The sequence below is a fragment of the Streptomyces sp. NPDC006193 genome (assembly GCF_040613915.1).
In the GTDB taxonomy this organism is placed as follows: domain Bacteria; phylum Actinomycetota; class Actinomycetes; order Streptomycetales; family Streptomycetaceae; genus Streptomyces.
Genome location: NZ_JBEXTB010000004.1, coordinates 1 through 56,540 on the forward strand (window position 1 = coordinate 1; position 56,540 = coordinate 56,540).

The following is a 56,540-nucleotide window of genomic DNA, read 5'->3' on the forward strand; positions in this document are numbered from 1 at the left end:
CACCTGGGCGTGCCGGTGAGCGCGCCCTCGGTCGCGCGGGCGTCCCCTAGCGCACCGTGCACGCTGCACGGCGACCGCACCGCTCCCGGGGGCCTCGCCGCGCTCGCGGCGGACGGCGGCGCCTGGGACGCGGTGGTCGACACCTGGTCCGGTGCGCCGCGTGCCGTGCACGAGGCGGCCCGGCTGCTGCGCGGCCGGGCCGGACGGTACGTGTACGTCTCCAGCCGGTCGGTGTACACATGGCCCTGGCCGCGCACCGGCACGGAGGACGCGCTGGTCGAGGGCGCCCGCGCCACCGCCGGGGCGACGGACTACGCGCGCGACAAGCGGGGCGGCGAACTGGCCGCCGCCGGCGCCTTCGGCGCGGCCGGCTCGCTGCTGGTCCGGGCCGGCCTGATCCTCGGCCCCCACGAGAACGTGGGACGGCTGCCGTGGTGGCTGACCCGGATCGCCCGCGGCGGCCCGGTGCTGGCCCCCGGACCGCGTGAGCTGCCGCTGCAGTACGTCGACGCGCGCGACCTCGCCGACTGGGTCCTCGGCGCAGTGGAGCAGGGGTTGAGCGGCCCCTACGACCTGGTGAGCCCGCCCGGCCACACCACGATGGGCGAGCTGCTCCAGGCGTGCCTGGAGGTGACCGGCGCGGACGCGGAACTGCGCTGGACCGACCCGCGGACGATCCTGGACGCCGGGATCGCGCCGTGGACCGAGCTGCCGGTGTGGATGCCCCCGGGCGAGGACATGCACGGCGCGGCGCACGGCGCGGACGTGTCGCGTGCGCTGGCGACCGGGCTGGTGTGCCGGCCGGCCGCCGAGACGGTCGCGGACACCTGGCGGTGGCTGACCGGCATCGGCGGCACGGCGCCGCAGCGCCCGGACCGGCCCCCCGTGGGCCTGGACCCGCGGGTGGAGGCGAGGGTGCTGGCCGCGGCGGAGGGTGTACCTGACACCACCCCCTGATGCGGGGGGTGCGCCCAGTGACCGGGGGCGGCCGGGTCGGACAGACTGCCGCCATGAACACCGACACGCCGAGCGCCGACTTCCGCACCCGCACCCGGGAGGCGGTGCTGGCCGCCGTACGGGGCCTGGTCCTGGCCATGGTGATGCTGCCGATGACGGTGCTGTGCTTCACGCTGACCGTCCTGTCCCTGGCGCTGCTCCCGGTCGGCGCGGGCCTCTTCCTGGTCCCCTGGATGCTCGGCGGGCTGCGGAACTACGCCGGGACCCGGCGCCGGCTCGCCGCCGAGTGGTGCGGGGTGCGGATCCCGGTGGCGTACCGGCCCGTGCCGGAGGGCGCGGGCCCCTGGACGCGCACCGTCACCGTGCTCCGCGACCCGCAGTCCTGGCGGGACGTGCGCTGGCTGCTGGTGGACATGACCGCGGGTTTCGCCACCGCGCTGCTCCCGGCCGTGCTGCTGCTGTACCCGGTCGAGGGGCTCATGCTGCCGGCCGGGCTGTGGCGGGCGTGGGCGCCCCGGGGCGAGACCTACTGGTACGCCTTCGTGCCGGTCACCGGCCAGGCGACCGCGTTCCTCGCCGCCGCGCTCGCCGCGGTCCTGCTGGTGGTCGCCCACCGCTACACCCCCCGGCTGCTCACCGCGCACTTCCGGCTCACCCGGGCGGTCCTCGGCGGCGGACGGGGCGAACTCGCCGAGCGGGTGCGGGTGCTGACCGAGACCCGGCAGGACGCGGTCGACACCTCGGCCGCCGAACTGCGCCGCATCGAGCGGGACCTGCACGACGGCGCGCAGGCCCGGCTGGTCGCCATGGGCATGGACCTCGGCACCGTCGAGATGCTCCTCGAACGGGATCCGGCCGAGGCGAAGAAGCTCCTCGCCCGGGCCCGCCGGAACTCCGCCCAGGCCCTGGAGGAACTGCGCGACCTGGTGCGCGGCATCCACCCGCCGGTCCTCGCCGAACGCGGACTCGGCGACGCCGTACGGGCGCTGGCGCTCCGGCTGCCGCTGCCCTCGGAGGTGACCGTGGAGCTGCCCGGCCGGGCGGACGCGCCGGTGGAGTCGGCCGCCTACTTCGCGGTCAGCGAGGTCCTCACCAACGCGGTCAAGCACTCCGGGGCCGACCGGCTCTGGGTCGACGTGCACCACGCCGACGGCCGGCTGCGGATCACCGTCACCGACAACGGCCGGGGCGGAGCGGCGGTCGGGGCCGGCTCGGGGCTCGCCGGCGTCGAGCGCCGGCTCGGTACATTCGACGGAGTCCTGGCCGTCAGCAGCCCCGCCGGCGGTCCCACCATGGTGACCATGGAGATCCCGTGCGCGTTGTCCTAGCCGAAGACCTCTTCCTGCTGCGCGACGGCCTGGTGCGGATGCTGGAGGCGTACGGTTTCGAGATCGCCGCCGCCGTCGAGTCGGGTCCCGAACTCACCAGGGCGCTGGCCGAGTCGTCACCGGACGTGGCGGTGGTGGACGTGCGCCTGCCGCCGACGCACACCGACGAGGGACTGCAGTGCGCGCTGGCGGCCCGCCGGGAACGGCCCGGGCTGCCGGTGCTGGTCCTGTCCCAGCACGTGGAGCAGCTGTACGCGCGCGAGCTGCTGGCCGACGGCCGGGGCGGGATCGGCTACCTGCTGAAGGACCGGGTGTTCGACGCGGAGCAGTTCGTGGACGCCGTGCGGCGGGTGGCGGCGGGCGGCACGGCGATGGACCCGCAGGTGATCCAGCAGCTGCTGTCCCGGCGGGCGGCCGGCGACCGGCCGCTGGACCGTCTCACCCCGCGCGAGCGGGAGGTGCTGGAGCTGATGGCGCAGGGCCGGTCCAACGCGGGCATCGCGGCGCAGCTCGTGGTGACGGAGCGGGCGATCGCCAAGCACACCTCCAACATCTTCGGCAAGCTGGGCCTGGAGGTGTCGGACGACGACAACCGGCGCGTGCTGGCGGTCCTCGCCCACCTCGACCGCGACCGCTGACGCCCGCGAACCCGCGTCGTCTGCAAGGCCGTTGTGACCACCGCGACACGAGGTTCCACGAAGATTCCACGAGACCGGTGAACACCTCCGGGGCGGCGTCCGTATGGAAGGGAGCCGCTTCACTCCTGTCGGGCGCCTCGATGCTGCCCCGCAAGGAAGTCAGAGGAGTTCCATGGGACGCAACACACGAAAACGCCGCACGCCGCTGGCCACCAAGGCCATAGCCGCATCGGCGGCCCTAGCGCTCGGTGGGGGCGGGCTGATCTGGGCGAACTTCTACGCCTCGGCGCACGAGCCGGACCACCGGACGTGGGGAGGCAACCAGACGAAGGCCACGACCGCGCAGGTCGCGACGATCTCCTGCCCGGACGTCGGCCAGAAGCTGACGAACGTGCCGAACGCGGCCCGGCGGAGCGTGGCGGCGGAGCTGGCCAGGCTCGACAAGCAGATCACCGAGGCCTACGCCCGGCTCGCCGCCACGAGGAGCACGCAGGCGAAGGACCCGAGCTTCGTGCAGAACGCGATCGTCAGCCCGCTGAAGGAGAAGCGGGCGGCCACGATCGACCGCATCAGGATCAACGTCCAGCGGGCCGGCGGCAGGTTCGACGACGCGCTGAAGCAGCTCGCCGCCTGCACGACGCAGACCGCCAACCAGACCACGGCCGGCGGCCAGCAGACCGGCGGGCAGCAGACCGGTGGTCAGCAGCAGAACGGCGGCCAGCAGCAGAACGGCGGGCAGCAGGGGCAGAACGGCCAGCAGCCCGGTCAGAACGGCCAGCAGGGCAACGTCGGCGGGCAGGCCGGCAACGGCCCGGTCGCGGCCGACTTCGTCGACATCACCAAGGTCGCGCCGAACGTCCTGGCCAAGCCGCGCAGGACCGGCAACGCGTCGACGGGCACGTTCACCACGCGCTGCGGCGTCAACGCCAACAAGAACTTCAACACCGACAACGTGATCGTGGCGCCCGGCGTGGCCAACGGCGCGCACCACCTGCACGACTACGTCGGCAACCAGAAGGTCAACGCCTTCTCCAGCAACGACACGTTCCTGCAGGGCGGCACCAGCTGCCAGAACCGCAACGACCTGTCGTCGTACTACTGGCCGGTCGTCCGCGTCCAGGACGGCACCCAGGACTTCGACCAGAACCGGGACGGCGGCGGCAAGGAAGGCAACGTCGGCAAGATCCTTACCCCGGTCCAGGCGCAGATCAAGTACGTCGGCAGCCCGGCCGGCAAGGTCGTCGCGATGCCGCAGTTCCTGCGCATCATCACCGGTGACGCCAAGACCACCACCAACGGCCTGGCGAACGCCAACGCGCACTGGAGCTGCACCGGCTTCGAGAACAAGGTCCAGCTGACGCAGCAGTACCCGATCTGCCCGCAGGGCAGCAAGGTGGTGCGCACGTTCGCCTTCCAGAGCTGCTGGGACGGACAGAACGCCGACAGCGCCAACCACCGTACGCACGTCGCCTTCGCCGACCCGGCGAGCGGCGTCTGCCCGAACGGGTTCAAGGCCATCCCGCAGCTCACGATGCGGCTGGTGTACAACATCACCCCGCCGACCATCGAGAACGGCCAGGTGAAGAACGCCTACGCGGTGGACGGCTTCCCCGAGCAGCTGCACAAGGCGGCCACGGACCACGACGACTTCATCAGCATCACGAAGAACGGTCTGGCCAACAAGATCGCCAACTGCATCAACCGCGGTCAGAACTGCGCCTGATCCCCTGCGACGGGCCCCTGACAGAAGGCCGGTGACGAGACCCCCCCTCCCGTCACCGGCCTTCGCCGTGCCCGGCGGCGTCAGCCGCCGTGCGCGTGATGGTCCCTCCCCTCCTCCAGTTCCCCGCCGAGCGTGCCGCGCAGCGCCTCGACCACGCCGTCGTCGCCGACGGCGACCCACTTGCGGCCGACCAGGTAGTGACCGCCGTAGTCCTTGGCGTCGTTGATCCACTCGCGCTGGCCGCGGTCGGTGGCGAAGGTCGCGAGGACGAACCGGCCGTCGGCGTTGCGGCACAGGGCCTGCCGGATCTCGTCGGCGTCCGTCTGCATGTCCGGCTTGCACTTCACCTCGGCGGCCAGGTGCTCCAGGCTGCCGGTCGCCGTGGGCGGCACCGCCTCGGCGTCCCCGCCCGAGCCGCAGCCCGCGAGCGAGACCACGGCGGCGGCGCCGAGCAGCAGTCCTGTCAACCTCATCTGTTCCTCCGGTCCTGGTGAACGCAGCATGCCCCAGCTCCTTCGGATACGGCTCCCGCGCGCGCTGCGCTCAAATCCGGTGACCGGCCCACCGCGCGTGTGCGAGGGTGGGCCGGTGGACAGGGACTGGGAAGACCGCGTGGCCGCAGCATGGGCCTCCCTCGACGACTACCCCGAGGAACGCGCGCACGAGTTCCGCGCGGTGATCGACGCCCTCGTGGCCGAGCTGCCCGCCGGCAGTCCGCTGGGCCCGTTCGAGCAGGCCTGCGCCTGGGACTCGACCGGGCACTCGGACAAGGCGGTGCCGCTGTACCGGGAGGCGCTGGCGCGGGGCCTCGACGGCCACCGGGTGCGGCGGGCCCGCATCCAGCTTGCCAGCTCGCTGCGGAACACCGGCCGGGCCGCGGAGGGCGTCGCGCTGCTCACTCCCGAACTCGACGCTCCCTCGGACGAGTTGGACGACGCCGTCCGGGCGACGCTGGCCCTGTGCCTGTCCGGTCTCGGCCGTGACCGCGAGGGCCTGTCCCTCGTGCTCGGCGCGCTCGCCCCGCACCTGCCGCGCTACCAGCGGTCGATGGCCGCCTACGCGCGCGCCCTGGCCGAGCCGCCCACGGCGCCGGAGGCCTGACCGCTGCCCGCGGCGGGTGACCAACCCACGGCTCGCTCGTTCTCCCGGACGTGCAGTCACAGCATGCAGCCCCGCGTCACGCACCCGCCGCCACCGGTCCGGTCGACGACCGGCAGGCCGAGGCCGCGCTCGTCGAGCACTACCCCCGGCTGGTCCGGCTCGCCTACCTGGTGCTGCCTCCCGGCCTCGGCCGCCGCCGCCGGGTGCTGACCGCGCACGCCCTCGCCCAGCGCGCCCTGCCCCGCGGGCGCACCGGGCCGGACGCGATCTGGGCCCACGGCGCCGGCCGGGAGGGCGACCCGGGCTACGCCTACCTGCGTCAGCGTGTCCTGCGGGCGGCCCTGCGGGCGGCCCGCAGGCGTCCGGTGCCGCGTGCGTTCCCGCTTCCGCCGCTGCTCCCCCAGGTGTGGGGGCTGCGGCTGTTCCCGCGCTCGGGCGGCGCCGACGAACTCGCCCTGGAACAGCAGCTGGCCGCGCTCCCCGGCCCGGCCCGCGCCGCCTACGTGCTGCGCGGGCTGGAGAACCTGCCCGACCCGGAGGTCCACGCGCTCCTCGACGCCGCCGGCGTGGACGACCCGGGCGGCGCGCTGGCCTCGGCGAACAGCGTGCCCGCGCAGCCGGGGCTGCTCTCCTCCCCCGAGTTCGACCCCTGCTCGCTGCAGGCCCGGCCCACCGACCTGAAGCGCCGCCGCCGGCACGCCAAGGCCGTGCTCACCGCCGTCGCCGCGCTCGCGGTGTGCGGGGCGCTGGTCACCCTGCCGGACGGCGGCTGGGGCCCGGACGGCGCCGCCGCGCCCCCTTACGCCGGGAACCCGGCCGCCGAGGCGGCCCTCGACCCCGGCCGGCTGACCCGGATCGCGCCCACCGCCTGGCGGTCCTCGGCCCGCACCGACTTCACGGTGTGGCCCGCGCGCGGCCCGCTCACCGGCGACCGGGCCCTGCTGCGCCGCGCCCTCGCCGTCTGGGCCCGCCCGGGGAGGACGGTCCGCGTCTCGGCGACCCCCGGCACCCAGACCGGCGGCCCGGCGGGCCCGCCGCAGCTGCTGTACGCGGGCGAGGTCGACGACGCCCGCGTGGTGCTCCTCCACGACGGGCTGCGCATCGCCCGGTACGCCGAGCCGCGGGACGGCGCGCGGGGCGCGGCCCTCGACCTGGCGCGGGCCGACGGGGCGAGCGGCGCCGGGGCGAGCGCGCTGGTGGTGGGCCGCTCCGACGGCAACGTCCGCTACCTCATGGCCCCCTGGGTGGAGAAGGCCGCCCAGCGGGACCTGACGAAGCCGGACGCGGCCGCGACCCCGCTGCCCGTGACCGGCGGTGTCACCGCACCGCTGGCCAGCCCCGCCCTGCGGTCCGGCCCCTGCACCTCCTGGACGGTGCTCCAGCTGACCGACCACCGCGGCACCCGGCTCGTCACCGACCTCGGCGAGCTGGTCCCGGCCCACCTGACCGCCGGCCGCCCCGGTGCGGCCGGGGAGGTGTCCGGCGCCGCGGGCCGGCGCGCCTGGGCGCCGTTCGCCTGCTCGCTGGCGAACGGGCGCGCGGCGGGCGTCCGGAGCGTCAACGCCTGGGCCTACGCCGAGCAGCCGCTGCCCGACGGCAGCGGGGACGCCGCCTGGGTGTGCACCCGCGCCGAGACCTGGCGCGGCGACGGCACCGCCGCGCTGGCGCAGTTCCGCACGCCGGGCGGGACGGTCGGGGCGGTCGTCGCCAAGGGCACGGACGTGCCGGCCTGCGGACCGCGGGACCCCCATGTGCTGGCCGGAGTGCTGTGGAAGTCGGCGGGCGGGCACTGGTACCTGCTGGCGGCGGGCAGCGAGGACGTCACGTCGGTCACGGCGACGGGCGGGATCGCCGCGTCCGGTGAGGGGCCGCTGCTGACGGCGAAGGCCCGTCGCGGGGCGCGGGCCGATCTGTCCGGAACACTGGCGGACGGACGAACGATCAGCGGGCTCCACTAGTCGTCGTCGCTCACCGGTCCTGCGGCTGGATTTGATCGGTAGAGTGTTCGCATGGGTATCGGGGGCCGTCGGCGGATGGGCGTCGAGGAGCGGCGGCGGCAACTGATCGGCGTGGCCCTCGACCTCTTCAGCCGGCGTCCGCCCGACGAGGTCTCCCTCGACGAGATAGCCACGGCGGCGGGCATCTCCCGCCCGCTGGTGTACCACTACTTCCCCGGCAAACTCGGCTTGTACGAGGCCGCGTTGCAGCGTGCCGCGGAAGACCTCACCGAGCGTTTCGACGAGCCGCACGAGGGTCCGCTCGGCGCCCGGCTGCTGCGCGTGATGCGCCGCTTCTTCGACTTCGTGGACGAGCACGGGCCCGGTTTCTCCGCGCTGCTGCGCGGCGGTCCGGCGGTCGGGTCCGCGGCGGCCGACGCGCTGATCGACTCGGTGCGGCAGGCCGCGTATGGCCAGATCCTTGCGCACCTGGGTGTGTCCGAGGCGTCCCCGCGCCTGGAACTGGTCGTCCGCTCCTGGATCGCGCTCGCCGAGTCGACGGCCCTGATCTGGCTGGACGGCCGGCGCATCCCGCGCGCCGAGCTGGAGCTCCAGCTGGTGCACGACTTCGCGGCGCTGGCCGCGGTCGGCGCGGCCCGCGACCCGGAGACGGCCGCGCTGCTGCGCGCGGTGGCGCGGGACGAGCCGGGCGACGGCCCCTTCGCGGAGCTGGCCGCCCGGCTGGCCGCCCTGGGCGCCCCGCGCTAGCGGGCGAACGTCCGGTACGACGGGTCGAGGTCGCGGACCTCGGCGGAGGCGTGCAGGGTGAACGCCGCGTCCGCCACATGCCTGCGCAGCAGCTCCAGGGCCGTCTCCGCCAGCTTCGCCTTCGTCTCGTCGCCGCGTCCGGGCAGGAGCCCGATCGTCACGTGCACGACGGCGTGCCCGCGCGCCCCGGGGTCCTCGTACCCGTACACCGTGCACGCGCTCGGCCGGAACTGCGTCTTGCAGCCTTCCGGCTTCGCCGCGGCGATCTCCACGGTGGCCTCGTGCAGCGCCCGCGCGAAGCCCTCGCGGTCGAAGGCGTCCTCCAGGATGTCGGAGTGGTCGACGATGATCTGCGGCATGCGCACTCCCCTTCTACGGCAACGTCCTCACCCTAGTTCGCCGCCCGCGTGAACACCGCCACGGTCCGCGCCGGGACCGTGAACGTGCCCGGGGCGGACGCGTAGGCGGAGGTCTTCACCACGGCGTCGGAGCCGGCCGCCTGCACCGGGTGCAGCCGGTAGCGGTCCCCGGCGAGCGCCGCGACGCGCTGCTCCTGCCGCTCGGGCGTGGCGTTGAAGACGACGACCAGGTCGCCGAGCCGCATGGTGATCACACCGGGCGTCTCGTCGCGCCCGGACAGCGGGAAGGACAGCCGCTCCTGCACGCGCGCGGCCGTACCGAGCGAGAACGCCTCTTCCGTGGTCCGGATCCGCAGCAGGTCGCGGTAGGCGGCGGAGGCGCCGGTGATCTGCGCGCAGCCGACCCGGACGGCGCCGAGCAGCGGCCGGGCGTACGACCACTTGGACCCGTTGCCGGCCGCGAGGGGCAGCCCGCGCCCGAATCCGTTGCCGTCGGCGCAGTTCCAGTGGATGGCGTTGAACCAGTCACCGCTGTCGTACGAGTTGCGGTCCAGGGACTTGGAGCGGAGCAGGTCGCTGCCCGCCTGGGAGAGGGAGGGCCCCTGGGAGAGGGCTGCCGTGGCCATCGCCAGCACCTGCATCCGGGCCCGGTCGGAGGCGGGGGTGTCCTTCGGGAGTTTGTAGGTGAGCGCGTCGAACAGGGACTCGTTGTCGTGCGCGTCCACGTAGGCGAGGGCGTCGCCGGGCGCGTCCGCGTATCCGGCCGGCGAGCCGTTGTAGTCGACCCCGGCGCCGGTCACCTCCTTGCCGCCGGTGTCCGTGAACCGGTACCGGGCCAGGTTGCCGGTCAGGCCGACCTTGATCAGGTCCTGGTCGTGCAGGAGGCGCGCCTTCTGCTCCTCGGGCGTGCCGTTGGCCGTGGACGCGTTGGGGTCGGTGTACAGCCCGGACGCGAAGCCCTGGACGCCGGGGTCCTCGTCGAAGGGGCCGCCGCCGCGCACCGCGTCCCGGGCGCGGTCGGAGAAGGTGGCGACGCCGGTGCCGGCCATGTTCTCCTGCGTGGCCTGCACGAACCGGGCGCCGTCCGCGACCTCGCCGAAGTTCCAGCCCTCCCCGTACAGGATGATCTTCTTCCCGTCGACGCCGTTCTTCTCCACGGTCAGGGCGTCCAGGGCCTTGCGGACGGCCAGGATGCCGGCCTTCGGGTGGTGGCCCATCAGGTCGAAGCGGAACCCGTCGACCTTGTACTGCTCGGCCCAGGTGACGATCGAGTCCACGACCAGCTTGCCCATCATCGCGTTCTCCGGCGCGGTGCCGGCGCAGCAGGTGCTGTCGGCCACCGAGCCGTCGGCGAGCAGCCGCTGGTAGTAGCCGGGCACGATCCTGTCCAGCACGCTGGTGCCGGCCTGGCCGGAGGCCGCCGTGTGGTTGTAGACGACGTCCATGACGACCCGCAGGCCGTCCTGGTTGAGGGCCTGGACCATCCTGCGGAACTCGGCGGTGCGGGCCGCGCCGTCCGGATCGGTGGCGTACGAGCCCTCCGGGACCGTGTAGTGGTACGGGTCGTAGCCCCAGTTGTAGGCGTCCTTCGCGGCGGCCCTCGCCACGCACTCCTGCTGCCGGTCGGAGTCGGCCGGGTAGGACGCCAGGTCGCAGTCCGGGGCCGCCTGGTCGGCCTTCCGCTCGGGGACCGTGGCGAAGTCGAACGCGGGCAGCAGGTGGACGTACGACGTCCCGGCCCCGGCCAGCGCCCGCAGGTGCTTCGAGCCGTCGCTGTCCTTGTCGGTGAAGGCCAGATAGGTGCCCGGGTGCTTCGCGGTGCGGTCCTCGGCCGAGAAGTCCCGGATGTGCAGCTCCTGGATCTGCGCGTTGCTCAGCGGCACGGCCTCGGGCTTGCGCAGGGCGGACCAGCCGGCCGGGGCGAGGGCCGGGTCGTTCAGGTCCACGACGAGACTGCGCCCGGAGTCCGCGGTGAGCGCGACCGAGTACGGGTCGGTGACCTCGTTGGTGACCAGCTTGCGGACGCTGGGCGCCCACACCTTCACGACGTACCGGTAGGGCCTGCCCTTCCAGGACGCGGGACCGGTGACGGACCAGACGCCGGTGGCGTCGTCCCGGTGCATCGGCACGGCCTCGCCGTCCAGGTCCAGGCGCACGGACCGGGCCGTCGGCGCCCAGACCGAGAGCGTGGGCCTGCCGTCGTGGAAGACCGGGCCGAGCCTCGCCCCGGTGGCGCCGGGGTGGAGGTCGTCCAGCACACCGGCGGTCTGCACGCCGGTCGCCGCGAGGACGGCGCCGTCGGCGGTGCGCTGCGAGGCCACGAGCTGGCCCCTGAGCGCCTCGCGGACCCGGTTGCGGTCGCGCGGGTCGACGGACCAGGCGGTGCAGTCCTTCAGGTGGGGGAACTTCGCCTTCTGCGCGTCGGTCAGCGCGGTCTTCCGCAGCCGGATCCAGCGCTCGTCGTCACTGGTCAGCGTCCCGTCCCGGACGGTGATCGAGCCGTCGCGGGAGGAGAGCAGCTGGGTGGAGGCGGCGCCGTCGACGCCGTTCCAGGCGAGGGTGTCCCGGTCGATCCAGACCGCCCTGGAGGTGGTCAGGTCCAGCGCGGCGGCGCTCCCGGCCGGCTGGGGCAGCGGGTGCCGCTCGCGGGTGTCGTCGTGCCGGGCCGGCACGGCGGCGGGCGCGGCGTCCGAGGGGGGCGGTGGCGGACCGGCCGCGTGGGCGGCCAGGGGCTGGAGCAGCGCGGCGGCGAGGGCGGCGGCGGTGACGGCCGCGGCCCGTCCGAGGTGCGGGGTGCGGCGCCTGCGGGGCGCCGGCCATCTCGGTGTCACAGGGATGACTCCTCGCGGGGGCTGAGGGGGGTGGGGAGCTGACGGGGGTGGGGGGTTTGCAGCAAGGGGCGTGAAACCTCCGGCAAGAGGTTTCACGCTCCGTCAGGCGGGTGCTCAGCAGCTCGACTTGCCGGCGTACAGCGCCAGGGCCGTGTCCGGGCCGAGGGTGGCCGTGAACCGTCCGCCGGAGTCCACGGCCACCGGGGTGTTGTTCTGGACGTTGCAGTACGTCCCGGCCGGGAGGGACGTCTGGAAGGTGCGGGTCAGGGACGAGGACTCGTGGTTGATCGCCACGAAACCCCTGGAGCCCCGGCCGAAGGCGATGGCGTCGGCGCCGTCGTCCCACCAGTTCGTCACCGCCTGGCCGCGGGTGGCGTTGCGGAACGCGACCATCGACTTGATCTCCGGCCAGGCGTGCTGGCACTTCCAGCCGTTCTGCCAGCAGGCGCTCACCGAGCCGCCGCCGGGCGGGCCGGCATCGGGGTCGGAGAACTCGTAGCCGGAGTGGACGTCCGGCGCGCCGTAGGGCCAGGCGAGCATGAAGACACTGGCCAGGGTGTAGGCGGCCCCGCTCTTGTAGCTGAGGGTGGAGCCGTTGCGCTCGGTGTCGTGGTTGTCCACGAAGACACCGGCCACCGAGCCGTTCAGATAGCCCCAGCCCTCGCCGTAGTTCTTCAGGTAGGCGAGGTTCTCGTTGGTGAACACCCGCTTGAGGTCGTAGGCCCAGCGGAACTCCTGGACGTCGCCGTTGCCCGTGTACTCGGCGGGCTGGACGGCCTCGCCGGCGCCGTAGATGACCTCCTGCTTCCAGTACGCGGACGGGTTGGTGAGCCGGGACTTGATGTTCGCCAGGTCGGCGGCGTCGATGTGCTTGGCCCCGTCGACGCGGAAGCCGTCGACGCCGAGCGAGAGGAGGTCGTTCATGTACCCGGCGACGGTCTTGCGGACGTACTCCTCGCCGGTGTCGAGGTCGGCCAGGCCGACGAGTTCGCAGTGCTGGACGTTCCAGCGGTCGGCGTAGTTCGTCACCTGGGAGGTGCAGTCGTCGAAGTCGTGCGCGGAGTACAGACCGGGGTAGTCGTACTTCGTGTAGGACGTGCCGCCGGTGCCGGTGCCCGATCCCGCCGACATGTGGTTGACGACCGTGTCGACGACGACCTTCACGCCGGCCGCGTGGCAGGTGTCCACCATGCTCCGGAAGGCGGCGCGGTCGCCCAGGCGCCCGGCGATCCGGTAGCTGACGGGCTGGTAGGAGGTCCACCACTGCGGGCCCTGTATGTGCTCGGCGGGCGGCGAGACCTGCACGTAGCCGTAGCCGGCGGGGCCGAGGACGCGGGTGCACTCCTTGGCGACCGAGGAGAAGTTCCACTCGAAGAGGACGGCGGTGACGTCCTTGGCGCCGGGAGGGGCGGCCTCGGCGTTCGTCGGGTTCATGCCAATCGTGGCGGCGGCTGCGAGGGCGATCGCCGCCGCCGCAGGGAGGGTTCTGCGAGCCATGTGGGGGTTCCTTCGTCGTTGAAGGCTCTTGCTGAAATATTTCAGCAAGGTTGCGGTGACGCAGATGGTAAAGGCCCGCTGCCGGGAATGGCAGCGGGCCGGTGGGAAGTTCTGCGACAACTTCCCCGACGTGCCGTCAGACCGCGCCGGACCACCAGACGGTCGTGTCGGCGGGCACCGTCGCCCCGGAGCCCGTCTCGGCGACCTCCCCGCTGCTGAGCAGCACCCGCCCGTAGGCAGGCGTCGTCACCGGCTCCCCGGTGGTGTTGGTGACGCAGACGAACGCCCCGCGCCGGAAGGCCAGGACGCCCTCGGGCGCCCGCAGCCACTGCACCGCGTCGCCCGCGCCCAGGTCCGGCTGCGCCCGGCGCACGCGCAGCGCGGCCCGGTACAGCTCCAGGGTGGAGCCGGGCACGCCGGTCTGCGCCTCCACGCTCAGCTCCGCCCAGTCGTCCGGCTGCGGGAGCCAGCTGCCGCCGCTGCCGAAGCCGTACGAGGAGCCCGTGCGGGTCCATGGGATCGGCACCCGGCAGCCGTCGCGGAAGCCGTCCTGGCCGGCGCCGCGGAAGTACGCCGGGTCCTGGCGCACCTCGTCGGGCAGGTCGACCACGTCCGGCAGGCCCAGCTCCTCGCCCTGGTAGAGGTAGGCCGAGCCGGGCAGCGCGAGCATGAGGAGGGTGGCGGCGCGGGCGCGGCGCAGCCCCAGTGCGCGGTCGCCCGCGGTGCGGATCTGGGTGCCGAGGCCGGGCGGGTTGGCGAAGCGGGTGGCGTGCCGGGTGACGTCGTGGTTGGACAGCACCCAGGTGGCGGGGGCGCCGACCGGGCGCATGGCGTCCAGGGTGCGGTCGATGACCTCGCGGAGCCGGGAGGCGTCCCATTCGGTGCTCAGGTACTGGAAGTTGAAGGCCTGGTGCAGCTCGTCGGGGCGGACGTAGTTCGCGGTGCGCTCGACGGTCGGGGTCCACGCCTCCGCCACGAAGATGCGCTGCGGCGGACCGCCCTGCTCCGCCGGTCCGGGGTGGTACTCGTCGAGGATGCGGCGCCACTGGCGGTAGATCTCGTGCACGCCGTCCTGGTCGAAGAACGGCATGACATCGTTGCCCAGCAGTCTCAGCTGGTCGTGGGCGCCGAGGTCGGGCAGGCCCGCCGCCTTGACCAGGCCGTGGGCGACGTCGATGCGGAAGCCGTCCACGCCCATGTCCAGCCAGAAGCGCAGGATGGAGCGGAACTCGTCGCCGACGGCCGGGTGCTCCCAGTTGAAGTCGGGCTGTTCCGGGGCGAAGAGGTGCAGGTACCACTCGCCGGGGCTGCCGTCCGGCTCGGTCACCCGGGTCCAGGCCGGGCCGCCGAAGATGGACTCCCAGTCGTTGGGCGGGAGTTCGCCGTTCTTCCCCTTGCCGGGCCGGAAGTGGTAGCGCTCCCTCAGCGGCGAGCCGGGGCCCTCGGCGAGGGCGCGCCTGAACCACTCGTGCTGGTCGGAGGAGTGGTTGGGGACGAGGTCGACGATGATGCGCAGGCCCAGCTCGTGGGCGTCGCGGATGAGCGCGTCGGCGTCCAGCAGGGAGCCGAACACGGGGTCGACGGCGCGGTAGTCGGCGACGTCGTAGCCGGCGTCGGCCTGCGGGGAGGCGTAGAAGGGGCTCAGCCACACGGCGTCGACGCCGAGGTCGCGCAGGTACGGCAGGCGGGAGCGTACGCCTTCCAGGTCACCCATGCCGTCGCCGTTGCTGTCGGCGAAGCTGCGCGGATAGACCTGGTAGATGACCGCGTCCCGCCACCACTCGCGGCGGTCGGCGACGGTGGCGGCACGGTGGCGGGCCGGTGCGGCGGAGTGCTGCTGGCTCATGGCGTCCTTGATACGTGACGGGGGCGTGATGGGCGGGCGTGGGACACGGCGGCGGGCCGGGACGGGGCCGTGTGCGGGCGCGCGGGGGTCCGTCGCGGCGGGCGTCAGCCCTTGGTGCCGCCGGCGGTGAGACCGGTGACGAGGTTCTTCTGCACGAGGTAGAAGAACGCGCTCACGGGTATCGCGATCAGCACCGCGGTGGCGGCCATGTAGTTCCACTGGGCGTCGTGCTCGCTGACGAAGGTCTGCAGGCCGACGGCGAAGGTGTACTTGGAGTCGTCGAGCAGGAAGGTGGTCGCGAAGGCGACCTCGCCGACGGCGGTGACGAAGGTGTAGAACGCGGCCACGGCCAGGCCTGGGCGGGCCAGCGGCAGGACGAGCCGGAAGAAGGCGCCGAACGGGCTGAGCCCGTCCACCCGGCCGGCCTCGTCGATCTCGAACGGGATGGTGTCGAAGTACCCCTTGAGCAGCCAGGCGCTGTACGGCACGGCGGTGCTGCAGTTGACGGCGATCAGCGCCCCGTAGGTGTCGATGAGGCCGAGCTCGCCGAGGATCTCGTACATCGGCACGATCAGGACGGCGATCGGGAACGCCTGGGTGAGCAGCAGGACCCACATGAGCTGCTTGTAGCCGGGGAACCGCATCCGGGAGACCGCGTAGCCGGTGGTGGCGGCGACCAGGACACCGACGAGGGTGGTGCCGAGGGCCACGATCATCGTCGAGACGAACCAGTCGAGGAACGCGGTGTGCCGGAGCACGAAGCCGTAGTTGGAGAAGGTCGCCTTGCCCGCGATGGCGCCCGGGTGCAGGTAGTCCTCCTTGTCCGGGCCGAGGGAGAGGTAGCACAGCCAGGCGACCGGGGCCAGGGCGATCAGGCTCGCCACGGCGAGACCGCCGTGCAGCAGGGCGGTGCCGAGCGGGCCGCGCTCGCCGCGCCGGCGGCCGCGCCGCGCGGGCGGGGGGCCCGGGGCCGGCGCGGTCTCGGTCGTGTCCAGGGTCGTGGTGCTCATGGCGGCGGCTCCTGCGGCGTCAGACGGCGAGCTGGTCATTGCGCTTCAGCCAGCGGAAGTAGAAGGAGGTGAAGACGGTCAGGATCGACAGCAGCAGCACGCCGTAGGCGGCGGACTGGGCGAAGTCGCGCGGCTGCTGGCCGAAGCCCAGCTGGTACGCCCAGGTGACGAGGATCTGGGCGTCGGGCGCGGAGTTCCTGCCGAACAGCAGGAAGATGATGACGAACTGGTTGAACGTCCAGATGACGCCGAGCAGGACGACGGTGGAGCTGACCGAGCGCAGGCCGGGCAGGGTGACGTGCCGGAACCGCTGCCAGGCGCTCGCGCCGTCCATCTCGGCGGCCTCGTACAGCGAGGCGTCGATGGACTGCAGGCCGCCGAGCAGGGACAGCATCATGAACGGCACTCCGCACCAGGTGTTGACCATGACGGCGGCGAACCGCTGCCAGAAGGTGTCCTCCAGCCACTGCGGCTGCGGCAGGCGGAGGGCGCCGAGGAGCTGGTTGAGCGCGCCGGAGTCGGCGAGCACGATCCGCCAGGAGAAGACGGTGACGAAGGTCGGCACGGCCCAGGGCAGGACCAGCAGCAGCCGGTAGAGGGTGCGGCCGCGCAGCTTCTGGGCGAGCATCAGCGCGAGGCCGAGGCCGATGGTGTAGTGCAGGGTCACGCAGGCGGCCGTCCAGAGGACGGTCCACAGGAAGTGCGACCAGAACCGGTCGTACGCCGTGGGGCCGAACAGGATGTCCCGGTAGTTGTCCAGGCCGATGAACCGGTAGGTGGCGTCGATGTGGTGGACGCCGATCGTGCGCGCCGAGTTGAGGCTGTCGGCGTCGGTGAGGGTGAGGTAGAAGCCGCGGGCGAGCGGGTAGCCCACGAGGACGCCGAGCACGAGGACCACCGGGGCGATCATCGCGTAGGCGTACCAGTGCTTCTGCAAGCCGTTCCGGAGGCGCCGGCCCGTCCCGGGCCGAGGCGCGCGGTCACCGCGGCGCTTGCCGGTCGCGCGGTCGATGGCGACTGTCATGGTGCGACACCTTCGAGGGTTCAGGGGGTCGGGCCGGGCGCGGGCGGTGGCCGCCGGGTCCGCCCGCGCGGCGCGGGGACGGGGTCCGGCGGCCACCCGGGCTCACCTGCCGAAGCCGTCCACCAGCTTGGACATGGCCAGCTCGGCGTTGCTCAGGCCCTTGTCCAGCGACTCCTTGCCGCTGGCGATCTTGGGCAGCTCGGTGTCGAGCGGGACCCACAGGCTGCTGTACTCGGGCAGCGCCGGGCGGGGCCGGGCGGCGGCCAGGACGCCCTGGTAGCCGGCGATGCCGGGGTCGGCCTTGACCCGGGCGGTGTAGGCGTCGGAGCGGGTGGGCAGGGTGGAGTTCTTCAGGGCGAGGGTCTCCTGGGACTTCGCCGAGGTCATGTACTTGACGAACGTCAGCGCCGCCTTCTGGTGGGCCTCGTCCGAGCCGGCGTAGACCGAGAGGTTGTGGCCGCCGGTCGGGGCGCCCGCCTTGCCGGTGGAGCCGGCCGGCAGGGTGGCGATGCCGAGGTTGGCCCTGTCCTTGAAGGCGCTGCCCTGGTAGATGTTCGTGATCTCCCAGGGGCCCTGGATGATCGCGGCGACCTTGCCGCTGACGAAGGCGTCCTGGATGTGGGCGTAGGCGTCGGCGGTGACGTCGGCCTTGTGCAGGCCCTTGCCGGAGAAGAGGCTCAGCCAGGTGGCGTATCCCTTCCTGGCGGCGGGCGACTTCACGGTGATCTTCTTGGCGCCGGCGTCGACGGTGTCGGCGCCCTCGCCGTAGAGGAAGGGCTGCGCGAAGTACGCCTGGGTGGAGCCCCAGTAGCCGTCGGCGCCGGTCCTGGCCTTGATCCTGGCGGCGTCCGCCTTCAGCTCGTCCCAGGTCCTGGGGGCCTCGGTGATGCCGGCCTTCTTGAACAGGGCCTTGTTGTAGACCAGGGCGAGGGTGTCGGTGACCAGCGGGACGCCGTAGGTCTTGCCCTCGTACCGGGCCTGCTCGATCAGGTTCGGCTCGAACGCGTCCTGCTCGGCGAGCGCCTCGGTGCCGTCCAGCGGCAGGAAGTAGCCCTTCTTGGCGAACGCGGGGGTCCAGCCGACCTCGGAGCGCAGGACGTCCGGGGCGCCCTTGGCGCCGGCCGCGGTGTCGAACTTGTTCTGCGCCTGGTCGAAGGGCACGTTGACGTACTTGACCTTGATGTCCTTGTGGGCCGCCTCGAACCGCTGGACCAGGGCCTTGTACGCCGGTGCCTCGTTGGTCGCGTTGGAGGTGTCCCACCAGGTGAGGGTGACCGGGCCGTCCGACTTCCCGCTGCCGCCGCCGCTCCCGCCGCACGCCGTCGCCGTCAGGGCGAGGGACGCCGCCAACGCGGAGGCCGCTATGCCACGCCGCATGAGTTCTCCTTGAGGGTGAAAGCCCGAGTGGTGCAGGGGGCGGTCCGGGCCGCCCCTGCGACTTGCCGACTGCGCCGTTGCCGCGGCCGGGCGACAGGGAACGTAACAGCGATGCAAGAGTTGCGAAAGACCTTGCAGAAAAAAAGTGCAACGCGGGTCGGCGCCACCCCGATCCGACCTGCTCGCGGCATGCGGGCGGCCGGGTTCCGCCCCCGGTCGGCGCGAAGCGGGCCCCGTGTGCAAGACTCTGCAATCTCTTGCCATCCCAGGCCCCACAGAAGGACGAGGGAGCGCGATGACGCAGCAATCGACGGCGGGCCGTGCGGCCGCCCGCGCCCGGCGTCCGGCCGGTGTGCAAGGCGACATACGACCGGTACAGTCCGGTGCCGTGACCACACGGCTCGCCGACATCGCGGCGCAGGCGGGGGTGAGCGAGGCGACCGTCAGCCGGGTCCTGAACGGGAAGCCGGGCGTCGCCGCCACCACCCGCCAGTCCGTGCTGGCCGCGCTGGACGTGCTGGGGTACGAGCGCCCGGTCCGGCTGCGCCGGCGCAGCGAGGGCCTGGTGGGCCTGATCACCCCGGAGCTGGAGAACCCGATCTTCCCGGCCCTGGCGCAGGTCATCGGCCAGGCGCTGACCCGCCAGGGCTACACGCCGGTGCTCGCCACGCAGACCCCGGGCGGGTCGACCGAGGACGAGCTGACCGAGATGCTCGTGGACCGCGGGGTCGCCGGGATCATCTACGTCTCCGGGCTGCACGCGGACACCACCGCGGACATGCAGCGCTACGACCGGCTGCGGGCGCAGGGCGTGCCGTACGTGCTCGTGGACGGCTTCTCGCCGAAGGTGCAGGCGCCGTTCATCTCCCCCGACGACCGGGCGGCGATGACACTGGCGGTGACCCATCTGGTGTCGCTGGGGCACACCCGGATCGGGCTGGCGCTGGGGCCGAAGCGGTTCGTGCCGGTGCAGCGCAAGATCGAGGGCTTCGTGCGGGCCGTGCAGGACCAGCTCGGGCTGCCCGCGGCCACCGTCGAGACGGAGCTGATCCAGCACTCCCTGTACACCCTGGAGGGCGGCCAGGCGGCCGCGGCCGCGCTGATCGAACGGGACTGCACGGCGGTGGTCTGCGCCAGCGACATGATGGCGCTGGGCGCGATACGGGCGGCCCGGCAGCGCGGTCTGGAGGTGCCCCGGGACGTGTCGGTGGTCGGCTTCGACGACTCCCCGCTCATCGCCTTCACCGATCCGCCGCTGACCACGATCCGCAAGCCGGTCCCGGCGATGGGGCAGGCGGCGGTGCGCACGCTGCTGGAGGAGATCGGCGGGACACCGGCGCCGCACAGCGAGTTCGTGTTCATGCCGGAGCTGGTGGTGCGCGGCTCCACGGCCTCCGCCCCGCACCCCGCGCGGGCGTCGTAGGACCCGCGTCCCAGGACGTGCGCCGTGAACCCGACCGGGGGATGATCGGTGCAGGAAAACTTGTCTGGCAGACTGCGTGCCTATGAGTGACTCGACCGTGACAGAGCCGGAAGGTCGCGAGGAGGTGGCCGTTCCGCAGGCCGTCACGGGCGAGGACGGGCCGGGCCCGCTGATCCGGCCGCGACGTCCGCGCCGGCCCCGCCTGTGGTTCGAGATCCTTCTGATCGCGGTGAGTTACTGGACGTACTCGCTGATCCGCAACGCCGTGCCCGAGCAGCGGGCCGAGGCGCTGCGCAACGCGGACTGGATCTGGCGCGCCGAGCACGATCTCGGCATAGCCGTCGAGCGGTCGCTGAACCACGCCGTGAACTCGGTGACTTGGCTGATCGTCGGCATGAACTACTACTACGCCACCTTGCACTTCGTCATCACGCTGGGCGTCCTGGTGTGGCTGTACCGCTGGCATCCCGGCCGGTACGCGGCGACCCGGACGGCGCTGTTCGCGACCACGGGGGTGGCCCTGGCCGGTTACTGGCTCTTCCCGCTGGCGCCGCCCCGGCTGATGCGCGGCGGGTCCTTCGTGGACACGGTGACGGTCCACCACACCTGGGGTTCGATGGCCTCCGGCGACCTCAAGCACATGTCGAACCAGTACGCGGCCATGCCGTCGATGCACATCGGCTGGTCGCTGTGGTGCGGGCTGACCCTGTTCGCGCTGGCGTCGGTGCCGTGGGCGCGGGTGCTGGGCCTGCTGTACCCGGCCGCCACCCTGCTGGTGATCGTCGCCACGGCCAACCACTTCTGGCTGGACGCCGTGGGCGGCGCGCTCTGCCTGGGCTTCGGGTTCGCGGTGGCCCGGCTGTGGTACGGCACCCTGCCGTACGCGCTGCCGCGGCGGCTGCCGGCGGCCGGGCGCGAGCCCGTCCCGGCCGTTCAGTCCGCGTAGAACAGCTCCTCCACGACCGTGCGCGCCCGGCGGGCGGTACGGCGGTAGGCGTCCAGCATGTCCCCCGCGTGCCCGGCGCCGTACCCCAGGTAGCGGCCGACGGCGGCCAGCTCGCGGGGCGCGGTCGGGAAGGTGTCCCCGGCCCGGCCGCGGACCAGCATCACCGCGTTGCGCACCCGGGTGGCCAGCACCCACGCCTCGTCCAGGACCGCCGCGTCCTCGGCGGACAGCAGCCCGGCCTCCCGGGCGGCCGCCAGCGCCTGCCTGGTCCGGGTCGTGCGCAGGCCCGGCTCGCGGTGGGCGTGGCGCAGCTGGAGCAGCTGGACGGTCCACTCCACGTCCGACAGGCCGCCGGGGCCGAGCTTGGTGTGCAGCTTCGGGTCGGCGCCGCGGGGCAGCCGCTCGGACTCCATCCGGGCCTTCAGCCGGCGGATCTCGCGGACCGCGTCGTCGTCGAGGCCCTGCGCCGGATAGCGCAGCGGGTCGATGAGGTCGGTGAAGCGCCGGCCGAGGTCCTCGTCGCCGGCGACCGGCTCGGCCCGCAGCAGCGCCTGCGACTCCCAGCCCAGGGACCAGCGGCGGTAGTACGCCCCGTACGACTTCAGGGTGCGCACCAGGGGGCCGGACTTGCCCTCCGGGCGCAGGTCGGCGTCGATCAGCAGCGGCGGGTCGGCGCTGGGCAGCTGCAGCAGGCGGCGCATCTCGGCGACCACCTTGTTCGCCGCGGCGGCCGCCTCCTGCTCGTCCACGCCGTCCCGCGGCTCGTGCACGAACAGCACGTCCGCGTCGGAGCCGTAGCCCAGCTCGTGCCCGCCGAAGCGGCCCATCCCGATGATCGCGAACCGGGTCGGCAGGGTGTCGCCCCAGCCGTCCCGGACGACCGCGCGCAGCGTCCCGGCCAGGGTGGCCGCGGTGAGGTCGGAGACGGCCGCGCCGACCCGGTCCACCAGGGCGCCCTGGTCGGCCTCGACGGGGCTGGCCTCCGTGCCGTAGGAGCGGATGATGTCGGCGGCGGCCGTGCGGAACAGCTCGCGGCGGCGGACCCCGCGGGCCGCGGTGACGCCCTGCCCGGCGTTCTCCGCCCGGCCGACCGCCGCCAGGATCTCCTGCTCCAGGTGGGACCGCTGCCGCGGCGCCAGACCGCCGCCGTCGCCGTCCCCGAGCAGGGCCACCGCCTCCGGGGCGCGCATCAGCAGGTCCGGCGCGAGGCGGCCCGCCGACAGGACGCGGGCCAGGTTCTCGGCCGCCGCGCCCTCGTCGCGCAGCAGCCGCAGGTACCAGGGGGTCTTGCCGAGCGCGTCGGAGACCTTCCGGAAGTTCAGCAGGCCGGCGTCCGGGTCCGCGGAGTCGGCGAACCAGCCGAGCATGACCGGCAGCAGGGTGCGCTGGATCGCCGCCTTGCGGCTCACGCCGGAGGCCAGCGCCTCCAGATGGCGCAGGGCGGCGGCCGGGTCGGCGTACCCGAGCGCCTCCAGGCGTTCGCGGGCCGCCTCCGGCCGCAGCCGGGCCTCGCCGGGCGCGAGCTGGGCCACGGCGTCGAGCAGCGGGCGGTAGAACAGCTTCTCGTGCAGCCGCCGTACGACGCCGGAGTGCCGCCTCCACTCGCGGTTCAGCTCCGCCACCGGGTCGGTGCGCAGGCCCAGCGAGCGCCCCAGGCGGCGCTGGTCCGCCTCCCCCTCCGGGACGAGGTGGGTGCGGCGCAGACGGTGCAGCTGGATGCGGTGCTCCATCGAGCGCAGGAAGCGGTACGCCTCGTCCAGGCGGGCGGCGTCCTCCCGGCCGACGTAGCCGCCGGCGGCGAGGGCCTGCAGGGCGTCCAGGGTGGTGCCGCTGCGCAGGCTCGGGTCGGTGCGGCCGTGCACCAGCTGCAGGAGCTGGACGGCGAACTCCACGTCCCGCAGACCGCCGGGCCCGAGCTTGAGCTCCCGGTCTATCTCGGCCGCCGGGATGTTCTCCACCACGCGGCGGCGCATCTTCTGCACGTCCGCCACGAAGTTCTCGCGTTCCGCCGCCTTCCACACCAGCGGTTCCAGTGCGTCGACGTACGCCCGGCCGAGGTCGGCGTCGCCGGCCACCGGGCGGGCCTTGAGCAGCGCCTGGAACTCCCACGTCTTCGCCCAGCGCCGGTAGTAGGCGAGGTGGCTGCTGAGGGTGCGGACCAGGGGGCCGTTGCGGCCCTCGGGGCGGAGGTTGGCGTCCACCGGCCAGATGGAGCCCTCCACGGTGGTCTCCGAGCAGATCCGCATGAGGTGGGAGGCCAGCTTGGTGGCGGACTTCAGGGCCCGGTCCTCGGGGGCGCCGTCGGCCGCCTCCGCCACGAAGATCACGTCCACGTCGGAGACGTAGTTCAGCTCGTGGCCGCCGCACTTGCCCATCGCGATCACCGCGAGGCGGCAGGCCGCGGCGTCCTCGGGGGCGGCGCGCTCCGCCAGCGCCAGCGCCGCGCGCAGGGTGGCCGTGGCCAGGTCGGCGAGCTCCGCCGCCGTCTGGGCCACGTCCGTGGTGCCGCAGACGTCCCGCGCGGCGATGGACAGCAGGCAGCGGCGGTAGGCCACGCGCAGGGAGACCGGGTCGGCGGCCCCGGCCAGGCCCCGCTCGAACTCCTCGACGCCCGGGTGCAGGTCCTGCGGTTCGTACGTGACCAGTGCCTGCCAGTCGGTGGGGTGGCGGGCCAGGTGGTCGGCGAGGGCGGCGGAGGCGCCGAGGACGCCCAGGAGGCGGTCGCGCAGGGGCTTCGCCGCGATGAGCGTGTCCAGCAGCTGGCGGTGGGCGGTGGGGCCGTCCTGCGCCTCCAGCAGGCGCACCAGGCCGTTCAGGGCGAGGTCCGGGTCGGCCGTGGCGCCCAGCGCCTCCAGCAGCACCGGGTCGTTGCGGACGGGGGTCAGCTCGGGGCCGTCCAGGAGGCGCTCGGCGGCGGCGGGGTCGGTGAAACCGTGTCGCAGCAGGCGGGTGAACGTGCTGCTCCTGCGCCCCGGCGTCATCTCCGTGGCCTCCCCTCGGATCTCCGTCGTCCTGGCCAGAGCCTAACCGGAACGGAGCGGGGCGCCTCCGGAGGCGGGGCGGTGATCGCCGGCGCGGGCGTCACGGTGCGGGTGCGTCTCGGTGCGGTGCGCTTGCGGTGCGGGTGCGTCTCGGTGCGGTGCGCTTGCGGTGCGGGTGCGATTCGGTGCGGGTGCGTCTCGGTGCGGTGCGTTTGCGGTGCGGTGCGTTTCTGGTGCGGGCGTTGTGGGCGGGGGCGGGGGCGGGGGCGGGGTGCGGGTGCGGTGTGGGGTGCGGGGCGCCGCCGGGTGCGGGGGTGGTGCCTGCGGCGGCCTGTGCGGGGGTGTCGTGGTTGCGGTCGCGCCCGCGGTGGGGGGTGGGTCGGTGCCGCGCCGGGCAGTGTCCGTCCTCGGTCCGGCGGACCGCTTCCCTCGTGGCGCCCGGCGTCCACGCCGGCCGCTGCGGGCGGACACCACCCGGCACGTCCCCTTCCCGCCGTACGCGGGCGCGGGCCGTCCCGGCATCCGGTCGGTTCCGGCCGTGGCGGGCGCGGGGCCGTCCCGGCGTCCGGTCGGTTCCGGCCGTGGCGGGCGCGGGGCCGTCCCGGCCGCCGGCCGGCATCCCGCCCTGCGCTGGTGGACGCCGGGCGTTGCGGGCGGACACCACCCGGCACGTCCCCTTCCCGCCGTACGCGGGCGCGGGCCGTCCCGGCGTGCGCGGGTGCGGGGTGGGAGGGGCGCGCCTACCGTGGGGATGAGCCGGGGGCGCGCCGGGTGCTCCCCGCCCCTGCGGGAGCCTTTCGTGGACATGAGCCTGGAAGTCGTTCTGCTGCCCGTCTCCGACGTGGACCGGGCCAAGGAGTTCTACCGGGACAAGGTGGGCTTCCACGTCGATCTGGACGGGGAGGTGATGGAGGGCGTGCGGATCGTGCAGCTCACGCCGCCCGGATCGGGGTGTTCGATCGCCCTGGCGGAGGGGCTGCGGGTGCCGACCGGGACGCCGCGGCCGGGGACGTACCACGGGCTGCAGTTGTGCGTGGCGGATGCCCGGGCCGCCTACGAGGAGTTGACCGCGCGGGGGCTGGAGGTGAGCGAGCCGGTGCGGTACGCGCCGCAGGACGGGGCCACGTTCCTGTACTTCACGGATCCGGACGGGAACGGGTGGGCCGTGCAGGAGTACCGGCGGCGGGCGACGGAGCCGTTGCATCAGGTGCTGGCCCGGCTGGCGGAGGGCGAGGAGTAGTCCTCCGCCGCGAGCAGGCGCTGGAGGGTGTGCGCCGCCGTGACGGCCGCGTCGCCGCAGCAGTTGTTGAAGAGCAGGTGCAGTTCCTTGGCGTCCGCGGTGAGGGCGCGGATGCGGGGCAGCCACCCGGTGAGCTCCTGCTCGGTGTAGGTGTGGCGGAAGCGGTCCTCCTTGCTGCCCGTGCCCCAGTGCGGGCTGCGGCCGTGGAAGCGGACCAGGGCGAGGTGGGGGGTGGTGACGGGGACGGGCGGTACGCCCTCGACGGTGTCCGTGGCCACGGCGGTGGCGTCCAGGTCCCTGAGGAAGGCGGCCGTGCGGTCGGTCTCCCACCAGGCGGGGTTGCGGAACTCCACGGCGAACGGCCAGTCGCGGGCGCGTTCCCGGGCGGTGCGGACGAACTCCTCGGCGCGCGGGCCGGGGGCCAGGGAGGGCGGGTACTGGAAGAGGAGGGCGCCCAGGCGGCCGGTGCGGCGCAGCGGGTCGAGCGCTTCGGCGTAGCGGGTCCAGACCTCGGCGCGCAGGGCCTCGTCCCGGGGCCGGCCGCGCAGGTCCGCGGGGAGGGCGGCGGGCCGGGTGGGGTGGCCGGTGAGGAGGGAGAACGCCTTGACGTCGAACCGGAAGCCAGGGGGCGTGCGTTCGGCCCAGAGGGCGGTCGTGCGGGCCGACGGGAGGGCGTAGTACGGGGAGTCGACCTCGACCACCGGGAACCGGGTCGCGTAGTGGCGCAGGCGTTTCTCGGAGTCGCGGTGGCCCGGTGGGTACCAGCCGCTCCTGAGCAGCGCCGGGTCGGTCCAGCCGCAGGTGCCGATGAGGATGTCCGCCATGGGGCGCGGGTACCCGCTGTTCATCCGGTCTTCACCCGCGGGGCCGTCCGGTGTGGGCCGCGGGCCCGCCGGCGGGCGCATGCTCGGTCCGCACCGCCAGCCGCCCACCCCCACCCGGAGGTTGATGTGTCCGGCACTTGTGTCGGTTCGGCGTTTCGCCGGGCCCGTACCGCCGTGGCGTCCGCGGCGGCCCTCGCCGCGGTCGCGGCCGGGCTGTGGTCCGGGCTCGGCGGCCAGTCCGCGCACGCCGCGGGCGCCGTGCCCAGCCCCGACCACGTGGTCGTGGTGGTCTTCGAGAACCACGCCTACGGCCAGGTCATCGGTTCGTCCGGCGCGCCGTACCTCAACTCGCTGAGGGCCCAGGGCGCCGATCTGACCCAGTCGTACGCCGAGACGCACCCGAGCCAGCCCAACTACTTCGCGCTGTTCTCCGGTTCGACGCAGGGCGTCACCGACGACAGCTGCTACACCCCGGGTTTCTCGTCGGCGCCCAACCTGGCGTCCGAGCTGATCGCCGCCGGGCGGAGCTGGGCCAGTTACAACGAGACCCTGCCGAGCCAGGGGTCCACCACGTGCAGCAGCGGCAGGTACGCGCGCAAGCACAACCCCTGGTTCGGTTTCAGCAACGTGCCGGCCTCGACCGCGAAGACGTTCGCGCAGTTCCCGGCGGACTACTCGACGCTGCCGCGCATGTCGTTCGTGGTGCCTGACCTGTGCAGCGACATGCACGACTGCTCGGTGTCCACCGGCGACACCTGGCTGAAGAACAACCTGGGCGGTTACGCGAGTTGGGCGAAGACCCACAACAGCCTGCTCGTCGTCACCTTCGACGAGGACAACCGGCTGAGCGGCAACCGGATCCCCACGGTGTTCTACGGGCAGCCCGTGGCCGCCGGGTCCAGCTCCTCCACCACGTACAACCACTACGACCTGCTGCGCACCCTGGAGGACACCCAGGGCCTGACCACGCACGCGGGCAACGCGGCCTCCGCCCGGGACATCACCGGCATCTGGGCGTCCTGAGGTGTACGTGGCGGACAGCCGGGCCGGCACGTCCGCCCGCGGCGCCGTCCGGCCCGCTGCCGGGCGGCGCCGTGCGGCGGTCCCACCGACCGTGCTCGCGCTGGGGACGGTCAGTCTGGTCACCGACGTGTCGTCGGAGATGGTGACGGCGGTGCTGCCGCTGTACCTGGTGTCCGGGCTGGGTCTGTCCCCGCTGGGGTTCGGGCTGCTGGACGGCGTCTACAACGGTTTCTCCGCGCTCGTGCGGCTGGCGGGCGGCCACCTCGCGGACCGGGGCGGCGGGCGGCACAAGTGGGTGGCCGGCATCGGGTACGGCGTCTCCGCCGTGTGCAAGCCGCTGCTGGCGGTGGCGCACTCGCTCGCCCCGATCGGGCTGGTGCTCGCCGCCGACCGGACGGGCAAGGGGCTGCGGACGGCTCCGCGCGACGCGCTGATCTCCCTGTCCTGCACGCCGGAGACGCGCGGGCGGGCGTTCGGGGTGCACCGGGCGATGGACACGGCCGGGGCCCTGCTCGGGCCGCTGGCGGCGTTCTGGATCCTGCGGGCCACCGTGGACGGCTACGACGCGGTGTTCACCGTCAGTTTCTGCGTGGCCGTGGCGGGCCTGCTGGTGCTGGTGCTCTTCGTGCCGGGCGGACGGGGAGCGCCGGCCCCGTCGCAGCGGCCCTCCCTGCGGGACGCGGTGGGGCTGCTGCGCCGCCGCGACCTGCGCCGGATCACCGTCTGCGCGCTGCTGCTGGGCCTCGCCACGGTCAGCGACTCCTTCGTCTACCTGCTGCTCCAGCGCCGTCTCGGGGTGCCCGACCGCTTCTTCGCGCTGCTGCCGCTGGGCACGGCCGCCGCGTTCCTGCTGCTGGCGGTTCCGCTGGGCCGGCTCGCGGACCGGGCGGGCGGCCGGACGGTGTTCCTGGCCGGGCACGGGGCCCTGCTCCTCGCCTACGCCCTGCTGCTGACGCCGTGGCGGGGCGCGGCTCTGCCGTGCCTCGTCCTCGCCCTGCACGGCGGCTTCTACGCGGCCACCGACGGGGTGCTGATGGCGGCGGCCTCGGACAGCGTGCCGGAGCGGCTGCGCTCCTCGGGTCTCGCCGTCGTGCAGACCGGGCAGGCGCTGGCCAGGTTCGCCTGCTCGCTGCTGTTCGGCGCGGCCTGGACGGTGTGGGGCGACCGGGCGGCGCTCGCGGGGGCGGCGGTCGCGCTGGCCGCGTGCGCCGTGTTCTGCCTGACCCTGCGGCCGAAGGGAACGGTGACCGCGTGACCGTGCGCGCCCGCGTGCTGATCCTCGTCTCGGCCGTCGCCGTGCTGGCGGCGGTCGGGCTGGCCTCCGTGCTGCACGCCTCCGCGCGGGCCGACCGCCGCGACCGCCCGCAGGCGGGCGGCCCGCGCGTCGTGCCGGGGGCGGTGACGCTGCGCGACCCCGGGCGGCTGGTGTTCCGCAACATGGCCTGGGGACCGCACCGCGACGAGCTGACCAGCGTCCCGGCGGCGGACCCGACCGCCCCGCGCACCGCCTCCGGGCTCAGGTGCCTGCGCTTCCACGCCGCTTCGGGCACCGGCGTGTGCCTCCAGGCCGTGCACGGGCCGGTCTCGGACACCTACCGGGCGCTGATCCTGGACGCGCGCCTGCGCACGGTGCGCCGCTACGGCGTCCCCGGCGTCCCGTCCCGGGCCCGGGTCTCCCCCAGCGGTCGTTTCGCCGCCTGGACGGCGTTCGTGGGCGGCGACTCGTACGCCGGGACGGACTTCTCCACCCGCACGGCGGTCGTGGACACCCGCAGCGGTGCGCTCACCGCGTCGCTGGAGGCGTTCCGGATCGTCCGGGACGGGCGGCCGTACCGGGCGCCGGACGTCAACTTCTGGGGGGTGACGTTCGGGTCCGACGACCGCACGTTCTACGCCACGCTGGCGACGAAGGGGCGGACGTACCTGGTCCGCGGCGACCTGCGGGCCCGTACGGTCACCGTGCTGCACGGCAATGCGGAGTGCCCGTCGCTGTCGCCGGACGGCACGCGGGTGGCGTACAAGAAGCGGGTCGAGGGGCTGCCGCGGGACGCGCCCTGGCGGCTGTACGTCCTGGACCTGCGCACCCTGCGGGAGACGCCGCTCGCCGAGCCGCGGAGCGTGGACGACCAGGCGGTGTGGCGGGACGCGCGCACGGTGGTGTACGCGCTGCCGGCGGACTTCGGCGCCGACCTGTACGAGGTGCCGGCGGACGGGTCGGGCCGTCCCCGGCGCGTCAGCGCGGCGGCCGTGTCGCCGGCGTACCTCGGACAGGCGTACCGCCGGCCGACACGGTGACCCGGTTCTTCCGCCATCCCGGTGGTGTGCCGTGTCCGCCTCCCGGCGTCCGGCGGGGCCGCCGCGCACACTCGCGGGGTGGTGGCCGGGCGGCCGCCGGGAAGGCGAGGCACTCGATGGCCGACAGCAAGATCCTTGTCGCGGTACCGGAGCATCCGCGCGCCGAGGGCGCCGAGGCGGAGCAGTTGCGCAGGATCCGGGACGCGGTGGAGGCGGGCGGCTTCTCGGTGCGCTGGGCGGTCACCGCGGAGGACGCGGACGCGGTGCTGCGGACCGAGGCGGGCCTGGCGGCGGCCCTGGTCGCCTGGGACCTGCCCGGCGGCGGTGTGCGGGTCAGCGGCAACGGCGGACGGGCCGGCGGCAACGGCGGACGGGCCGCGGGCGACGGCGGGCGGGCCGGCGGCGACGGCGGACGGGTCAGGGGTGACGGGCCGGGGGCCGCGCTCGCCGCGCCGGCCGCGCCGGCCGGCGCCGTCGGCGGGGCCACGGGCGGGGCCGCCGTGCTGCGCCGGATCGGCCGCCGGTTCCGGGATCTGCCGGTGTTCCTGGTCATGGCCGACGAGGACGTACGGGACCTGCCGCTGTGGGTGGCGGAGACGGTCGTCGGGTACGTGTGGCCGCTGGAGGACACGCCGGGGTTCATCGCGGGCCGGATCACCACCGCCGCCCGCGCCTACCGGGAGGACGTGCTGCCGCCGTTCTTCCGGGCGCTGCGGCACTTCGACGACGCCCACGAGTACTCCTGGCACACCCCCGCCCACTCCGGCGGCGTCGCCTTCCTCAAGTCCCCCGCGGGGCGCGCCTTCCACGACTACTTCGGTGAGCGGCTGCTGCGCAGCGACCTGTCGATCTCGGTGGAGGAGCTGGGCTCGCTGTTCGAGCACACCGGCCCGATCGGCGAGGCCGAACGCAACGCGGCCCGCGTCTTCGGCTCGGACCTCACCTACTTCGTGCTGCACGGCGACTCCACCTGCAACCGCGTGGTGGGCCACTTCAGCGTCACCCGCGACGAACTGGCCCTGGTGGACCGCAACTGCCACAAGTCGGTGCTGCACGGCCTGGTCGTCTCCGGCGCCCGGCCCGTCTACCTCATCCCGACCCGCAACGGCTACGGTCTCGCCGGCCCGCTGCCCCCGGCCGAGCTGGCCGCGGACTCCGTCGCGGCCCGGATCGCCGCACACCCGCTCGCCGAGGGCGCCGTGTCGCGGGAGGCGCAGTACGCGGTGTTCACCAACTCCACCTACGACGGACTCAGTTATGCCACCGTGCCGGTCGCGCGGGCACTGGCGGCCAGCACACCGCGGGTGCACTTCGACGAGGCGTGGTTCGCGTACGCCCGCTTCCATCCGCTGTACGCGGGCCGGTACGGCATGTCCGTGGACGACGGCGCCTTCCCCGGCCCGGACCGGCCGACGGTCTTCTCCACCCAGTCCACGCACAAGCTGCTGGCCGCGCTGTCCCAGTCCGCGATGGTGCATGTGCGGCCGGCGCCCCGGGCGCCCGTGGAGCACGACCGCTTCAACGAGGCCCTGATGATGCACGGCACCACCTCGCCCCTCTACCCGATGATCGCCTCCCTGGACGTGGCGACGGCGATGATGGACGGCCCGCAGGGCGAGTGGCTCGTGGACGAGGCGGTCACGGAGGCGGTCCGCTTCCGGCAGGAGATGGTCCGCCTGCGCCGGCGGATCGAGAGCGCCGGTGACCGTCCGCCGTGGTTCTTCGGCGTCTGGCAGCCGGAGGAGGTCACCGACCCTGCGACCGGGGAGCGGCTGCCGTTCGACGAGGCCCCGCCGGAGCTGCTGCGCACCGAGCAGTCCTGCTGGCTGCTGGAGCCGGACGCCGCCTGGCACGGCTTCCCGGGGCTGACCGAGGGCCACTGCATGCTGGACCCGGTGAAGGTCACGCTCACCTGCCCCGGCATCACCGCGACCGGCGAGATGGCCGAGGAGGGCATCCCGGCGCGGGTGCTGACGGCGTACCTGGCCACCCGGAACATCGTCGTCGAGAAGACCGACAGCTACACCACGCTGATCCTGTTCTCCATGGGCATCACCAAGGGCAAGTGGGGCACCCTGCTCGACGCCCTGATGGACTTCAAGGCCCTGTACGACGCCGACGCCCCGCTGGACCGCGTGCTCCCCGAAGCGGTCGCCGCGCATCCCCGCCGGTACTCCGGGCTCACCCTGCGCGAGCTGTGCCGCCAGATGCACGAACAGCTGCGCTCGGTGCGTCTGGTGGAGCTGCTGGACACCGCGTTCCAGCAGCTTCCCGAGCCGGTGTTCCCGCCGCAGCACTGCTACCAGCGGCTGGTGCGGGGCGGCACGGAACGGGTCCGCGTCGCCGACGCGGCGAACCGGGTGGCGGCGGCGATGGTCACGGTGACCCCGCCCGGCATCCCGGTCCTCATGCCGGGCGAGTCCACCGGCACCCCGGACGGCCCCCTGCTGCGCTACCTCACCGCCCTGGAGACCTTCGACCGGCGCTTCCCGGGCTTCCGCAGCGAGACCCACGGCGTGACCATCGACGAGGACACCGGCGACTACGAGATCGAGTGCCTGAAAACCCCATGACCCCCAGCCCCCGGCGCCGGCCGGGGGCCACGGCACGTACGCAGTGGGCTCCTACCCTGGGTAGGGCTACGGAGGTGCCTTGGCACGACGCCCCGCTTCTTCTTCCGGGTCCTGCAAGAGGGCCCCTGGCCTCCGGGCCCGGTATGACCGGAGACGACAGCGGCCACTGTCCCGTAACGTTCGACAGGGCTGGTGCACGGCTGCGGTGGACGGGCGGCGGAGGGATTGGGGCGCCGCCCCGCCTACTCTGGGGCTGTGCAGCAGTCCTGGGCATTGTCACGTGGTTCCGATGTGCTGGTAACGGCGTTCCCGTCTCGGCTTGCCGGGGACGTGCGCAGCGTTCTAGCTGTCATGCCGGTTGGCGCGATCTTGCCGGGTGAGCACTTCTCCGTTGAGGTGCGGGGCGAGACAGTCGCCATCCCGTCACGGATCTACTCCGATGAGCCGGATGGAGGTAGCGAGGAATGCCTTACCGAGACCCAGCGGATGCTCCTGCATTGCCTGTACTCCCGGCACAGTGACGGCAGGGTTCGCCAGCGCCGTCTCGAACACATCGTGGGGTCGAGCGAGCCCTGGGTGGTGCCGTTCGTCGTGCAGCTGGCCGGCGAATACGTTGTCGAGATCCTCGAGGGGATCCGCCACGGTCTTCCCGGCCTCGATGTCCCCGGCTCCTACCAGCGCAGACTGTACGGGGAGTTCATCGCACGGAATCCCGCGTTCTTCGCCCGGACGGAACGGCGCGTGGTGAGCTACTGGTCCTGCTACTACCGCTGGAAGTACCCGGTGTTCGGTACGTATCCGGGGAGCGTCCTGACCGAGGCGTTCCGGACCGCGGCATCAGAACAGGTCGGCGCACCATGGCCCCGGCACACACCGGCCCCGCTACCGACCGCGGACCGACCTGCCTAAGACTGGTTGAGCGCCGGGTGAGCGCGCGATGTCGTGTCTGTCGGGCTGCCGCCGATTAGCCCTCGCTACGAACATGGTCGCCCCAATCACTCGGAATTGTCGCCTCCCTGGGCCGCTACAGGCGGGTCGTCCGCCTCACCACACAGGACACCGAGCCGAGCCGGCCGACCACGGCCTTGGACGCTCCCCCGGCGGACTGACCAGCGCAATCGTCCTCGCAGTCGGCAGGTGCAGAAGCCCTGTCCGTTGTCCGTCGTGATCACGGCCGGGTAGCGGGGCGACCAAGCGGTCCTGGAAGCCATCCGGGTCCGAGGACGGGGGCGGCGCTCCGCCGCCCCATCGCCGTCCGCTACGAGCCACAACGCTGGTCACAGCCATCAGCGAGTGGCTGCGACCAGCACTATCACAACAGACTTAAGAGGTCTCAGAGAACACCGCGCAGGTCGACCACCGACCGGTCCTCCGTCAGGTAGGAGCGATAGCGGCCCTCGGCGAACATCTCCCGCAGATACATGCCGGGGAAGTCCAGGACCTCGTCCCGGTCGGCCAGGGCGATCCGGACCCGGTAGCGGCTGTCGCCGTCGAGGACCAGCACATCGCACCAGTCCGGCTCCGGCGCCTCGATGCCGACCAGGGTGATGCGGTCCTCGGCCATCTGACCGACCCAGGCCGCCAGGTCCTCCAGCAGCCAGGCCATGTTCATCCAGGACGGCGCGTCGGCGGCGGGCTGCCAGTCGTACGTGCGACGCGCCTCCCGCCCGGTGCCGGGCGGCTCGCCCTCGAAGTAGACGGGCGGCTGCGACGGGCCGCTGATCTCGGTGAACGCGATGGTGCGGGACCGCAGCGTGAGCGCGGTGACGCGGAAGCGGTCGCGGCCGAGGTCGAAGGCGACTTCTGACGCATGGGTGAGGAATTCACTGTCCGGATCGGTCACGCATCCCCCTTCCTGGGCGGCGGAGCGCCGCCTCCGGCCCACTGGCGGGCCGGGGGCGGCCGAGCCGGCTCGAAGGCCTACCGCAGTCGGGAGTAGGACCCGCCGTGGCGGTACCGGTCCTCAGCGGTGGACGCCGGGACGGTCCACTTGAGGGGACTGTACGCGGCGGCGAGCTTCTCGTTGCCGGAAGCGGTTCGTGCGGCTGTCAGGGCCGTGCTGGACACCGAGTCCACCAGGGGCTCGTAGGAGCTCAGGTACGTCTCGGTGCCGTCCGAGGTGTCGCCCCAGGCCGCGGGAGCACCCGGGTCCACGGGCGTGTTCTCGTCCGCGGCGTCGGCCTCGTCCACGACCTCGTCCTCGGGAGCCTCACTGTTGTCGGGAGCGTCCTCCTCCGCGACGGTTTCCTCGTCGTCGGCGGCAAGTGACCTGTTCTCCTTGGCCAGGGCCGTACTGACCCAGTTGGGGCACCGGACGACGCCCACGCAGTACATGGTGATCACGCCCTTGTCCTGGCCGTCACGCTGCACCTTCTCGTTGACCGAGAGGATCATCTTGTACTGCTTGACGAGGGTGCAGACACCGTTCCGGCACCGGTACTTACCCGCGTATCCGGTCATGTGATACGTCGTCGTGTTCCCGACGCGGTCGCGGTTCGGGGACTTCGCGATGTACTCGACCGCGGCGTACTTCGTGATGTTGTGCTTCTTCTTGACCTTGTTCCAGCCGAAGCCCTTGTCCCGTGCGCGGTCGTAGTAGCCCACGCGCAACGAAGCCTTGCCGGGGCCCGAGTAGTCGAGGTGCTTGAGAATCCTGTATGCCGGGTTGGCTGCGGCCGGTCCGGCTTCGCTGCTGGTCGTGGCAGCTGCCGGAACGACGAGGGCGCCGAGCACGACCGTGGTCGCGGCCGCACTCACAGCGATCCTGACTCGTTTCACTCTTATTTTCCCCCTTACAGGTCTGTGCCGACCATGAAAGATCGGCACGAAGGGGGACGCTAAGCGCGACACGAACACGGAGCAAAGATTTTTCACAGATAGGCAGCTATTTCAGGACATCACCTACATGGGGAGATTCAGGACGCCTGAGGCCCGGTGCTTCACCGGCGCTCTGCTGACCGCCTGCCGGACGACCCACCCCGTGAAAGCGCGCGGCCAGTGCCGGGGCCGGCGGTCCATGACCGTCGGCCCTGGCAGTGTTCGCGGAGACCCGCCCCGGCCCGCGGCTACAGCACCGGCAGGTTCTTGCGGAGCTCGAACGCGGTGACCTCGGAGCGGTACTCCTCCCACTCCTGACGCTTGTTGCGGAGGAAGAAGTCGAAGACGTGCTCGCCGAGGGTCTCGGCGACCAGGTCGCTGCTCTCCATGAGGGTGAGGGCCTCGCCGAGGTTCTGCGGGAGGGGTTCGATGCCCATCGCACGGCGCTCGGCGTTGGACAGGGCCCAGACGTCGTCCTCGGCGCCGGGCGGGAGCTCGTAGCCCTCCTCGATGCCCTTCAGGCCGGCGGCCAGCAGGACGGCGTAGGCCAGGTACGGGTTGGCGCCGGAGTCCAGGGAGCGGACCTCCACCCGCGCGGAGCCGGTCTTGCCGGGCTTGTACATGGGGACGCGGACCAGGGCCGAGCGGTTGTTGTGGCCCCAGCAGATGTACGAGGGGGCCTCGCCGCCGGCGCCGGCCGTGCGCTCGGAGCCGCCCCAGATGCGCTTGTAGGAGTTCACCCACTGGTTGGTGACCGCGGAGATCTCCGCCGCGTGCCGGAGCAGGCCGGCGATGAAGGAGCGGCCGACCTTGGAGAGCTGGTACTCGGCGCCGGACTCGTAGAACGCGTTGCGGTCGCCCTCGAACAGCGACAGGTGCGTGTGCATGCCGCTGCCCGGGTGCTCGGAGAACGGCTTCGGCATGAAGGTCGCCTGCACGCCCTGCTCCAGCGCGACCTGCTTCATGACCAGGCGGAACGTCATGATGTTGTCGGCCGTGGAGAGCGCGTCCGCGTAGCGCAGGTCGATCTCCTGCTGGCCCGGCGCGCCCTCGTGGTGGGAGAACTCCACCGAGATGCCCATCGACTCCAGCATGGTGATCGCCTGGCGGCGGAAGTCCATGCCGACGTTGGTGGGGGTGTGGTCGAAGTAGCCGGAGTTGTCGGCGGGCGTGGGGCGGGAGCCGTCCAGCGGCTTGTCCTTCAGCAGGAAGAACTCGATCTCCGGGTGGGTGTAGAAGGTGAAGCCCAGGTCGGAGGTGCGGGCCAGGGCGCGCTTGAGGACGTAGCGCGGGTCGGCGAAGGACGGGGAGCCGTCCGGCATGAGGATGTCGCAGAACATGCGGGCGGTGCCGGGCGTCTCGGCGCGCCACGGCAGGACCTGGAAGGTGGACGGGTCCGGCTTGGCGATCATGTCGGACTCGTAGACCCGGGCGAAGCCCTCGATGGCGGAGCCGTCGAAGCCGATGCCCTCGTCGAAGGCCTGCTCCAGTTCGGCGGGGGCCACGGCGACGGACTTGAGGAAGCCCAGCACGTCCGTGAACCACAGGCGTACGAACCGGATGTCGCGCTCCTCCAACGTCCGGAGCACGAACTCCTGCTGCTTGTCCATCTTCCGCTTCCCCATCCTTGCTGGTCAGGCCGCCTGTCCCCCGCACCTGTGAGGCGGTCGGGCTCCTGAGCATCCCACCACACCACCATGTCGCGCGCGTTGCGGACCTTGATCGCCCGAGCGTCCTCGGCCTGAACGCCCGTCCTACGGCAGGTGTACTGCTCTGCCGCCCATCTTGCCTGCTCGGACCGGCAACCGTAATGGCCGGTCCGCTTCCGGCGTGAGCGACGCCACGCGACCTAAAGTTGCATCAGCGATGCAACTTTAAATAGCGTGCCGATCAGTCGAGTCAGAGGGAGCCTTCCGATGCTGTCCGAGCAGTCCGCGGCCACTGTCCGCGCCACCCTCCCCGCCGTCGGCGCGGCCATCGGTGAGATCACCGAGCGCTTCTACGCCCGTCTGTTCACCGCCCACCCCGACCTGCTGCGGAACCTGTTCAACCGGGGCAACCAGGCCTCCGGCGCCCAGCAGCAGGCGCTGGCCGGCTCCATCGCCGCCTTCGCCACGCACCTGCTCGCGCACCCGGACAGCCGGCCCGACGCCCTGCTGAGCCGCATCGCCCACAAGCACGCCTCGCTCGGCGTGGCCCCGGAGCAGTACCCGGTGGTCCACGAGCACCTTTTCGCCGCGATCGCGGAGGTCCTCGGCGAGGCCGTCACCCCGGAGGTCGCCGCGGCCTGGGACGAGGTGTACTGGCTGATGGCGAACGCGCTGATCGCCGTCGAGAAGCGGCTGTACGAGGAGAGCGGCGGCCGCGGCACCCGGCGGTGGGAGGTCGTGGAGCGCGTCCCCGAGACGGCGGACGTGGTCACCCTCCGGCTGCGCCCGGTGGACGGCGGTCCGGTGCGGGACTTCCGCGCGGGCCAGTACGTCTCCGTGGGCGTCACCCTGCCCGACGGCGCCCGCCAGATACGCCAGTACAGCCTCTCCGGCGCACCGGGCTCCACGCTCCGGCAGATCAGCGTCAAGCGGGTGCACGGCGGCACGGCCCCGGAGGGCGAGGTCTCGAACCATCTGCACGCCCGCGTGCGCGAAGGCGACGTCCTGGAGCTCTCGGAGCCGTACGGCGACCTGGTGCTCGACGGCCCGGCCGGCGCCCCGCTCCTGCTCGCCTCCGCGGGGATCGGCGTGACCCCGATGGTGGCGATGCTGGCCGCCCTCGCGGCCGACGGCCACCGCGCCCCGGTCACGGTCGTCCACGGCGACCGCTCCCCCGCCGACCACGCCCTGCGCACCGCCCAGGAGACCTACGCGGCCAAGCTCCCGGACGCATCCGTCCACTTCTTCTACGAGCGCGACGCCGAGCCCGGCGCCCGCACCGGCCTGGTCGACCTGACCGGCATCGAGGTACGGCCCGGCACCCGCGCGTACCTGTGCGGCCCGCTGCCCTTCATGCGCGCGGTCCGCGCGCAGCTGATCGAGCGGGGCGTGGCCCCGGCCGACATCCACTACGAGGTGTTCGGCCCGGACCTGTGGCTGGCCCAGGGTCAGCCCTGCCCTCCGGAGGGCACGACCGCCGGTTCCCGGTGATCGCCGGCCCGCGCCGGTCCCCTGGAGATGCCCAGCAGGAGGGGGCCGGTCGGGTCGGCGGCGATGTCCTGGATCGTGACCGGGTCCAGCGCCGCGTAGAACGCCTCCTGCGCCCTGCGCAGGGCTCCGCGCAGGCGGCAGGCCGAGTTCAGGGGGCAGGGGGTCGCCCCTTCGCAGTCGACCACGTCGCCGTCGCCCTCGAAGGCGCGGACCACGGCCCCCACCGACGCGGCACGGCCGCGCGCGCTGAGCGCGAGGCCGCCGCCCCGGCCGCGGCGGGCGTCGACCAGGCCCCGGTGCTGGAGCTCGGCGACGACCTTCGCGGCATGGGTGTAGGGCACGCCCATGTCCGCCGCGACCCGGCGGGTCGTGGGGGTGGTGGCGTCGTCGGCGACGGCGAGGCGCATGAGGAGCCTCAGGGCCAGGTCGGTGGAGCGCAGCAGCCGCATGCCACCGAGCCTAGGTAATGCGCATACGGCATTCAAATTATCCGGTTCCCGGTGCCGTTCCTACGGCGGCGCGCCCCTTCCGCATTACGATCAGCGGGCCCCACCGTCCTCGTCCGCCCCTTTCCCAGAAGGACACGTCTCATGGGTTCCGGCAACAACAGCAGCACCGCGGCGCGCCAGGCGCGCATCGAGGAGATGCGGCGCGCGGAGCGTGCCCGGGAGCGCCGCAACCGGGTGCTCGCGGCCGCGGCCGCGGCCGTGGTCGTGGCCGGCCTGGCCGTCGGCGGCGTGGTGCTGGCGCAGCACGGCGACTCCGGCGGGAGGGACACCGCGAAGGGCTCCGCGACGCACGCGGCGGCCGGCGGCGACGACGACGCCAAAAACTCCGACGCGAAGTCCGGGGACTCCGGGCACTTCACCACCGGCAAGGACGGGGTCCAGGTCTGGTCGGGCAAGCTGTCCCGGACGCATGTGACGACCGAGGTGTCGTACCCGATGCACCCGCCGGTCGGCGGCGACCACCACCCGGCCTGGCTGAACTGCAACGGCGACGTCTACACCGCCCCGGTGCGGGACGAGAACGCCGTGCACGCGCTGGAGCACGGCGCGGTCTGGGTGACGTACAGCGGCAAGGCGAAGAAGGCCGACGTCGAGGCGCTCGCGGCCAAGGTGAGGAGGACGCCGTACTCGCTGATGAGCCCGTACGCGAACCAGGACGCCCCGCTGGTCCTGTCGGCGTGGGGGCGCCGGCTGGCGGTGAAGAGCGCGAGCGACCCGAAGGTGGACGCGTTCTTCTCCGCCTACGTGCAGGGACCGCAGACGCCGGAGCCGGGCGCCTCGTGCACCGGCGGGGTCATGAAGTGAGGCGGCGGCACGCCGGCTGGATCGCGGGCAGCGCGGCGGCGGCGCTCGTCGCGGCCGGGGCGATCACCTACGCGGTCGCCGGGGAGACCGGCGGAGCGGACACGAGCACGCCGGACACGCGGACGCAGGACACGCGGACGCCGGGCGCGGAGTCGGCCGACGCCGGGTTCGCGCGGGACATGGCCGTCCACCACCAGCAGGCCGTCGAGATGTCGTTCATCGTGCGGGACCGCACGAAGGACGAGGAGGTGCGGCGCCTCGCGTACGACATCGCGCAGACCCAGGCCAACCAGCGGGGCATGCTGCTGGGCTGGCTGGACCTGTGGGGGCTGCCGAAGGTGTCGGCCGATCCGCCGATGACCTGGATGGGCATGCGCGGCATGGCCTCCGGCAAGGACGGGGCGCTGATGCCGGGCATGGCCACGAACACCGAGCTGAAGGAGCTCCAGTCGCTCAGCGGCAAGCGGGCGGAGATCCTCTACCTCCAGCTCATGACGGACCATCACAAGGGCGGCGTCCACATGGCCGAGGGCTGTGTCGCCAAGTGCACCGTCGACGTGGAGAAGCGGCTCGCGCAGGGCATGGTGGACGCCCAGCGGTCGGAGATCGAGCTGATGGCCGGAATGCTCAAGGAGCGGGGCGCACGACCCCGCTCATGACACCGCGTCACGGAGTTTTGAGCGCGGTGACGAAGGGGGCCCAGGCGGTGGTGGTGAGGAGGAGGACGGGGCCGTCGGGGCGCTTGGAGTCGCGTACGGGGACGAGGCCGGGGACGTCGTCGGCCACTTCGACGCAATCGCCGCCGTCCCCGTTGCTGTGGCTCGACTTGCGCCAACGGGCGGCGCCGGTGAAGTCACGCGCCACTTCGACGCAATCGCCGCCGGTTGCGTTGCTGTAGCTACTTCTGAACCAAAGCGCATCACTCAAGTCGATCCGGGCGGTTGCCATTTCGATAGTCCTCTGCCGCAGCTTCGATCAGGTTGAGGGACGCCTCCGGTGACAGCGCGACGGCCCTGAGCCGATCGTACGACCTGCGGTACTCCTTCACGAGAGCTGGATCATCGATGGTGTCGCCGCTGTGCAGCGCCTCCGTGTAGAACAGTGGTGGGGCATCAGGGAAGGTCATGATCTTCGCCGAGCCAGTCATGAACGGGTGTGCCACGCACTTTCGCGGCACGACCTGCGAAGTGATCCGGCGGCGCTTGGCCAACTCGACGATTCGGTCCAGCTGTGCCGCCATATCTCCGGGTGCCAGAAGCGGATCGGTGATCAACGACTCGTGCAGGATCACCCAGTATTCCGGGGTGTGGTGATCCGCCTCGAAGAGGTCGGCGCGCGCCATCCGGGCGCTGACCTTCTCCTCCACTTCGGCGTCGGCGGACAAGGGGAGCCCCGCCAGGATCACCGCCCGCGCGTAGGCCGGTGTCTGAAGCAGCCCCGGGAGGAGCATCGGGCACCACTCCTCGATGGTGAGGGCGTGCTTCTCCGCCTCCAGCACCTTCTCGAAGTACGCGGCGTGCCCGGTCCTCCGCGCCTTCCGCACATCCTCGCAGTTCCGCTCGAAGAAGCCGTCCGTCCCCAGCACCCGGTCCGCGTGCCGGGCCAGGTCGATCGGCATCCTCCGTTCCCCGCGCTCGATGTCGCTGAGGTACGTCTTGCCGTAGAAGCTGCCCTCCAGGAACGCTTCCAGGGACAGGCCCGCCGCCTCCCTCTTCCACCGCAACTCCTTGCCGTAGAAGGTCGGGACGCCGGCCGAGCCGTCGATGTCCTTCCCCGGAGCCACCGCTCGTCCTCCTCCGCTGCCGTGGTCGCGAACGCGAAACCGCTTCCACGGTAGCGAGTACGACGACAGGCTGTGAGGTGTTCGTCACACACCGCACAGAAGGTGGCCGCACTCCATGCACGACCGCTCCCCCACCGCCTACGACGTGATCCTCTGCGTCGAGGAACTGCGCAGCGCCCTCGCTTTGCACGGGATCACGCTGCCCTCCCTCCGGGTCGACCTGCCGAGTTTCGCGGGTACGTACGACCCGCCCGCCGGGCTCGTCACGCTCGGCAACTGCAACACGGCCACGGCACGTTCCCTCGCCGCCGCACTGAGGAAGGCGGCGGCCGAGTGAGGACGCTCCTCGAAATCGACCTGCTCGCCACGCCGAAGGCCGCGCCGGAGCTGCGTCACCTCCTGCGCGGGCACTCCTTCGACGTCCGGCTGTGCGCGACGGAGTTGCTGACGAACGTCCTCGACCATCTGGGCGAGGGCACGCCGGTGACCGTCCGGGTCACACGTTCGGCGGATCACGGCGGTACCCGCATCGAGGTGACCGACCCCGACCCGCGCGCGCTGCCCGTCCTGTCGGCCGCCACGGCGACGGAGGAGTCCGGCCGGGGCCTGGCGCTGCTGGACGCGCTCGCCGAGCGGTGGGGCGTGGACCAGGGGCCCGGCAGCAAGACGGTCTGGTGCGAACTGGGGGACTGAGCCGCGCCGCGCCCGGCGTCGGCGCCGGGCGCCGGGCGCCGGGCGCCGGGCGCCGGGCGCCCGCAGCCGGTTCATTGCCTGAAGCTCCTGTTCTGCGGGGTGCGGCGAACTGTCGCATATTGGCTCGTAGTGATTTCTCCCGGGGACGGGGCGGCTCCCTGTGTCGCCCCGGCAGGCCGGTACCAGCAGGCCGAGTCGGCGCCTTCTCGTACCGCCCCGGGATCCACGCCACGGCTCCCCCGCAGGCGGTCCCGGGTGGCCGTCGCCCCCGCACGCCCTCGGAAGTGACGCGCCCAGCGGCGCACCAAGGAGGCTGTATGTCGTCCCATGACCCGGCAGTGCTCGACTGCCCCTTCGACTTCGCCGACGCGCTGGAGTTCGACCCCTCGCTGGCCTCGCTGGCGCGGCGCGGGCCGGTCAGCCGGATCCGGCTGCCCTACGGTGAGGCCGAGGCGTGGCTGGTGACCAGCTTCGCCGGAGTGCGCCAGGTGACGTGCGACCCGAGGTTCAGCCGGGCGGCGATCATCGGGCGGGACTATCCGAGGATGACGCCGGAACCCATCGTGTCGCCGGAGTCGATCAACGTGACGGACCCGCCGCGCGTCACCCGGCTGCGGCAGGTGGCGGCCCAGGCGTTCACCCGGGAGCGGGTGGCGGAGATGCGGCCCGCCGTGGACGGCGTGGTGGCGGGGCTGCTCTCGGCGGTGGCCGAGGCGGGGCCGCCCGCGGACCTGGTGACCCGCCTGTCGGTCCCGCTGCCCCACCTGACGATCTGCGAACTGCTGGCCGTGCCCGAGGCCGACCGCGAGCAGTTGCGCGCGTACACCATGCGGCTGCTGGCCACCTCCCCGGAGGCCCGGCAGGACGCCGCCGACGCCAAGGCCGACCTGCGGGCGTACTTCGCCGGGCTGATCCCGGACCGGCGCAGGACGCCGGGCCGGGACCTGCTGAGCGCGATGGCGACCGCGCAGCCGCCGTCGGGCGAGGAGCCGCTGAGCGACGACGAGTTGGCGGTCATGGCGGTGACGCTCATCCTCAGCGGCAACGACACCGCCACCTGCCAGATCAGCAACATCGTGTACCTGCTGCTCACCCGGCCGGAGGAGCGCGCCAAGCTGGCGGGCGACCCCGGGCGGTTCCCCGACGCGCTGGAGGAGCTGCTGCGCTTCATCCCCTTCCGCAAGGGCGTGGGCATCCCGCGGATCGCGCTGGCGGACACGGAGGTCGAGGGGACCCTCATCCGCGCCGGCGAGTACGTGCACGTGTCCTACCTGGCGGCCAACCGCGACCCGGTCGTCTTCCCCGATCCGGACACACTGGACCTCGAACGGCCGGTGCGCCCGCACATGACGTTCGGGTGGGGCGGGCACCACTGCCTCGCCGCACCGCTCGCGCGGGCGGAGCTGGAGAGCGCGGTCACCGGTCTGCTGACCCGCTTCCCCCGGCTGCGGCTGGCCGTTGCGCCCGAGGAGATCGAGTGGGACACCGAGACCATCCGCCGCTTCCCGCTGCGCCTGCCGGTCACCTGGTGAAGCCGGGGCGCGGGCCGGGAGCGGCTGCGGGGCGGGCGTCGGGAGCGGCTGCGGGACGCACGCTCAGGCGCGGGTCCGCCCGGCCCCCGTCGTGCGGGACCCGGCGCCGGGGGCGCCGGTCCGGGTAGGCGGGCAGGAGGGCCCCGGGCGGAGCGGTGCGGCTCCGGCCGGGGCCCTCCTCGCCGGCGGATCAGGGGTGCAGCGCCTGCGACCCCTCCGGCAGGTGCGAGGTGACCACCCGGCCCGGGGACGGAGTCCCCCGGCGCCGGTCCACAGCGTGCGCCACGCCCGCCACGCCCAGGCCCAGTACGGCCAGCGCCGCGCCGGCGAGGGCGGGGGAGGTCGTGCCGAGGCCGGCCGCGAGGGCGAGGCCGCCGATCCAGGCGCCGCCGGCGTTGGCCAGGTTGAAGGCCGCCTGGTTGGCGGAGGAGGCGAGGGAGGGGGCCGCCGCGGCCTTCTCCATCACCATCAGCTGGAGCGGGGAGCCGGTGACGAACGCCGCCGTGCCGAGCAGGGTGACCGCCAGGGCCGCGCTCCATCCGGCCCGCATCAGCAGCGGGAACAGGGCGAGCACCACCGCCAGCGAGACCAGGCCGCCGAAGAGGGTGCCGCGCAGGGAGTGGTCGGCGAGGCGGCCGCCCAGCAGGTTGCCGGCGGTGGCGCCGACGCCGAAGAGGGCGAGCAGCGCGGTCACGCTCGCGTCGGTGTAGCCCGCGGAGCCGGTGAGCATCGGCGTGACGTAGCTGTAGGCCGCGAAGAGCGCGCCGAAGCCCGCCACGGTGGTGCCGAGCGCCAGCCAGACCGGCAGGGACGTGAGCGCCGCCAGTTCGCCGCGCAGGCCCGCCGCCGGGGCGTGGCCGCGGTCGCTCGGGACGAGCAGGGCGAGCGAGGCGATCGCGGCGAGGCCGATGACGCTGACGGCGAGGAAGGTCGCGCGCCAGCCGAGGTGCTGTCCCAGCAGGGTGGCCGCGGGCACACCGGCGATGTTGGCGACGGTCAGGCCGAGGAACATCAGGGACACCGAGCGGGCCTTGCGCTCCGGCGGGACCATCGCCGTGGCGACGACCGCGCCCACCCCGAAGAAGGCGCCGTGCGGCAGGCCGCTGAGGAAGCGGGCGGCCAGCAGGGAGCCGTTGCCGGGGGCGAGGGCGGAGAGCGCGTTGCCCGCGACGAACAGGGCCATCAGGGCGATGAGGACCGTGCGGCGGGGCATGCGGGCCGTGGCGGCGGCCAGCAGCGGGGCGCCGACGACGACGCCCAGCGCGTACGCCGAGACCAGGTGCCCGGCGGCGGGGATGGAGATGTGCAGGTCGTCCGCGACGTCGGGCAGCAGCCCCATCATCACGAACTCGGTGGTGCCGATGCCGAAGGCGCCCACGGCGAGGGCGAGCAGGGCCAGGGGCATGAAGGGGCCTTTCAGAGCGGTGCTGCCGTACAGGGGGGGAACATCTGTATGTTCCCGTACGGAACAAACCCCATCAGGCCCGGTATTCCAGCAGGTTACGAATCCGTGGCCAGCTTCACACGGGCGGCCACCGGCAGGTGGTCGCTGTCGGTGGGCGGCAGCGTCCAGGAGCTCTCCGGCTCCACGCCCCTGACCAGGATCTGGTCGATCCGCGCCATCGGGAACGACGCCGGCCAGCTGAACCCGAAGCCGCTGCCGGCCGCGCCCTGCGTGGAGCGCAGCTGCGAGGTGACGGCGTTGAGCGAGCGGTCGTTCATCGTGCCGTTCAGGTCCCCGAGCAGGACGACCCGCTGGAGGGTCTCGTCGGCGATGGCCTCGCCGAGCGCGTCGGCGCTCTTGTCGCGCTGCCGGGCGGTGAACCCGGCCGCCAGTTTCACCCGCACCGAGGGCAGGTGGGCGACGTACACCGCGACCGGGCCCCGGGGCGTGGCGACGGTGGCGCGCATCGCCCGCTTCCAGCCGAGCTTGATGTCGACGGCCTCGACCCCGGTCAGCGGGTACTTGCTCCACAGCCCGACCGTGCCCACCACCGCGTGGTGCCCGTACGTCGGCGCGAGCGCCTTCTCGTAGACGGGCACGGAGGCGGCGGGCAGCTCCTCCAGGGCGAGGACGTCGGCGCCCGAGGCGGCCACGTCCCGGGCGGTCGCGGCCGGGTCGGGATTGTCGGCGTTGACGTTGTGCGTGGCGACCGTCAGGTCCCCGCCGGCGGCGGCCTTGTCGGTGAGCAGCCCGCCGAAGAGGTTCAGCCACACCGCCGCCGCCAGCAGGACGGCGAGGAGCGCGGTCGCGGACCGGCGCAGCAGGCCGAGGACCAGCAGCACCGGGATCGCCGGCCCCAGCCAGGGCAGGAAGGTCTCGACGAGGCTGCCGAGGTTGCCCACCCGGTTGGGGATGCGGGAGTGCACCAGCATCACCAGGGCGAGCAGCAGCGACAGCGCGGCGAGGACGGTGCCGCGGCGCCAGATCCGCGGATCGCCGCGCCAGCCGGCGAGGAGGCGGTTCGCGAGGCGCCGAAGCCGGGATCCAGGTCGGTCGGGCCCCGAGCCGCCGCCCACCGTCTCCGTCATGTACGCCTGCTGCGCCATACCGTCTGCCTCACTGCCTGCCGTGCACACCGTTCGCCCCCGTTCGCTTCCGACCCTAGGGGATGATCGGCTCCGTTCCCGCCGTCACATGACGGCCGTACGGAAGACAGGGACGAACCGGCCGGTGCCGTGAGTTCCGGTCACCCCCGCGGCGGGCGGGGTCTGTGACGAAACACGCACACGAGTGCTACGGGACTGCGGACCTGACGGGCCGTAGGCCCTCCAGGACCATGTCGACGATGCGCTCGGCCAGGCCCTCGGGCAGGTCGGCTTCGGGGCGCATGACGGAGCGGACCAGCATGGGGCCGACGAACATGTCGTTGACCAGATCCAGGTCGACGTCCGTGCGCAGTTCGCCGTTCTCCTGCGCGCGGCGCAGCACTTCCAGCGCGGCGGCCCGGCGGGGCGCTATGACGCCGGCGTGGTAGGCCGCCCAGATCCGCGGGCTGCTCTTCATCTGCGCGTAGACGTTGTGCAGGATCACCGAGGAGCGCTGGAGGAGGCCCCGCCGGCGCAGGGACTCCAGCAGCACGACGAGGTCGTCGCGCAGGGAGGTGCCGGGGAGTTCGGGGTCGGGGGGCTCGGCGGCGCGCACGACGTCGACGAACAGTTCCTCCTTGTCCTTCCAGCGGCGGTAGATGGTGGCCTTGCCGACCCCGGCGGTGCGCGCCACGCGCTCGATGGAGAGCTCGGCGAGGGGGACGCCCTCCTCCAGGAGCTTCATCACGCTGTCCAGGATGGCGCGTTCCACGGCTTCGCTGCGCGGCCGGCCCCGCGCGGGTCCGTCGGGCCGCGGCCGGCTGTCGGCAAGGCTCACGTCGTTCCGTCCTCTCCTCGGCTGCGGGAATTCTCCCTCAGCCGCCTCCCTCCCGGTGGGACCGTTCGCGGACCTCAGTCCGCCGCGACCAGCTCCGGCTCCTTCTCGCCCCGCTCACCGGCCGGCGGCCGGCCCGGCAGGAACAGGGCGACCACCACGGCGCCGACCAGCGCCACGCCCGTACCGCACAGGGCGGTGACGTGCATGGCGTGCAGGAAGGCGTCGTTCGCCGGACCGACCAGCGCCCTGCCCTGCGGGCCGAGCTTCCCGGCGACGCCGAGGGTGGCCTCGATGGACTCGCCCGCGGTGTCGCGCAGGGCGGGCGGCAGCATGCCGAGCTTGCCCTCGATGCCGTTGCGGTACGAGGTGGCGAGCACCGAGCCGAGGACGGCGATGCCGAGGGCGCCGCCGACCTGGCGGAAGGTGTTGCTGAGCGCGGAGGCGGAGCCGGCCTTCTCGCGGGGCAGGGCCTGCATGATGACGACCGAGGTCGGGGTCATGATGTGCGCCATGCCGGTGCCCATCAGGAAGAACACGACCTCCAGCAGCCAGATCGGCGTGTCCGCCTCGAAACCGGCGAACGCGGCCAGCGTGACCGCGATGAGCAGCAGGCCGCCGGTGGTGGTGGCCTTGTTGCCGAACCGGTCGACGAGCAGCCGGGCGCGCGGGGCGAAGATCAGCTGCGCGGCGGCGAGCGGCAGCAGCAGCAGGCCGGACTCCAGCGGCGAGTAGCCGCGCACGCTCTGGGTGTAGAAGACGCCGAAGAAGGTGACGCCCATCAGCGCGAAGAAGACCAGCGCGATGGCGCTCATCGCCGCCGAGAACACCTTGTTCCGGAAGTAGGTGACGTCCAGCGAGGGGTGGTCGCTGCGCTTTTCGAAGACGACGAACGCGGTCAGGACGGCGAGACCGGCGGCGATGGTCCCGAGCACCTTGGCGTCGGTGAAGTCGGCCAGCTCGCCGCCCTTGATGATGCCGTAGACCAGCAGGACGAGGCCGACGACGGACAGCACCACGCCGACCGGGTCGAGGCGGCCGGGCCGGGGGTCGCGGGAGTCGGGCACCAGCCAGGCCATGAGGACCAGCGCGACGACGACGATCGGCACGTTGACGAAGAAGACCGATCCCCACCAGAAGTGGTCGAGGAGGGCGCCGCCGGTGATCGGGCCGATGGCGATGGCGAGGCCGACGCCGCCGGCCCAGATGCCGATGGCCTTGGGCTGCTCCTCGCGCTCGAACACGTTCATCAGCACGGCGAGGGTGGCGGGCATCACGAAGGCGGCGCCGACGGCCATCAGGGCGCGGTAGGCGATCAGCTGGCCCGGCGAGCCGGACTCGGCGGCCAGCGCCGAGCCGATGCCGAACACGGCGATGCCGCCGAGCAGCACCTTCTTGCGGCCGAGGCGGTCGCCGACGAGGCCGGCGGTGAACAGCAGGCCGGCGAAGACGAGGGTGTAGGCGTTGATCGCCCACTCGATCTCGCTCTGGGTGGCGCCGAGGCCGGTCGGCGCCGGGGTGGCGATGGTCTTGATGGCGACGTTCAGGATCGAGTTGTCGAGCACCACGATGAGCAGGCTCAGCATCAACACGCCCAGGATCGCCCAGCGGCGCCGGTGCACCGCTTCCGGTATCCGGGGGGCAGGGACGGGACTTGTCATGCGTCCGAGCGTACGACCATTCCGATACGGAACCGTCTCGTATCTTATTTTTTTGCCAAGGCCTTGCCCAGGTTCGGTTTCGGCCCGGGGCCGGGATCACAGGGGGGTACCCCTGGCCGACACTGGCACGAGGTGCCACCATGGAACGGATCCGGGGACGCCGTCAGGGCGCCTCGAGATGACTGAAGGAGCCGTTGCCATGACGCAGCTTCCGGCTGCCCAGAACAAGCCGTCCGATGGCACCAGGACGCTGTACGGGGGGAAGGGCACCCGCCGCATCACCGTCCGCGACATCGCCCTCGCCAAGGAGCGGGGCGAGAAGTGGCCCATGCTCACCGCCTACGACGCGATGACCGCGTCCGTCTTCGACGAGGCCGGGATCCCGGTGATCCTGGTCGGCGACTCGGCGGGCAACTGCCACCTCGGGTACGACACGACCGTGCCCGTCACCCTCGACGAGATGACCATGCTCTCGGCGGCCGTCGTCCGCGGCACGACCCGCTCCCTGATCGTCGGCGACCTGCCCTTCGGCTCCTACCAGGAGGGCCCGGTGCAGGCGCTGCGCTCGGCGACCCGGCTGGTGAAGGAGGCCGGGGTCGGCGCGGTGAAGCTGGAGGGCGGCGAGCGCTCGCACGAGCAGATCCGGCTGCTGGTGGAGTCCGGCATCCCGGTCATGGCCCACATCGGCCTGACCCCGCAGTCCGTCAACGCGATGGGCTACCGCGTGCAGGGGCGCGGCGAGGAGGCGGCGGCGCAGCTGCTGCGGGACGCGAAGGCCGTGCAGGACGCGGGCGCGTTCGCGGTCGTGCTGGAGCTGGTCCCGGCGGAGCTGGCGGCCGAGGTGACGCGGGTGCTGCACATCCCGACCGTGGGCATCGGCGCCGGTCCCGAGACGGACGCGCAGGTCCTGGTGTGGACCGACATGCTGGGCCTGACGCCGGGGCGGGTGCCGAAGTTCGTCAGGAAGTACGCGAACCTGCGCGAGGTCATGGGCGACGCGGCGAAGGCGTTCGCGCAGGACGTCGTAGGCGGAACGTTCCCGCTGGAGGAGCACTCCGTCCACTGAGCCACTGCGGCACCACCGGACAGCCCGCCGATCGTCCCCCGTCGGCGGGCTGTCCCCTTCCCGCGCCCGAACCGTCCCCTTCCCGCGCCCGGACCGGCGCCGCCCTCGCGGAGGCGGCGCCCGCCGTCGCGGTTCCCGGCCGGCGGCCGCGGCGGCCGTCGGCGACATGTCGGTGGGTGTCGGCCGGCTGTCGGCCGTCTGTCGGTGGGCCCTGGCACCGTCTTCCCCATGACACGCATCGACGACAACCCCGCCGGCGTGGGCCACGCCGTGACGGTACGGGGGCTGGTCAAGCACTACGGGGAGACCAGGGCGCTGGACGGCGTCGACCTGGACGTGCGCGAGGGCACCGTGATGGGTGTGCTCGGGCCGAACGGCGCCGGCAAGACCACCCTCGTGCGCATCCTGTCCACCCTGATCACCCCGGACGCCGGGCGGGCCACCGTGGCCGGCTACGACGTCGTACGCCAGCCCCGGCAGCTCCGCCGGGTCATCGGGCTCACCGGCCAGTACGCCTCGGTGGACGAGAAACTGCCGGGCTGGGAGAACCTCTACCTCATCGGCCGGCTGCTGGACCTGCCGCGCAAGGACGCCCGCGCCCGCGCCGACGAACTGCTGGAGCGGTTCTCGCTGACGGAGGCGGCCCGCCGCCCGGCCGGCACCTACTCCGGCGGCATGCGGCGCCGGCTGGACCTGGCCGCCTCCATGATCGGCCGCCCGGCCGTGCTGTACCTGGACGAGCCCACGACCGGCCTGGACCCGCGGACCCGCAACGAGGTGTGGGACGAGGTCCAGGCGATGGTCGGCGACGGCGTCACCGTGCTGCTCACCACCCAGTACATGGAGGAGGCCGAGCAGCTCGCCGACGAGCTGACCGTGGTGGACCGCGGCAAGGTCATCGCGAACGGCGGCATCGAGGAGCTGAAGGCCCGGGTGGGCGGGCGCACGCTGCGCGTCCGCCCGCTGGACCCGCTGGAGCTGCGGCCCCTCGCCGGCATGCTGGACGACCTGGGCGTCACCGGGCTGGCGACCACCACCGTGGACACCGCGACGGGGACGCTGCTGGTGCCCGTGCTCAGCGACGAACAGCTCACCGCGGTGGTCGGCGCGGTCACCGCGCGCGGCATCACCATCTCCTCCATCACCACCGAACTGCCCAGCCTGGACGAGGTCTTCCTGTCCCTCACCGGCCACCGCGCCAGTGCCCCGCAGGACGCCGCGCCCGCCGACGACCGCCAGGAGGTCGCCGTATGAGCTCCGCCACCCTCTCCCCGGCCGCGGCGAAGACCGACGCGCCGATCACGCCGCGCGCCCATCTGCGGCACACCGGCGCGCTGATCCGTCGCAACCTGCTGTGGATCCGGCAGGACCCGGAGTCGATGTTCGACGCGATCCTGTTCCCGGTGATCTTCACCCTGCTGTTCGTGTACGTCTTCGGCGGCTCCATCGGCAAGTCGCTGGGCGGCGGCCAGGACCAGTACGTCCAGTACGTCGTGCCCGGACTGATGGCCATGATGGGCATGAACATGGCCCAGGGCGTGGGCACCGGCTTCAACCAGGACTTCAACTCCGGTGTCATGGACCGCTTCCGCTCGCTGCCCATCGGGCGCGGCTCGGTGCTCTTCGCGAAGATAGCGGTGGAGCTGATGCGGATGCTGTTCGCGACCGTGGTGCTGATGGTGGTCGCGCTCCTCGTGGGCTACGACATCAGGCACTGGAGCGGTCTGCTGGCCTCCGTCGGGCTGTCCGTGCTGTTCGGCTCGGCGCTGATGTGGGTGTTCCTCACCCTCGGCGTGGTGATGAAGAACGCCCAGTCGGTGCAGGCGATGGGCTTCCTGGTGCTGATGCCGCTGCAGTTCGGCTCGTCGATCTTCGCGCCGACCGCGTCGATGCCGGGCTGGCTGCAGTCGTTCACCGACTACAACCCGCTCTCGGCGCTGGCCGACACCGCACGCGGCCTGATGGAGGGCGGCCCGGTCGCGCACAGCCTGTGGGTGACGCTGATCTGGTCGGTGGCGCTCACCGCGGTCATGGCCCCGGTGGCGATCCACAAGTTCCGCACGAAGAGCTGACCCGCGCCGTGTCCGCGACCAGGGCGGCGGCCTCCGCGAGGGAGAGGCCGCCGCCTTCGGCGTACGCGGCCTCGTAACCGGCGCCGGCCGCCTCGCGGACCCGGGCCTCGGTCATGGCCCACACCTCCTTCTCGATCCCGGCGACGACATGGCCGGGCGGCAGCAACGCCCGGGCGGCGCCCAGGGAGCGGGCCGCGTCGGCGCCGCGGGCGCCGCCGCCGGCGCGGGCGAGGGCCATGGCGGCGACGGTGAGGCAGATGGAGTGCAGGTGCGGGGTGACGGCCCGGGACAGCGGGTCGGCGGCGAGCCGCAGCGCCTCGCGGATCCGCGGCAGGGCCTCGCCGGGGCGCTCGTCCAGGGCGTCGACCCAGGCCTCCTGGCAGCAGATCAAGGCGTCGAACACGACGAAGCGCGCGACCGGCAGCTCCTCGCGCAGCAGCCGCAGCTGCTCGCGCGCCTCCCCGAGGCGCCCGGTCAGACCGAGCCGGCCGGCGAGGAAGAGCCGGGCCATGGGGATCGCCTCGTGGAGGGGGCCGTCCCGCCCGGCGATGACCTCCCGGAGCAGCCGCTCCCCGCGTTCGGCCTCGCCCGAGTCCAGGAGCACACCGCCGAGCCGGGCGCGGAGCACGGCGACCTGGGCGCGGGCGCCGAGCCGCTCGGCCTCGTCGACGGCCGCCTGGTACGCGGCCGCGGCCTCGCGGTGGTCGCCCTTGCGTTCGTGCGCCTCGCCGCGCGCGGACAGGGCCTCGGTGGCGCCCCAGGCGTCGCCGAGACGGCGGTAGATCTCCAGGGACTCGTCGGCGTCCCGGGTGGCGTCGCCCACCCAGGCGGTGCGGTTGGCCAGCAGGTTGGCGCGCAGCTGCAGCGCGCCGGCCAGTTCCCAGGCGTAGCCCGGGGTGTCCCGGCAGGTGCGCACACAGGCGTCCACGATGTCCCGCAGCCGGTCCACGCCGCCGGTCAGCAGCTCGGCGAAGAACCACAGGATGCCCGGCGGCCGGCAGGTCTGCGGCAGGCCGGGTTCGTAGACCCGGGTGACCGCGCGCAGCTTCGCCTGCGCCTCGGGCGTCCGCCACGCGTCGATCTCGGTGTCCATGCAGGCCATGTGGGCCAGGTGGACACCGCGCCGGGCCTCGGCGAGGACCTCGCCGGTGTACGGGGGCGGGGCGTCGGTGCAGCGCTGCCACACCGGGCGGGCGGGGCGGATCGGTTCGGCGAACGGGTCGGGGCCGAGCGCCATGACCTCCCGGCACCAGGTGCGGGTCTCGATCCGCTGGTCGCGCATCTGCCAGAACCAGAAGAGGGACAGCACCAGGCACAGCCCCTCCTGTTCGTCGCCGAGGGCGACGGCGTGCCGCAGGGCGGTGCGCAGGTTCTCGTACTCCAGCTGGAACCGGGCGATGGCGGCGCCCTGCTCGGGGCCCCGCAGCAGCGGGTCGGTGGTCCGGGCGAGTTCCCGGTAGTACGTCAGGTGGGCGCGTTCGGTCTCGGCGCGGCCGCCGGTCTCGGCGAGCCGTTCGGCGGCGTACTCGGCGACCGTCTCCAGCAGCCGGTAGCGCATCCCGCCGTCGGGTCCGGGCGCGGCCACGACGAGGGACTTGTCGACCAGGGAGCCCAGCGCGTCCAGGGCGACGGGGCCGCACACGGCCTCGGCGGCGGCCAGGTCGCAGCCGCCTGAGAAGACCGACAGCCGGGCGAGGACATCGCGTTCGTCGGCGTCGAGCAGGTCCCAGGACCAGTCCACGACGGCGCGCAGGGTCTGCTGGCGGGGCAGCACGGTACGGCTGCCGGAGGTGAGCAGCCGGAAGCGGTCGTCCAGCCGGTCCGCTATCTGACGGGGGGTCAGCATGCGCAGGCGGGCCGCGGCCAGCTCGATCGCGAGGGGCAGTCCGTCCAGGCGGCGGCAGATCTCGGCGCACGCCTCGGGGTCGTCCTCGACGCGGAAGCCGGGGCGGGCCGCCGCGCCGCGCTCGGCGAGCAGCCGCAGCGCCACCGGTTCCGGCAGCGGCTCCACCGGCCGCAGCACCTCCCCCGGCACGCCGAGGGGTTCGCGGCTGGTGGCGAGGACGGTCAGCTCCGGGCAGCGGGCCAGCAGCCGCTCGGCGAGGCGGGCCGCGGCGTCGACGACGTGCTCGCAGTTGTCGAGGACGAGCAGCATCCGGCGCCGCGCGCAGTGCTCCACCAGCCGTTCCAGCGGGTCGCCGTGCCGGTCCGTGACCGCGCGCATGCTCTCCACGCCGGCGCCGTGCAGCACGGTCTCGCGGGCGCCGATCGCGGTGAGCACCGCCTGCGGTACGGCCTCCGGGTCGTCCACCGGGGCCAGTTCGGCGAGCCAGACCCCGTCCCGGACGGTGTGCCGCACGGCCTCGGCGGCCTCCTGGGACAGCCGGGTCTTCCCGGAGCCGCCGGGCCCGAGCAGGGTGACCAGCCGGGCCCCGGCGAGGTCGGCGCGCAGGGCCGCGAGGTCGGCCTCCCGTCCGACGAAGGAGGTGAGCCGCGCGGGCAGGTTGCCCGGGCGGCCGGGCGGCTGCGCCTGCGACGGCTCCTCGCTCAGCAACGCGGCGTGCAGGGCGCGCAGTTCGGGACCGGGGTCGGAACCGAGCCGGTCCGCGAGCAGCCGCCGTACGTCCTCGTAGGCGGCGAGGGCCTGCGCGGGGCGCCCGGTGTCGCGCAGGGCGCGCAGGCGCAGCGCCTGGAGCGGCTCGTCCAGCGGGTGTTCGTCGCACAGGGCGGTCAGCTCGGGCAGCGACTGCCCGGCCCGGCCGAGGGCGAGGGCGGCGGTGTGCCGGCCGCGCAGGGCGTCGAGGCGGCGGGCCTTCCAGCGGGCCGCCTCGGCGGTGTGGCCGGGCAGGTCGGCGAGGGCGGGCCCGCGCCACAGGGCGAGGGCCTCGTCGAGGACGGCGGCGGCCTTGGCCGGGTCGCCGTCGGCGAGCGCGCGCAACCCGTCGCCGGTCAGCCGGTCGAAGCGGACGAGGTCGATGTCGTCGGGGGCGGCGGCCAGCCGGTAGCCGCCGTCGGCGGAGGCGACGGCGTCGGCGCCCAGGGCCCGCCGCAGCCGGCCGACGAGCGCCTGCAGCGCACCGGTGGCGTCCGCGGGCGGGTCTCCGCCCCACACCTCCTCCACCAGCACGCCCACCGGCACGGTGCGGCCCGCCCGGAGCGCGAGCACGCCCAGCAGGGCGCGCAGCCGCGCCCCGCCGACCGGGACGGTCGTGCCGTCGGGACGGATGGCCTGGGTGGTGCCGAGCAGCCGGTAGCGCACGGGGTCCATTCTCTCCGCAAGCCCGGGCGGCTCAGTTGGCGGCCTCCAGGTCGACGAGGACGCCGACGGCACGGCGCACCCGGAAGGGGACCCGCCGCGGCGGCTGTTCCTCCTCCTCGAACCCGTCGAACCACCGCGGGCAGCGGTCGAGGGGCTCCAGGACCGGGGCGCCGGGCGCCGGCCTCGACGCGCGCCCCGTCCCGCGCAGCACCACGGGGGAGCCTCCGGGGGCGGAGGGCGCCGCGGCGAGCGGCTCGCGGTGGGCCAGGTACTCCCGGCGCACCAGGTCGACGGCGCGCACCCGGCCGGAGGTGGCCCGCTCGGGGCCGCCGTGGTTCTCCACCCACGCCTCGGCGCCGTACCCCTCGCCCGCCCGGAGGGCCCCGGCGTCGTAGCGGACCAGCTTCCAGGCCACCTCCCCGCCCACCGCGAACGGCGTGCCGCAGCACTCCATCTGCCGGCTCTCGTAGAACACCCTGATCCGTGTCACTCCCCCACCCTCCCGGAACCGGACGGCCGCCGCGAGACGTTTTCCCCGCGAGCCCGCGGCCGGTACGGTCGCAGTTCCGACCCCCGAAGCCCGTACAGGAGTCCGCCCATGACCACCGCCACCACCCGCCACGGCGACCGACGGCTCAGTCCCGTGTTCGTGGGCATCCTGGCCGTGACGGCGGTGACCGGCTGGGCCACCTGGAGCGGGTTCGCCGCCCGGCCCGGCGTCGCGGTGTTCCTGTTCGTGACGGCGGCGTGGATCGTCTCCCTGTGCCTGCACGAGTACGCGCACGCGCGGACCGCCCTGCACAGCGGGGACATCACGGTCGGCGCCAAGGGCTACCTCACGCTGAACCCGCTGAAGTACACGCACGCCCTGCTGAGCATCGTGCTGCCGGTGCTGTTCGTGATCATGGGCGGGATCGGTCTGCCGGGCGGCGCGGTGTTCATCGAGCGGGGCCGCATCCGGGGCCGCTGGCGGCACAGCCTGATCTCGGCGGCGGGCCCGCTGACGAACGTGCTGTTCGCCGCGGTGTGCACGGCCCCCTTCTGGCTGCACGCGCTGGACGGCGTGCCCGCGGACTTCCGGTACGCGCTGGCGTTCCTGGCGCTGCTGCAGCTGACGGCGGCGATCCTGAACTTCCTGCCGGTGCCGGGCCTGGACGGCTACGGGGTGATCGAGCCGTGGCTGTCGTACCGGGTCAAGCGGCAGGTGGAGCCGTTCGCGCCGTTCGGCCTGCTCCTCGTGTTCGCGGTGCTGTGGCTGCCGTCGGTCAACGGCGCGTTCTTCGACCTGATCGACACGGTTCTGGACGGCCTGGGCGTGGACGGCTTCTCGCAGGCCTGCGGCCACGCGCTCTACCGCTTCTGGCAGGAGAGCCCGGAGATCTGCTCGCTCAGCTCGTAGCGGACGGGCGCCGGCCGGCGCTCCGGGCGCGCTTGACGTAGTACCAGGTCATGTTGGAGGTCACGCCCGCCAGCAGCACCCAGACGATCCCCAGCCAGCTGCCCTGCACGAACGACACGACCGCGGCGGCCACGGCGAGGAGGCAGACGGTCAGGGTGTAGAGGGCGATGCGGGGCATGGGGCCGGCTCCTGTCGGGGGACACTGCTACGCCACCAGTGTCCCCCATCGCCCCGGGCGGCTCACACGTCGGTGACGCGGAGCCCGGCGTGCGCCTTGTACCGGCGGTTGACGGAGATCAGGTTGGCGACCAGCGACTCCACCTGGTGGGCGTTGCGCAGCCGCCCCGCGAAGACGCCGCGCATGCCGGGGATGCGCCCGGCCAGGGCCTGCACGGTCTCCACGTCGGCGCGCTCCTCGCCGAGCACCATCACATCGGTGTCGATCCGCTCGATCTCCGGGTCCTGGAGCAGGACGGCCGACAGGTGGTGGAAGGCGGCGGTGACCCGGGAGTCCGGCAGCAGCGCGGCGGCCTGCTCGGCGGCGCTGCCCTCCTGCGGCTTGAGGGCGTAGGCGCCCTTCTTGTCGAAGCCGAGCGGGTTGACGCAGTCCACGACGAGCTTGCCGGCCAGTTCCTCGCGCAGGGAGGCCAGGGTGTCGCCGTGGCCCTCCCACGGCACGGCGACGATCACGATGTCGCTGCGGCGCGCGGCCTCGGCGTTGTCGGCGCCCTCGACGCCGT

At 73.2% G+C, this 56,540-nt stretch carries 48 protein-coding genes and 1 pseudogene (1 of these 49 running past the window's edge); 25 read left to right on the top strand and 24 right to left on the bottom strand.

All coding sequences use genetic code 11. The annotated features are described in order from the left end of the window. Nucleotides 1-3: 3 nt before the first annotated feature. From ABZ261_RS05505 to ABZ261_RS05520, 4 genes are all read left to right on the top strand, one after another. Nucleotides 4-957, top strand: a complete 954-nt coding sequence (locus tag ABZ261_RS05505) for an NAD-dependent epimerase/dehydratase family protein (RefSeq protein ID WP_356856132.1) — start codon at nt 4-6, stop codon at nt 955-957. Nucleotides 958-1,010: 53 nt separating this feature from the next. After that, complete coding sequence (locus ABZ261_RS05510; protein WP_356855577.1) at nt 1,011-2,285, top strand: sensor domain-containing protein; 1,275 nt, start codon at nt 1,011-1,013, stop codon at nt 2,283-2,285. After that, on the top strand, nt 2,270-2,923 hold the full coding sequence (locus tag ABZ261_RS05515; RefSeq protein WP_356855579.1) for a response regulator transcription factor: 654 nt from the start codon (nt 2,270-2,272) through the stop codon (nt 2,921-2,923). Before ABZ261_RS05510 ends, ABZ261_RS05515 begins: the two co-directional genes overlap by 16 nt. A gap of 172 nt (nt 2,924-3,095) precedes the next feature. Then, the gene (locus ABZ261_RS05520) at nt 3,096-4,646 is read left to right on the top strand and encodes a DUF1996 domain-containing protein (RefSeq protein ID WP_356855581.1); all 1,551 of its coding nucleotides are present in this window, start codon (nt 3,096-3,098) and stop codon (nt 4,644-4,646) included. Nucleotides 4,647-4,726: 80 nt separating this feature from the next. Here ABZ261_RS05520 and ABZ261_RS05525 read toward each other — a convergent pair whose 3' ends face one another. Next, nucleotides 4,727-5,119, bottom strand: coding sequence for a hypothetical protein (locus ABZ261_RS05525; protein ID WP_356856134.1), 393 nt, complete (start codon nt 5,117-5,119; stop codon nt 4,727-4,729). Between the two features lie 97 nt (nt 5,120-5,216). Here ABZ261_RS05525 and ABZ261_RS05530 point away from each other — a divergent pair, with 97 nt between their 5' ends. Genes ABZ261_RS05530 through ABZ261_RS05540 form a run of 3 tightly spaced genes read left to right on the top strand, consistent with a single transcriptional unit; the run spans nt 5,217 to nt 8,452 of the window. Further along, nucleotides 5,217-5,747, top strand: a complete 531-nt coding sequence (locus ABZ261_RS05530; protein WP_356856136.1) for a tetratricopeptide repeat protein — start codon at nt 5,217-5,219, stop codon at nt 5,745-5,747. 50 nt (nt 5,748-5,797) lie between these two features. Further along, nucleotides 5,798-7,705 carry a hypothetical protein gene (locus ABZ261_RS05535; RefSeq protein WP_356855583.1) on the top strand — a complete coding sequence of 636 codons (1,908 nt, stop codon included), beginning with the start codon at nt 5,798-5,800 and terminating at the stop codon, nt 7,703-7,705. Between the two features lie 51 nt (nt 7,706-7,756). Then, nucleotides 7,757-8,452 carry a TetR/AcrR family transcriptional regulator gene (locus tag ABZ261_RS05540; RefSeq protein ID WP_356855585.1) on the top strand — a complete coding sequence of 232 codons (696 nt, stop codon included), beginning with the start codon at nt 7,757-7,759 and terminating at the stop codon, nt 8,450-8,452. On the opposite strand, the gene ABZ261_RS05545 is transcribed toward ABZ261_RS05540, so the two are convergent. The 7 genes and pseudogenes from ABZ261_RS05545 to ABZ261_RS05575 all read right to left on the bottom strand — a co-directional run bounded on the left by ABZ261_RS05545 (nt 8,449) and on the right by ABZ261_RS05575 (nt 18,396). Next, the gene (locus ABZ261_RS05545; protein ID WP_356855587.1) at nt 8,449-8,811 is read right to left on the bottom strand and encodes an isomerase; all 363 of its coding nucleotides are present in this window, start codon (nt 8,809-8,811) and stop codon (nt 8,449-8,451) included. The two genes, ABZ261_RS05540 and ABZ261_RS05545, sit on opposite strands and share 4 nt — an antisense overlap. 32 nt (nt 8,812-8,843) lie before the next feature. Continuing rightward, nucleotides 8,844-11,459, bottom strand: a pseudogene (gene pulA, locus ABZ261_RS05550) (pullulanase-type alpha-1,6-glucosidase); the annotation flags it as partial. A gap of 297 nt (nt 11,460-11,756) precedes the next feature. Continuing rightward, the gene (locus ABZ261_RS05555; RefSeq protein WP_356855589.1) at nt 11,757-13,139 is read right to left on the bottom strand and encodes an alpha-amylase family protein; all 1,383 of its coding nucleotides are present in this window, start codon (nt 13,137-13,139) and stop codon (nt 11,757-11,759) included. A gap of 136 nt (nt 13,140-13,275) precedes the next feature. Next, nucleotides 13,276-14,985 carry a glycoside hydrolase family 13 protein gene (locus ABZ261_RS05560; protein ID WP_356855591.1) on the bottom strand — a complete coding sequence of 570 codons (1,710 nt, stop codon included), beginning with the start codon at nt 14,983-14,985 and terminating at the stop codon, nt 13,276-13,278. A 104-nt stretch (nt 14,986-15,089) separates the two neighbouring features. Continuing rightward, nucleotides 15,090-15,995, bottom strand: coding sequence for an ABC transporter permease subunit (locus ABZ261_RS05565; protein WP_356855593.1), 906 nt, complete (start codon nt 15,993-15,995; stop codon nt 15,090-15,092). A 19-nt stretch (nt 15,996-16,014) separates the two neighbouring features. After that, nucleotides 16,015-17,019, bottom strand: coding sequence for a sugar ABC transporter permease (locus tag ABZ261_RS05570; RefSeq protein WP_356855595.1), 1,005 nt, complete (start codon nt 17,017-17,019; stop codon nt 16,015-16,017). Between the two features lie 102 nt (nt 17,020-17,121). Beyond that, entirely contained in the window at nt 17,122-18,396 is a 1,275-nt protein-coding gene (locus ABZ261_RS05575) for an extracellular solute-binding protein (protein WP_356855597.1), read from the bottom strand. A 388-nt stretch (nt 18,397-18,784) separates the two neighbouring features. Here ABZ261_RS05575 and ABZ261_RS05580 point away from each other — a divergent pair, with 388 nt between their 5' ends. Then, complete coding sequence (locus tag ABZ261_RS05580; protein WP_356855599.1) at nt 18,785-19,819, top strand: LacI family DNA-binding transcriptional regulator; 1,035 nt, start codon at nt 18,785-18,787, stop codon at nt 19,817-19,819. Between the two features lie 82 nt (nt 19,820-19,901). Continuing rightward, nucleotides 19,902-20,765: a phosphatase PAP2 family protein gene (locus ABZ261_RS05585; RefSeq protein ID WP_356855601.1), complete on the top strand. Its 864-nt coding sequence runs from the start codon at nt 19,902-19,904 to the stop codon at nt 20,763-20,765. Here ABZ261_RS05585 and ABZ261_RS05590 read toward each other — a convergent pair. Next, nucleotides 20,753-23,746, bottom strand: a complete 2,994-nt coding sequence (locus ABZ261_RS05590; protein WP_356855603.1) for a bifunctional [glutamine synthetase] adenylyltransferase/[glutamine synthetase]-adenylyl-L-tyrosine phosphorylase — start codon at nt 23,744-23,746, stop codon at nt 20,753-20,755. The two genes, ABZ261_RS05585 and ABZ261_RS05590, sit on opposite strands and share 13 nt — an antisense overlap. A 799-nt stretch (nt 23,747-24,545) precedes the next feature. Here ABZ261_RS05590 and ABZ261_RS05595 point away from each other — a divergent pair. Further along, nucleotides 24,546-24,986: a VOC family protein gene (locus ABZ261_RS05595; RefSeq protein WP_356855605.1), complete on the top strand. Its 441-nt coding sequence runs from the start codon at nt 24,546-24,548 to the stop codon at nt 24,984-24,986. Here ABZ261_RS05595 and ABZ261_RS05600 read toward each other — a convergent pair. Then, the gene (locus tag ABZ261_RS05600) at nt 24,950-25,810 is read right to left on the bottom strand and encodes a DUF72 domain-containing protein (protein ID WP_356855607.1); all 861 of its coding nucleotides are present in this window, start codon (nt 25,808-25,810) and stop codon (nt 24,950-24,952) included. The genes ABZ261_RS05595 and ABZ261_RS05600 overlap by 37 nt on opposite strands. Before the next feature lie 126 nt (nt 25,811-25,936). Here ABZ261_RS05600 and ABZ261_RS05605 point away from each other — a divergent pair, with 126 nt between their 5' ends. The 5 genes from ABZ261_RS05605 to ABZ261_RS05625 all read left to right on the top strand — a co-directional run bounded on the left by ABZ261_RS05605 (nt 25,937) and on the right by ABZ261_RS05625 (nt 32,610). Next, nucleotides 25,937-26,833 carry an alkaline phosphatase family protein gene (locus ABZ261_RS05605; protein WP_356855609.1) on the top strand — a complete coding sequence of 299 codons (897 nt, stop codon included), beginning with the start codon at nt 25,937-25,939 and terminating at the stop codon, nt 26,831-26,833. Between the two features lies 1 nt (nt 26,834). Next, entirely contained in the window at nt 26,835-28,088 is a 1,254-nt protein-coding gene (locus tag ABZ261_RS05610) for an MFS transporter (RefSeq protein ID WP_356855611.1), read from the top strand. Then, on the top strand, nt 28,085-29,128 hold the full coding sequence (locus ABZ261_RS05615) for a TolB-like translocation protein (RefSeq protein ID WP_356855613.1): 1,044 nt from the start codon (nt 28,085-28,087) through the stop codon (nt 29,126-29,128). The genes ABZ261_RS05610 and ABZ261_RS05615 overlap by 4 nt, the downstream gene beginning before the upstream one ends. Before the next feature lie 116 nt (nt 29,129-29,244). Next, nucleotides 29,245-31,701, top strand: a complete 2,457-nt coding sequence (locus tag ABZ261_RS05620) for an Orn/Lys/Arg decarboxylase N-terminal domain-containing protein (protein WP_356855615.1) — start codon at nt 29,245-29,247, stop codon at nt 31,699-31,701. A 255-nt stretch (nt 31,702-31,956) separates the two neighbouring features. Continuing rightward, entirely contained in the window at nt 31,957-32,610 is a 654-nt protein-coding gene (locus ABZ261_RS05625; protein ID WP_356855617.1) for a hypothetical protein, read from the top strand. A gap of 424 nt (nt 32,611-33,034) precedes the next feature. On the opposite strand, the gene ABZ261_RS05630 is transcribed toward ABZ261_RS05625, so the two are convergent. The 3 genes from ABZ261_RS05630 to ABZ261_RS05640 form a co-directional block, all read right to left on the bottom strand. Beyond that, complete coding sequence (locus ABZ261_RS05630; RefSeq protein ID WP_356855619.1) at nt 33,035-33,544, bottom strand: hypothetical protein; 510 nt, start codon at nt 33,542-33,544, stop codon at nt 33,035-33,037. A gap of 77 nt (nt 33,545-33,621) precedes the next feature. After that, nucleotides 33,622-34,458 carry a hypothetical protein gene (locus tag ABZ261_RS05635; RefSeq protein ID WP_356855621.1) on the bottom strand — a complete coding sequence of 279 codons (837 nt, stop codon included), beginning with the start codon at nt 34,456-34,458 and terminating at the stop codon, nt 33,622-33,624. A 308-nt stretch (nt 34,459-34,766) separates the two neighbouring features. Beyond that, on the bottom strand, nt 34,767-36,128 hold the full coding sequence (locus tag ABZ261_RS05640; protein ID WP_208901233.1) for a glutamine synthetase family protein: 1,362 nt from the start codon (nt 36,126-36,128) through the stop codon (nt 34,767-34,769). Nucleotides 36,129-36,434: 306 nt separating this feature from the next. Here ABZ261_RS05640 and ABZ261_RS05645 point away from each other — a divergent pair, with 306 nt between their 5' ends. Further along, complete coding sequence (locus ABZ261_RS05645) at nt 36,435-37,658, top strand: globin domain-containing protein (RefSeq protein ID WP_356855623.1); 1,224 nt, start codon at nt 36,435-36,437, stop codon at nt 37,656-37,658. Here ABZ261_RS05645 and ABZ261_RS05650 read toward each other — a convergent pair. After that, nucleotides 37,616-38,107: an Rrf2 family transcriptional regulator gene (locus tag ABZ261_RS05650; RefSeq protein ID WP_356855625.1), complete on the bottom strand. Its 492-nt coding sequence runs from the start codon at nt 38,105-38,107 to the stop codon at nt 37,616-37,618. The two genes, ABZ261_RS05645 and ABZ261_RS05650, sit on opposite strands and share 43 nt — an antisense overlap. Nucleotides 38,108-38,248: 141 nt before the next feature. Between ABZ261_RS05650 and ABZ261_RS05655 the strand changes: the two genes are divergently transcribed. Together ABZ261_RS05655 and ABZ261_RS05660 are read left to right on the top strand one after the other, a co-directional pair. Next, a complete protein-coding gene (locus ABZ261_RS05655; protein WP_356855627.1) occupies nt 38,249-38,971 on the top strand; it encodes a DUF3105 domain-containing protein in 723 nt (240 codons plus the stop codon). Next, nucleotides 38,968-39,630: a DUF305 domain-containing protein gene (locus ABZ261_RS05660; RefSeq protein ID WP_356855629.1), complete on the top strand. Its 663-nt coding sequence runs from the start codon at nt 38,968-38,970 to the stop codon at nt 39,628-39,630. Before ABZ261_RS05655 ends, ABZ261_RS05660 begins: the two co-directional genes overlap by 4 nt. A 7-nt stretch (nt 39,631-39,637) precedes the next feature. Here the strand turns inward: ABZ261_RS05660 and ABZ261_RS05665 are convergent, their stop codons facing one another. Together ABZ261_RS05665 and ABZ261_RS05670 are read right to left on the bottom strand one after the other, a co-directional pair. Continuing rightward, a complete protein-coding gene (locus tag ABZ261_RS05665; RefSeq protein WP_356855631.1) occupies nt 39,638-39,919 on the bottom strand; it encodes a DUF397 domain-containing protein in 282 nt (93 codons plus the stop codon). Further along, nucleotides 39,891-40,754, bottom strand: coding sequence for a helix-turn-helix transcriptional regulator (locus tag ABZ261_RS05670; protein WP_356855633.1), 864 nt, complete (start codon nt 40,752-40,754; stop codon nt 39,891-39,893). Before ABZ261_RS05670 ends, ABZ261_RS05665 begins: the two co-directional genes overlap by 29 nt. A gap of 115 nt (nt 40,755-40,869) precedes the next feature. Here ABZ261_RS05670 and ABZ261_RS05675 point away from each other — a divergent pair, with 115 nt between their 5' ends. From ABZ261_RS05675 to ABZ261_RS05685, 3 genes are all read left to right on the top strand, one after another. Then, on the top strand, nt 40,870-41,091 hold the full coding sequence (locus tag ABZ261_RS05675; RefSeq protein WP_356855635.1) for a hypothetical protein: 222 nt from the start codon (nt 40,870-40,872) through the stop codon (nt 41,089-41,091). Beyond that, nucleotides 41,088-41,447, top strand: a complete 360-nt coding sequence (locus ABZ261_RS05680) for an ATP-binding protein (RefSeq protein ID WP_356855637.1) — start codon at nt 41,088-41,090, stop codon at nt 41,445-41,447. Before ABZ261_RS05675 ends, ABZ261_RS05680 begins: the two co-directional genes overlap by 4 nt. A 317-nt stretch (nt 41,448-41,764) precedes the next feature. Then, a complete protein-coding gene (locus ABZ261_RS05685; RefSeq protein ID WP_356855639.1) occupies nt 41,765-42,979 on the top strand; it encodes a cytochrome P450 in 1,215 nt (404 codons plus the stop codon). A gap of 190 nt (nt 42,980-43,169) precedes the next feature. On the opposite strand, the gene ABZ261_RS05690 is transcribed toward ABZ261_RS05685, so the two are convergent. The 4 genes from ABZ261_RS05690 to ABZ261_RS05705 all read right to left on the bottom strand — a co-directional run bounded on the left by ABZ261_RS05690 (nt 43,170) and on the right by ABZ261_RS05705 (nt 48,004). Continuing rightward, nucleotides 43,170-44,384, bottom strand: a complete 1,215-nt coding sequence (locus ABZ261_RS05690) for an MFS transporter (RefSeq protein ID WP_356855641.1) — start codon at nt 44,382-44,384, stop codon at nt 43,170-43,172. Nucleotides 44,385-44,479: 95 nt separating this feature from the next. Then, on the bottom strand, nt 44,480-45,529 hold the full coding sequence (locus ABZ261_RS05695; RefSeq protein ID WP_356855643.1) for an endonuclease/exonuclease/phosphatase family protein: 1,050 nt from the start codon (nt 45,527-45,529) through the stop codon (nt 44,480-44,482). A gap of 187 nt (nt 45,530-45,716) precedes the next feature. Next, nucleotides 45,717-46,346: a TetR/AcrR family transcriptional regulator gene (locus ABZ261_RS05700; RefSeq protein WP_356855645.1), complete on the bottom strand. Its 630-nt coding sequence runs from the start codon at nt 46,344-46,346 to the stop codon at nt 45,717-45,719. Between the two features lie 74 nt (nt 46,347-46,420). Continuing rightward, complete coding sequence (locus ABZ261_RS05705) at nt 46,421-48,004, bottom strand: MFS transporter (RefSeq protein WP_356855647.1); 1,584 nt, start codon at nt 48,002-48,004, stop codon at nt 46,421-46,423. Between the two features lie 199 nt (nt 48,005-48,203). Between ABZ261_RS05705 and panB the strand changes: the two genes are divergently transcribed. The 3 genes from panB (at nt 48,204) to ABZ261_RS05720 (ending at nt 51,142) form a co-directional block, all read left to right on the top strand. After that, a complete protein-coding gene (panB, locus tag ABZ261_RS05710) occupies nt 48,204-49,070 on the top strand; it encodes a 3-methyl-2-oxobutanoate hydroxymethyltransferase (RefSeq protein ID WP_356855648.1) in 867 nt (288 codons plus the stop codon). 228 nt (nt 49,071-49,298) lie between these two features. Next, nucleotides 49,299-50,324: an ATP-binding cassette domain-containing protein gene (locus ABZ261_RS05715; RefSeq protein WP_356855650.1), complete on the top strand. Its 1,026-nt coding sequence runs from the start codon at nt 49,299-49,301 to the stop codon at nt 50,322-50,324. Beyond that, nucleotides 50,321-51,142 carry an ABC transporter permease gene (locus tag ABZ261_RS05720; RefSeq protein ID WP_356855652.1) on the top strand — a complete coding sequence of 274 codons (822 nt, stop codon included), beginning with the start codon at nt 50,321-50,323 and terminating at the stop codon, nt 51,140-51,142. The genes ABZ261_RS05715 and ABZ261_RS05720 overlap by 4 nt, the downstream gene beginning before the upstream one ends. Here the strand turns inward: ABZ261_RS05720 and ABZ261_RS05725 are convergent. Then, on the bottom strand, nt 51,099-54,410 hold the full coding sequence (locus ABZ261_RS05725) for a BTAD domain-containing putative transcriptional regulator (protein ID WP_356855654.1): 3,312 nt from the start codon (nt 54,408-54,410) through the stop codon (nt 51,099-51,101). The two genes, ABZ261_RS05720 and ABZ261_RS05725, sit on opposite strands and share 44 nt — an antisense overlap. A gap of 22 nt (nt 54,411-54,432) precedes the next feature. Then, nucleotides 54,433-54,891: a DUF6578 domain-containing protein gene (locus tag ABZ261_RS05730; RefSeq protein WP_356855656.1), complete on the bottom strand. Its 459-nt coding sequence runs from the start codon at nt 54,889-54,891 to the stop codon at nt 54,433-54,435. 108 nt (nt 54,892-54,999) lie between these two features. Between ABZ261_RS05730 and ABZ261_RS05735 the strand changes: the two genes are divergently transcribed. Further along, on the top strand, nt 55,000-55,800 hold the full coding sequence (locus ABZ261_RS05735; RefSeq protein ID WP_356855658.1) for a site-2 protease family protein: 801 nt from the start codon (nt 55,000-55,002) through the stop codon (nt 55,798-55,800). Here the strand turns inward: ABZ261_RS05735 and ABZ261_RS05740 are convergent. Both ABZ261_RS05740 and npdG read right to left on the bottom strand, forming a co-directional pair. After that, complete coding sequence (locus tag ABZ261_RS05740; protein ID WP_356855660.1) at nt 55,790-55,978, bottom strand: hypothetical protein; 189 nt, start codon at nt 55,976-55,978, stop codon at nt 55,790-55,792. The two genes, ABZ261_RS05735 and ABZ261_RS05740, sit on opposite strands and share 11 nt — an antisense overlap. A 62-nt stretch (nt 55,979-56,040) precedes the next feature. After that, nucleotides 56,041-56,540, bottom strand: partial view of an NADPH-dependent F420 reductase gene (npdG, locus tag ABZ261_RS05745; protein ID WP_356855662.1) — the 3' portion only. 205 nt of this gene lie beyond the right edge of the window; only the last 500 of its 705 coding nucleotides appear in the window; its start codon lies off the right edge, out of view; the stop codon is at nt 56,041-56,043.

Bases quoted from the DNA above. Each gene is read 5' to 3' on its own strand.
- ABZ261_RS05510 (WP_356855577.1), top strand. From the start codon at position 1,011: ATGAACACCGACACGCCGAGCGCCGACTTCCGCACCCGCACCCGGGAG.
- ABZ261_RS05520 (WP_356855581.1), top strand. From the start codon at position 3,096: ATGGGACGCAACACACGAAAACGCCGCACGCCGCTGGCCACCAAGGCC.
- ABZ261_RS05525 (WP_356856134.1), bottom strand. From the start codon at position 5,119: ATGAGGTTGACAGGACTGCTGCTCGGCGCCGCCGCCGTGGTCTCGCTC.
- ABZ261_RS05540 (WP_356855585.1), top strand. From the start codon at position 7,757: ATGGGTATCGGGGGCCGTCGGCGGATGGGCGTCGAGGAGCGGCGGCGG.
- ABZ261_RS05545 (WP_356855587.1), bottom strand. From the start codon at position 8,811: ATGCCGCAGATCATCGTCGACCACTCCGACATCCTGGAGGACGCCTTC.
- ABZ261_RS05555 (WP_356855589.1), bottom strand. From the start codon at position 13,139: ATGGCTCGCAGAACCCTCCCTGCGGCGGCGGCGATCGCCCTCGCAGCC.
- ABZ261_RS05560 (WP_356855591.1), bottom strand. From the start codon at position 14,985: ATGAGCCAGCAGCACTCCGCCGCACCGGCCCGCCACCGTGCCGCCACC.
- ABZ261_RS05565 (WP_356855593.1), bottom strand. From the start codon at position 15,995: ATGAGCACCACGACCCTGGACACGACCGAGACCGCGCCGGCCCCGGGC.
- ABZ261_RS05570 (WP_356855595.1), bottom strand. From the start codon at position 17,019: ATGACAGTCGCCATCGACCGCGCGACCGGCAAGCGCCGCGGTGACCGC.
- ABZ261_RS05575 (WP_356855597.1), bottom strand. From the start codon at position 18,396: ATGCGGCGTGGCATAGCGGCCTCCGCGTTGGCGGCGTCCCTCGCCCTG.
- ABZ261_RS05585 (WP_356855601.1), top strand. From the start codon at position 19,902: ATGAGTGACTCGACCGTGACAGAGCCGGAAGGTCGCGAGGAGGTGGCC.
- ABZ261_RS05590 (WP_356855603.1), bottom strand. From the start codon at position 23,746: ATGACGCCGGGGCGCAGGAGCAGCACGTTCACCCGCCTGCTGCGACAC.
- ABZ261_RS05600 (WP_356855607.1), bottom strand. From the start codon at position 25,810: ATGGCGGACATCCTCATCGGCACCTGCGGCTGGACCGACCCGGCGCTG.
- ABZ261_RS05620 (WP_356855615.1), top strand. From the start codon at position 29,245: ATGGCCGACAGCAAGATCCTTGTCGCGGTACCGGAGCATCCGCGCGCC.
- ABZ261_RS05640 (WP_208901233.1), bottom strand. From the start codon at position 36,128: ATGGACAAGCAGCAGGAGTTCGTGCTCCGGACGTTGGAGGAGCGCGAC.
- ABZ261_RS05645 (WP_356855623.1), top strand. From the start codon at position 36,435: ATGCTGTCCGAGCAGTCCGCGGCCACTGTCCGCGCCACCCTCCCCGCC.
- ABZ261_RS05650 (WP_356855625.1), bottom strand. From the start codon at position 38,107: ATGCGGCTGCTGCGCTCCACCGACCTGGCCCTGAGGCTCCTCATGCGC.
- ABZ261_RS05655 (WP_356855627.1), top strand. From the start codon at position 38,249: ATGGGTTCCGGCAACAACAGCAGCACCGCGGCGCGCCAGGCGCGCATC.
- ABZ261_RS05665 (WP_356855631.1), bottom strand. From the start codon at position 39,919: ATGGCAACCGCCCGGATCGACTTGAGTGATGCGCTTTGGTTCAGAAGT.
- ABZ261_RS05675 (WP_356855635.1), top strand. From the start codon at position 40,870: ATGCACGACCGCTCCCCCACCGCCTACGACGTGATCCTCTGCGTCGAG.
- ABZ261_RS05685 (WP_356855639.1), top strand. From the start codon at position 41,765: ATGTCGTCCCATGACCCGGCAGTGCTCGACTGCCCCTTCGACTTCGCC.
- ABZ261_RS05690 (WP_356855641.1), bottom strand. From the start codon at position 44,384: ATGCCCCTGGCCCTGCTCGCCCTCGCCGTGGGCGCCTTCGGCATCGGC.
- ABZ261_RS05695 (WP_356855643.1), bottom strand. From the start codon at position 45,529: ATGGCGCAGCAGGCGTACATGACGGAGACGGTGGGCGGCGGCTCGGGG.
- ABZ261_RS05705 (WP_356855647.1), bottom strand. From the start codon at position 48,004: ATGACAAGTCCCGTCCCTGCCCCCCGGATACCGGAAGCGGTGCACCGG.
- panB (WP_356855648.1), top strand. From the start codon at position 48,204: ATGACGCAGCTTCCGGCTGCCCAGAACAAGCCGTCCGATGGCACCAGG.
- ABZ261_RS05715 (WP_356855650.1), top strand. From the start codon at position 49,299: ATGACACGCATCGACGACAACCCCGCCGGCGTGGGCCACGCCGTGACG.
- ABZ261_RS05720 (WP_356855652.1), top strand. From the start codon at position 50,321: ATGAGCTCCGCCACCCTCTCCCCGGCCGCGGCGAAGACCGACGCGCCG.
- ABZ261_RS05725 (WP_356855654.1), bottom strand. From the start codon at position 54,410: ATGGACCCCGTGCGCTACCGGCTGCTCGGCACCACCCAGGCCATCCGT.
- ABZ261_RS05735 (WP_356855658.1), top strand. From the start codon at position 55,000: ATGACCACCGCCACCACCCGCCACGGCGACCGACGGCTCAGTCCCGTG.
- ABZ261_RS05740 (WP_356855660.1), bottom strand. From the start codon at position 55,978: ATGCCCCGCATCGCCCTCTACACCCTGACCGTCTGCCTCCTCGCCGTG.